This window comes from Flavitalea plasmicola (assembly GCF_030546645.1).
Classification (GTDB): domain Bacteria; phylum Bacteroidota; class Bacteroidia; order Chitinophagales; family Chitinophagaceae; genus Puia.
This window is the reverse complement of record NZ_JAUOTO010000006.1, coordinates 230,685-288,355: the sequence shown is the minus strand read 5'-3', so window position 1 is coordinate 288,355 and position 57,671 is coordinate 230,685. Positions and strand designations below refer to the sequence as shown.

Here is a 57,671-nt window from a genome sequence, read left to right as displayed (position 1 = left end):
TTTTGCAATTCCAGCCTGATATATCTCACGGGGGGCGCCGATAGTGGGAAAGTAAATTCTTCTCCCAGGCCATCTGTACCCAGCGCATAGCTGAGGTCGGCATCGGTGGTTTGCCCTAAGGGGAGTCCCGACGGCTTTATCGATTCACAGTCCATCAGTTTTGTCCATCCGTCCCAGGTGCCCGAGGGGTCCGGGGTTGTGGCGCAGCCCCATATGGTATAATACCGCGGGTTGCCATGACTATACAAATAGCCGTCAAAGCGTTGTAACAGCTTGAAGCGACTCAGCTTGGCAATAACACCCATATCGAAAGTAAAGCGGTGGGGATGAGGTTCGGCGCCCTGCAGCGTATGAAATCCCGGGCCCCCTCCGTCCAGCTTGTTGTCCCAGAGGTAGGGCATTTCCCAACCCCAGGCAGAGGGTTGATCGTTGGGAAGCGAGTATTGCCGGAACTTCGATTTATCCAGCAGTCTTTCCAGCATGGGATGGATGGTTTTAAACACGGTGTCCGAATTATTATTCCACCTGTCTTTAATATAACAGCCGAATATCCTTGCCGTAGAATCGAAGCCTCGCGTAGTGAACGTGCCGTTTTTGACCTGGGTATAAAACGTTTCCACTGGTGCGAACTCCCCATTGTTGTTCTTTGCCAGTATTACCACTGCGATCTTATCCTCATTGGCATTGGTGAGGGTTACGTTCACCCCGCCAAAGTCATCGGTCATTTGCACGGTGGCTGCGATCGTCCGGTATGGCGGCGTGGAGGGATGGACTTTTACGGATACGGCCGCCGATCTTTTCTCGCTTTTGCTGACGGAATACAAGTTGACGGTGTATTCCGCGGCGGCGCTGAAGCCGTCGACATGGATGGTGTCGTTGTAACGGGAAGTTTTTGCCTGCCTTACCGTGGTGCTATTGATGTTGTACTCCGCCACTACATACTGGAGATTGTCATCTTTGGGCAAAGTGTACGTCAGGATGGCCGCGCCGGGCAGGTCGATCACCTGAACATTGCTGACTAGCCCGGGTATGGCGCCGCCGGTATCGATGGGCGTATGGGAATTGAGATCGGCTTTCTTGCAGCCGTGAAATGACAGGGCTGTTGTCAGTAAGATCAGGTATATATAAACCAGTTTCATAAAAGTTCGATTTCGGTGATGAAATATATTTTCCGCCCGGGTAAAACACGCGCACAGCTCACCATCCGGGATTTTGTACCAGTTTCGGGTTGACGATGATCGAGTTTTCGGAAATGGGCCAGAGATAATCTTTGCCCGTGAATACCGGGCTGAATATTTGTCTTACCCTGTAGTAGTTCACCGGGTCTTCCTGCTCCAGATCCCAGCTTTGTATAGGTATATTGAGATACACGTCCGCCTTCTTCCAACGGCGCAAATCCCAAAGTCGCTTGCCTTCGAAGATCAATTCGATCATTCTCTCCCTTTGTATGATGTCCCGCAAGCCGTCTTTTGAAAGGGGTTTGCCGGGAATTTTGGAATAATTGGCCCAGCTTTCGACTACTCCTTTCAGTCCCGCCCTGGCACGAACCATGTCGATCCATTTATACGTTTCGGGGCCGGGTCCGCTGACCTCGTTCAGCGCTTCCGCATACAGCAGGTATATTTCGGACAGCCGGATAATGGGCCAGGGATAAGGGATGGTGTTGTAGCCGTTGGAATTGCCTCCGAAATCATTCTTATAGTTCACCAGCTTTTTCGGCCAATACCCTGTCACTGAATACAGTGAGGCGCCCAGCCTTGCACCCAGCTGTCCAGCTTTCGCTTGCAGGTACCAGGTTTTCGTGTCGTTGAACAGCCCTTGTCCGTACCATATGCCACCGTCGAAGCCCAGGTCGGCATAGTACCTTGGCTCCCTGTCGAAGTTCAATTGGACCGTCGTGTAATCTTTCCTGATATAAAACCGGTCGGTATCCGAGGCGGTCCTCAGCGTGGTAAGCCGGTTGAGATAGTCATAGTTAACGTCTTCCTCGATAGGAACGCCGTTGTTGCTGTAGAACATTTCCGCGATGTGCAGCGGGGGCGCCAGCAGCGAGCGAATGGATTCATTCGTAGTTGGTGGATCGGGTATGTTGGAAGGATCGCCGGATGTCAGCCTTGCCTGGGACAGGGCCTGCACGTTGGTGGCCATTGAATTCGTTCCACCCCAGATGATCTCGGGGTTCCACTTCTCCGTGATCGCCGCCCTTATATTCATCATGGTCCGGGTGGAATCCGTCATGGACTGGCCGGCCTCGGGCGTAAAGTAGTACAGCGCTGCCCCTACTGCTTCGCTGGCATCGATGGCCGCCTTGCAGGCATCGGCCGCCGCCTTCCATTTCGTGGCATCGGCATTGGTATTTATCAGCTGAACCCCGTCCTTGTTCTTAAGCCCCGCATAATCGGGATTGCCATTGAAGAGAGGGCTTGCGGCTGTGGCCAGCGCCTGCGCCTTTATGCAAAGCGCTATGGGTTTGGTGATCCGGCCCAGCTCCGAGACCTCGTTCAGGATCTTATCGGGCAGTCCGGGCGTAGCTTCGTCGATCAGCCCTGTGATATAGCTGACCACCGTATCCAGGGGCTCACGGGCAACCCTTACTTCCTCTATCGAGGCGGATACAGGCAGGTTCTTTCGCATCACGGGAATTGGCCCGTACATACGCATCAGGAAAAAATGATAATAGGCTTTCAGTACCTTGACCTCCGCCACCCACCTTTTCTTTTCGAAGGCACTGAGATCCGGGACCTTGTCTACATTTTCGAGGAAAATATTGCATTCGCGGAGCGCCTGGAAATAAGGTTTGCCCCCGTTGCCCCCGTCCCAATAGTTGCCGAGGGGATTCACTACATTCTGCTCTCCCCTCGCTATGGCATACAGGCCTATTCCGAAATAGATGGAACCGGGATAAGGTGCGGCGAACTCGTCCCCTGAAAAAAAGCCGGGGTCATTGTCAGTGCTGGCGAATGCGGGCAAATTGTTATAACAGGTGAACAGATATTTTTCGGCTTCGGATCGCATCCTGAAAGTATAATCTATGGTGCCTATATTGTCGGGCGCGACATCAAGATATTTTCTACAACCTGCTCCTGCCGTCAGCCACAACAGGGCGATCGTGATCTTTATATAATTTTTCATTTCGCGGCGTTGAGTTGTTTAAAAATTAAGCGTGATACCGGCATTGACCACCTTTTGCACCGGATAGGCCAGGCCATTCCCGCCCATTTCAGGGTCCCACAGCTTAAAAGGGCTAAAAGTGAGCAGGTTGAGGCCGCTGATATAGATGCGTAATCCGGCTACCTTATATTTTTGAAGCACTTTGGCGGGGAGCGTAAATCCTAATTCCGCGGATTTCATTCTCAGGAAGCTGCCGTCCCGCATGAACCAGGTACTTGTCTGGTTGTTGTTATTGACCGGGGTTACGGAGAGGCGCGGCCAAATCGCATAAATATTCTGGTTCTCTTCCGACCAGTGGCTGTTGGCATATGCTTTCAGCAGCGCGTTCTCTCCGACAAGACCATTGTTGATCGGCGTGGAAGGATCGTCATAGTTGGCGAAAGGAGCCGTGGCGGAAGTATTTATCCAGAACGATTCTCTTGCCAGTCCCTGGAAGAACACGGACAGGTCGAAGTTCTTATACTGGATGGAAGTCCCAAAACCGTAGGTTATCTCCGGGGTAGTGGGATTGCCCAGCGGCACCATATCGAGCTCGGTGATCTTTCCGTCCATGTTGATATCACGGTATTTTATATCGCCCGCCTGGTACAATCCGAAATTTTGGTGCGGTGAATTCAATAGGTCCTTATCGTCTATGAACAAGCGTTCGGCTATGTAGCCCCAGGTTTGTGTAATGGATTGACCTACATGCGACTTGTATTTTTCGGCATACACCGGTTCTTCGTATTTCACATATTCGCCCCTGGCATAGGTAAGGCTGCCCCTGGCGATGACGGATAGGTCTCTGTTGAAAGTATGGGTATAATCGAAAGACAGATCCAGTCCTCTGGATCGCGCCTCCCCCACATTCGCCTGTGTCAGCGCGGAGAGCCCTACGGTACTGGGAATGGAAGCCCTGTCCATGAGGATATTCTTTCTTCGCTGGTTGTAGATCTCCGCCACGATGTTGATCTTATGCAATATCCCCAGCTCTATGGCAAAGTTGGACTGGTACGATTTTTCCCAGGTGATATCCGTATTGGGGTACCTGCTGATGGAGACGCCGTTGCGGGAATAGGTGTCGTCATAGCCGAAGGAGGCGGACCGGGACGGGTCGTTGAGGTTCACACTCGACAAATAGAAGAACCGGTCCGTCGCCCTGCCGATGGCGTCATTGCCTACCAGGCCGTAGGAGCCCCGCAGTTTGAGCTTGTTGATAACCCGGCTATTCCAAAATCCTTCGTTTGATGCGACCCAGGCGACGCCGAGGGTGGGAAAGAACCCGAACTGCCTGGTCTTGTAAAATCTTTCAGAGCCATTGTATCCGAAATTGAGCTCGGTGAAATACCTGTTGTCATACGAATAGGACGCCCTTCCGGATAATCCGAGATTCCTGTGCGGCAGAGATGACTGTACATCGAGCGCGCTGGTGGTGATCAGACTTTGCTGGACCGTATAGACGAGGGTTGCCCCTACGTTGTGTTTTTCGGCGAACGTCCTGCTGTAATCCAGGGTAGCCTGGGCGTACAGGTTCGTATTCAGGTTTCGCTGCGGGTCGTTGATGCCGGGTCCTCCCAGCTGGCCCAGCGGCCTGATGTCTTCATAAGCGGGCGGACCTTGCAGTTCATTGAGCCAGTTCAGGGTGTATTTGTTGGACTGCCTGTCATAGGTGGCGACGTTATAAAAGTAGGGACCGTAGGCCCTGTATACATCGAAATAGGCGTAACGGTTCGTGCTGAAGAGCGCCTTGAAATTAAGTCCCTTGGTAAGGGAGGATAATTTTTGACTCAATTCCAGCTGGGCAAGCATCCTGCTCTGAGAGTACTCTTTGTACCCTTTTTGGATCTCTGCATATGGATTGATATAAAAGGACGTTCCGGACCTGAAGTTGCCGAACAGGATGTGCTGTGCCGCTATGTTTGCGGAATCAGGCGCATAATAGGGTGCAAACAATGCCGGACTGGCCCTGAGCGCTTTCTGATAGGCGCCGGAGCCCCCGTCGATGGGTCCTTTGTAATCGTCGAAAGTGCCGTACAATCTTACTACGAGCTCCGTCTGATCCGTGAGCTGGATATTGACGTTGGAGCGCAGCTGGTAGCTGTTCAGCTTGATATTGGTGTTGAAATTGCTCCGGTGATCGACATTGAGGTTGCCGTTATCGATCTTATAGCTGCCTGCCACATAGTATTGAGCCACTTTTCCGCCTCCTGTTATGCTCATGTTGGCCCTTTGAATGGAGGTCCTGTCCTTGAATAGGAGCTTAAACCAGTCGTTGGCGGGATATACGGCGGGGTTGTCCTTAGCGATGGTATGGTCGATCTTGTTCTGTGAATAATTGAGATGCGCCAGGGGATCTCTCGTCAGCTGCGCCTCCGTGTACAATTGCATATGAGTGATGGGATCGGCGATCGCTATTTCTTTGGTTGGTTCGGAAATTGAGTTTTCCATGCGCAAGCTCAACCTGGCTTTGCCTTCCTTTCCTTGCTTGGTGGTGATGAAAATAACCCCGTTGGCGCCCCTGGCTCCGTACAGGGCGGTGGCGCTGGCGTCCTTCAGAATAGAAAAGCTTTCGATATCATCCGGCTGCAGACGAGCCAGGTCCGTGGTACTCAATTCAATGTTGTCTATCAGGATCAGCGGGCTTCCGCTGCCGTTGCCGAAGGTGGTGACACCTCTTATAAAAAAGCTGGCATTATCGGCGCCCGGCTCACCTGTACGCTGGTAGGCAATGACGCCGGCGAGGCGGCCTGCAAAGGTGGTGGTCAGGTTGCTGGAAGGGATCTTAAGGTCTTTGGCGTTGATGGAAGTCACCGATCCGACGATTGCTTCTTTCCGCTGTTTTTTTCCGAATGCCGTAACCACTACGTCCTCCAGCTTGCTTTTCTGCATCTGCATTATCAGCGTAATGACAGGCCTGGCAAGGAACTCCTGTGTTTCATATCCCACCATGGTAAATACCAGCGTTGCGTTGTCGGGCACATCCAAAATGAATCTACCGTTCACATCCGTGGTGGTACCGATCTTTCCATTGCCTTTTACGCTGATGCTTACGCCCTGCAAAGGGCTGCCCGTAGAATCCGTGATCGTACCCGTAACGGTGATCGCTGCGAAATATGCATTCAGCACGATGAGGTTATTGGGGAAGACCTTATACTGTATAGGTGTGTTCCTGAATGCCATCCTCAACACTTCTTCTACGGATGCATCGGCGACGTTGACCGTTACTTTTACATTTTTAGGGAGCATGGCATCCCTGTATACAAAGCGGTAATCCGTCTTGCTCTGAATGATGTTGAAAAGCTTTTTAAGCTCGATGTCCTGTACGGAAAGGCTGATCGACTGCTGCGAGTATCCTTTGGCAGAAACCTGCAAGCAGGCGGCAAGAATAAGAATAGCGCTCAATTTCATGACCAACAGCAGTTTGTTTCGGTAAATAACCAGCCCGGCCGCAGGGCACAGCCAGGGCATTATGGTTTTTTCCATAAATTGCAATACATTTTGGTTAAAAATCCGGAGTTAATAGATTTAGGTCCTGCTAACTCCATTAGCCTGATGGGAGGAGATGCTGAAACATCTCCTCTTTTTTTTAAGAGGGGGGTGGATCTTTATTACATAGTTTTGTTTTTATTGATGAATACCTGTTTATCCTTTACTTCGAAATTGAATTTATAAGTGAACTGTAGCGCAGCCAGCGCTTCATCGATAGTCTCCTTTTCAAACACCGCCGAGAACCTTTGCTCCAGCAAATCCGTGTCGCTCGTCCAGATCGTTATATCGTACCATTTTTCCATCCGTGGTATGATGTCTGCAAAGCGCTCGCTGTCGAATACCAGCTTGTGCTCCATCCATGATATTTCAGGGATAAGATTGCTCTGGGGTTCAGTCTTAAGCTCTTTGATACGATAGAGCTGATCTCCGCTGCGCCTGCCGGCATTTCTATCGTTGCCGGCACTGGTCGTTTCGCCAGTGGTGATCGTAATCTTTTCATTTGGATGGAGCAGTATTTTTTTGCCTGGCATTTTTTTCATGGCGAGCTCAATGGACCCTCTTATCAGCGATGCCTCGACTTTTGAATCCTCCGGATAGGCTTTTACATTGAAGGCGGTTCCTTTCACCGTGATATTTACCGTTTTTGCATGGACTGTCAAAGGCACTGCGGCATTGTGCGTCACGTCGAAAAACGCTTCGCCTGTCAATGTAATATCACGTTTGGTCCTGCCAAAGCTATCATTGTATTCAATGCTGCTTTTGCCATTTAGCCAGACGATGGTGCCATCGGGCAGGATCTTTTTTATACTGGTGCGGCTGGACAGGGATCGATTGACCGGGGAGGATCGCGACCCGAGTTCCCGCCGCCTTCGATCCTGTTCTTTAGAGAGATATTTTATGAGCGTAAAGCAGAGGATACCTGTTACCGAAGCGGCTATGGCCAATCTTTTCCAGGTGAACAGCCTTGCGCGCCGGCGTTCCTCCGGGGCCGGGACCTCCGAGGGCATATCACCGGCTGCAAAATCATCCGGGAATTCCTTATTCATATTTTCCAGGTGCTTTTGCCATGCTGCTTTTGCTTTAGGGGATCCGGGGACAGCCGTCTGCCGCTGCTGAAAAAAAGTGTCCAGCAATTGTTCTTTTTCCTGTTCCTCCGGAAGCAATTTCAGCAATTGCTCCAGCTCTTCCAGTTCGTCTTCCGTAGCTTCCCCCAGCCATTTTGCGGCTAATAACTGTCGCAGCCGATCTGAATCCATAGATAAGAGGCTTTATACTATAATAGAGCCCCTTTCAGGAGGAAACCCTTAAAGGGAGTAAAAATAATCTTGAAAAAGATCCGGGGGAGGGCGGTTAATTCCTAAAATGGGCAAGGTCGGTGTCTACGGCAAGGCGGATCCGTTTGATGGCGATCGCCATTTGCGCTTCAACGGTTTTCAGGGAAATATTCAGTATCTGGGCGGCGTCTTTGTATCTTATCCCGTCCACTTTGATCAGCGTGAAGACCTGCTTGCATTGGGGAGGGAGTTTCTGAATGGCCGCTTCTATTTTGGAGATCAGCTCCGCAGACAGGACTTTTTCTTCCGGTGTTTGGTAGGGAGATAAAAGGTAGTCCCCATCCAGGGTGTCGAGGCTTAGGAGAATGGTCTTTCTGCGGCTTAAGTACCGCATACAAAGATTGCGCACCGCCACATACAAATAGGTCTGTAAATTCTCTATTTCCGGCAGATGCGCCCTGTTTCGCCAGATGTTGACGAATACTTCCGAAACTATGTCGTCTGCGACAGATTCGTGTCCAAGCAACGAGGAAGCAAAACGGGATAAGTTATCATAAAAGTGATAAAATAGCCGCTCATATGCTTCTTTATCATTGTCCTTCGCTACTCGTCCTGCTAATTGCTTGATATCAGGCAAATTCTTCATAATGGCAGTCAGCGGTCTGGCTAAAAATTCTTTTAGAGAACCTCTTGAATATAAATATAAATTAATCTATGAGTAACCCATCAATAAATCATAACTTTTTTTGACGTTCGCCGGAAAGCTATTCCCGCCAGGCGCTTTTTGCTTATCTAACTTTTACCATAAACATGGTATTGTCCGTGTCGCCATTCCCGCTACCTTCACGCATTATATTTATCACCTTAAATTCCATTTCATGCAAACGGATTTTATAACAGGCGAGCTAAGCAGATGGATCTCGAATTTCAATGACAATAAAGCACTGCCCTTTGTCACCACTTCGGCCCTGATCAAACTGGAGGACCTGGAGAAGTTTGTTGCCGAGATCAAAAAGCAGCAGGCCGACAGCGTCAGGATATATTTCCTTCGGCTCCAGACGGGCGAGACGCTTCCGGCGCTGGCTCTTCCGCTGGCACTTCCGGCAGGGGACATCCCCAAAGGATGTAAATGGCACGAGGCATCCAGCGCATTTACACAGGCCACCATCGCCATGGTGCCGGCAAAGAACTTCACCATCGAAAGTGATCTTACTTTTGCGGCGGATGATATTGTTCTGAATAATATGATCACTACCCTGATGCCGGGCATACCGGAGAAAGGTACCGGCCTGAACCCACCCAGTCCGACCAAGGCGGTGACTATGGTTGGCACGAAATGATCCGATGAATGTCAAGTTACTAATATCCACGCTTCCCCTGGTAGTGGTCGGATGCGCCGCCGCCGTCAGCCTGATCAGCTTCCGCCGTCATTACCCCTTTGCGCTGAGAATGCTCGCTGCCTTCTGGGTTTTCAATTTTTGTATCGATCTGTGCGGGCATATTACCAAGTATTACGGCGTGAAGAACCACTGGCTCTATAATTTCTATTTCTGGGTGATGTACCTGGTCCTGGCCTATTTATATGACGGTCAGGTGAAACATAAATACGTTCACCTGGCTATCCGGGCATTCTACATGGTGTTTCCGTTGTTGGTATTGGCTGAATCCCTCGTATCCGGCGTCAGCAAGCTGCAGACGATGATGCTGGTCGCGGGCAGCATTTTCATGATCTTTCTTGCAGCAGCCTATTTCAGGCAATTATATTTAAGTGAGGACAATGCGTCCGTGACCGCGGATCCCTGGTTCTGGTTTAGTTTTGGATTCATCCTCTATTTTGGCTGTACCGTCCCCTTTCTCGGCATGCTCAACTATTTATGGGGGCACTATAAGGAATTCACCAATTTCTACTATTCGTATTTCTCCAATTCCTTCGCTATCTTACTGAACCTACTCATCATAACAGGATTCCTATGCCAGAGAAATTCTCGGAAGTCACGCTGATCCTCTTTGCCAGCACGCTGATCATCCTGTTGTTAACCGGGCTTATAGTGGTCTCTCTTTTTATCAATCAGCGAAGGAAGTACAGGTTCCACCGTGAAAAATTCGAAATGAAAACCAATTTCGACCGGGAATTACTGCGTGCGCACTTAGAGATCCAATCGCAGGCGTTTGAAAGTATCTCCCGTGAGCTGCATGATAATGTGGGCACGCTGATCTCCATCGCGATGGTTCATATACGATCCATGTCCGTGTCCGCGACGGAAACCGAAAAAGTATCAGAGGTCGATGGTCTGCTGAATGAGGCCATGGATAGCCTCAGGGATATTTCCAGAAGCATCAATCCTGAAAATATCAACCGTCTTGGCTGGCAAAAGTCTTTTATTGCGGAACTGGACAGGATACGCAAAACCAAGCTGTTCCTTGTGCATTACTCCGAAGAAGGGGTCCCGCTTGCCATTGAAATACAAAAACAGATCATCATATTCCGCATTCTCCAGGAAACCTTGAATAATATTGTAAAACATTCCTGCGGAGAGAATATCTATGCACATGTGGGCTTTTTGAACAACGTAGTGTCTATCAGCATCAGGGATGATGGAAAAGGCTTCGGGGCCGATGTGCCGGGCGAGGGGGCGGGCATAAAGAATATGCACTCCCGTGCCGCCATGTTGCCTGCGGCATTCGGGATCGAAAGTAAAGCGGGAAGCGGAACAACGGTGAGGCTTACGTACACGGAAACCAACGCTATAAACGTCTTGTAATGATCAAAACCGCCATTGTAGAAGATCAGAGCCGATATCGGGACCTTTTGAGGCTGATCCTCACGGGAGCCGACGATATCCAGATCCTGTTCGAACGGGAGCATTGCCGGAACATCCTCGATGATGTGGTTAAGGATATGCCCGATGTTTTGATCATGGACATCGATCTTCCCGGTAAAAGCGGGATCGATGCGGTGATCGAGTTGAAAGAGGTCTTCCCGGAGATCAGGATACTGATGCTGACGGTATTCGAAGAAGATGAAAAGATATTCGCTGCTATCAAGGCGGGCGCCAACGGCTACCTGCTGAAAAAAGACCCGCCGCAAAAGATCCTTGACGCCATCAAGGAATTGAATGAAGGAAAGGCTTCCATGAACGGGCTGATCGCAAAGAAGGTGATGGAGTACTTTCACAAGAAAAAGGCGGCGCCCAATGTGGATGAATTCAACCTGACCAAGCGCGAACATGAAATACTGGAGCTGCTCATACAGGGACTCAGCTATAAAGAGATTGCCGCGAAATGCTTCATTTCGCCTGAGACGATGAACTCACACATCAAGAACATCTACCAGAAGCTCAATGTGCACTCCCGCGCACAGATCAATGCACGTTTCGGAAATAAACAGGGTTAATGTCCGACGAATTTCGGAAGAGAGACGGTGGCAGGCTACCATGTTCATGGTATTTGCCAGTGAAATGGCGTGACATTTACCATGTCTATGGGATTGTCCGCGCCTTCGGGTAAACATACATTTGTTCAGGATAAAAAATTAATCATCTTAAACAAATTGTTATGAACCTCACATCAAGAACATCTTTGCTCGTGTTCTTAGCACACCTGGACCCCAGGCTGTACGAACCATTAAAGCCCCACGTCCCCATGCTCTCGGCAGGCGCACGCCATGTGATGGCGGCTACGGTCATCAACGATATTTCAAAGGAAGTCAAGGATGCCGGGATATCAAAAGAGCTGCTGCGTGTCGGTAAGCTGCTCTTTAATTCCGGGAAAGAAACCCTGGAATATGAAGATGAATTGTGTTATTGGCCAAAGCCGCCCATACCGCCCATACCCTGGTATGAGCTGCTGGGCGTAGAGGAAGCGGGCCTTAGTCCGCAACCGCTGCCGCCTCACGAACAGCCTTATTATGGTGCGCTGCTCGTTCTGCTGTCCCATACGCTCTCCCCCGAGCGCATGCAGGAATCTGTACGCCATATCGGTGAATCATTAATAAAGAAATATTAAAAACTACGAATATGAAAAGGCTGAGATATATAGCTGGCGGGCTTATGCTGCTGGCGAGTTTTGGTTTTATGGGCTGTAAAAAAGATGGTGCTACATCAGATCCCAGCGCTTCCTTTAAAAATACCATATGGACGGGTGAATTCAATAATGGAGACGGCGCCCAGCCGCTGAGCATGGAATTCAAGGACGGCGGTGCGGTGACCTGGTACGATCTGGCAGGCGAGACTTCCGGTACGTGGAAGGTGGAGAACGGGATGGTCACGGTGGCTATGTCAAACGGAAATGGATTCAAAGCGGGCGTGTCGGGAGACAACAAATTGACGAATATTCAAAGCTTGGCCGGCAGCACGGCTGTCATGGTGCATGCGGAGCTGAATAACAGTACGGAGACTACACTGGATGAAACGACCTGGACGGCTCCCAATGTCAGCTTACATTTCACGGGCGGCAGCAAAGTGGACATGGCGCTGGGGCCTACAGGCTCCACCAAGTATCCTGACATCACTTTTGTGTACAAGGCAAAAACTATTCGTTTCGCTGTAGTGAATGGTGATTACAGATGGTTTTTTGTCAGGAGCAGCTCAACGGCGTTCAAAGGAATTAACCAGTTTTTACCCGGGGCTACCTTGTATCCTTTCGATATGTCAAAGAAGTAGCTCTTTTCCCTCCTTTTTTCCAGGCCCGTAGACGACCGTTTACGGGCTTAATTCATTTCAGATAGGTTTTAAGAGATTATCCAAAACAATACCACCGGACAGGATCTACTTTGATCCCAGTGCATTCAACAGGATAAGCAAAAACATAGCGACTACGAAGCCGAGTCCCGCATAAGTGTATGGCGGATGTTTGAATTTAGATCTTATCTCTTCGAAATTGTTTATTAGTCCGGCATCGAAGGGGATCTCCGCTCTTTTCAGTCCGCATTTGGTGCAAATGAGGGTCGCTTCTTTCCCGACCGGTGCGAAGGGAATCCAATAAAAGTAACAGTAACGGCTGGAGACCATCACATCCGTTGGCGTATGGGTTTCACAACAAGGACATTTTACGAGGAATTCATCTACACCAATGGGGACTGCAGCGGTGCCGTATTTAAAAAATGGATCATAACGTATGATGATTTTGCATTTTGGTTATGACGGCCGCCCATATCCCAGGCTGCGGATGGCGAACCAGGCCATTAGTCCTGTGGAAAGGGCTAGGGTATTTTCTTCGATGTCGAACCGGGGATTGTGCAGGGGGTTGCGCTTATCGCCTGCCGCACTGTCTGTCCCCAGTAAATAAAAGCAGGCGTCGATCTCACGCCCATAATAGGCGAAGTCCTCCGCTGCCATCCACAGATCGGGATATTCAATGTTCTCCCGGCCCAGGTATTCGACGGCAAAGGTTTCGATATCGGTGGTCAGCGCTTCGTGGTTGCTCAGCGCGGGATAACCTTTGTTGATGGTGAATTCGCAAGTAGCGCCGAATGCTTCGACGATACCCGTGGCTGTCTTGATCATCTGTTCATGGGCTTTTGCGCGCCAGGCTTCATCGATGGTGCGGAAGGTGCCTTCCATGTATACTTCGTCTGGTATGACATTGATGCTGCCGTTGGCGATGAACTTTCCGAATGAAAGGACGCTGGGGATGATGGGGTTGCCGATCCTGCTGATGATCTGCTGCAGCCCGACCACCATCTGGCAGGCGATGGCGACGGGGTCGACGTTCTGGTGCGGCATGGCCCCATGGCCGCCTTTGCCTTTTACCCTTACGATGATCTCATCCATGGAAGCCATCATCGCGCCCTTCCTGATCCCTATCTTACCGGATCGGATGGAGGGCATTGCGTGCTGGCCGATGATGGCCGCGGGGACGGGATCGCGCAAGGCGCCTTCCCGGATCATCATGGGGGCGCCTCCCGGCAATTTTTCTTCTCCGGGCTGAAAAAGCAATTTGACCGTGCCTCCGAAATGCTCGCGGATGGATAAAAGAATGCGGGCTGTCCCCAGGAGAGAAGCGGTATGTACGTCATGCCCGCAGGCATGCATGACGCCGTCGATGCGGGATTTGTATGCAACGTTGTTCAGCTCCGTAATGGGAAGGGCGTCTATGTCGGCCCGGAGGGCGATGGTCCTGTCCGAGGGCTGCGTTCCCCGGATCGTTGCCAGGATGCCTGTGCCGGCCATCGCTTTCCAGGGTATGCCCATCTTGTCCAGCTCGCCTTTGATGAAAGCGGATGTCTCATATTCCTGGAAAGATAGTTCGGGGTGGGTATGCAGGGTCCTGCGGAGATGAATGATGTCCCCGGCGATCTCCATCGCCGCCTGTTTTATTTGTTGCTCCAGCATGGTCAGTTCATGGCCTTTTTGAAACCGGGTGTAAATGTACTCTTTATTGGCCGTTGTGCTTACTCGTGATGCGTCGCCTGCCAATCCTTTTCGAAGAACCTGCTCCATTCCAGGATATATTTATAGAATTCGTACTCTGTCTCGCAGCCCTGGATCAGGTCGTAGCTGGGTCTGTATTGCCGCATGAAGGTGTCGAGGGCGGGAGATTGCAGGCCCGTGATCCTTTTGACGATGGCCTTGGTGAAGCGGTGGTCGACATATTTCTCTTTTTCCTCCCATTGGAGCCTGTCCTGAAAGGCGAGCATGCGGCGGTTCTTTTTTCCGTCGAAAAGCATATCCAGGTCCAGGCCCACTCCCACCCCTCCCGTGCGGGGTGTGTTGATGCTGGAAAGGTAGTTGGCGCCATAGTCGAAGATCTTTTTGTATTCCCGCCGGTTTTCCAGGGAATCCAGGGTGTAGCTTTTGGATCTCACGAAGGCGGTGGGTAAGGAATCCACGGCTATTTCGAGGCTCATGTCGAAGGGATAGCCTAAGGGGATCTCCCGGACGGGAAATTTTTGCGTGGCCCGGCCCAGGTAGGAGAAATAGATGGAGTCTTCCGGTTGTAATTTAATATGGTAGTGGCCTGATGAGTCGGTGAGGGTGCCGGCACCGGAAGCGCTCATGACGCTTACGCCCCGCATCGCGAATTGCAGGCTTTTATCGTATACCGTGCCGGTGATCTGCATTTGTCCGAGGGCGGTCTGCAGGGTCAGTGCGAGCGCGGCGGTGAGTGCCGGCTTTTTTACGGCGGCGTGTACCTGCTTTTTTAGGGTGTGTACTGACTTTTTTAGCAGAAGTTCTGATAAACGCATACCTGGTTGAAAGATAGGTACGATAAAAAAGCCACGGGGTTGCCTACGTGTTATTTAACAATATTTTGTTAACGGGGCTTACCCTTCCACCAGGCTTCGAACGTCTATATTTTCGAGGGACCTGTCGGCCGGTCCGGTGAGAACCACTCCATCCGCGGAATACCGGGCGCCATGGCAGGGGCAATCCCAGGATTTTTCCATGGTGTTCCAGGTGACATGACAGCCCATGTGGGTACAGGTGGGAGATAAAGCGTGGAGCTCGCCCTGCTCGTCCTTATATAATGCAATGGTGTCGCCTTCCACTTTCACCACCTTTCCTTCGCCGGGCGCCAGGTCGGAAAAAGAAGCAAGCTTGTCTGAAGGCAACAGCTTGCCGATCCACTTTTTCATCACATCCGCATTTTCCTTCACAAAGTTTGAAAATCCTGCGATGGGTTTCAGCCGGTTGGGATTAAAGACGGGCGCAAATTTTTCAGGTTCCCGGAGGATCATTTCCTGGAAGGTGAGCGCTGCAACAGCGCTGTAGATCATACCGTTGCCGCCGAAGCCGGTGGCCACCAGCATATTGCCCGGTTGTCCGGGGAGGTGCCCGATGTATGGCAATCCGTCTACGGGCTCGAAGTATTGGGAGGACCATTTATAAGCGATGTCCACTACCTTGAAATGGGCACGGATATGTGCTTCCAGCTTCAGGAAGCAGGATTGGGTGTTTTCCACATGTCCTGTTTTGTGGTCTTCTCCACCTGCAATGAAATAAGATCGTCCGTCGATGCTCTGGGTGCGGTAATAATGATACGGGTCATACATATCGTAGATCAGGCCGTCGGGGTATTCCCCTTTCAGCGTTACGGCCATGGCATAGCTGCGGTAAGGTGCGCAGCGGGTATCCATGGTGATATTCAGGCCAGAGGGAATATGGGTGGCATAGATCAGATAAGTGCACCGGATATCACCCTGTTCGGTATGTACCTTGATGGGGTCTTCATTTTCCGCCCCTGTCACGCGGCAATGCTCGATGATGCGCCCGTCCAGGGATTGAAAGGCGGCAGCCAGCCCCATGACATATCTGGTGGGGTGAAATTTCGCCTGACCTTTTATGGCGACGGCTTTTGACATTTTCAGTTCGGCGGGGATCTGGTTTGTATAGGCAATGTCGATCCCCAGGTCGCGGCTGGCTTCATAAATGGCGTCCAGCTCTTTTGTCTGGTCTTCCGATTGGGAGAACATATAAGCGGTGGCCATTTCAAAACCGCAGGCAATGTTGTATTTGTCTATATTGGAGCGGACCAGCCGGATAGCGGCTTTTGCAGCATCGGCTACTGACTGAGCGGTGGCCTTATTGAAGTTTTTGATGATAGTGGGATAAGGGGTGTCGAGCACGGTATTGAGATGGGCGGTGGTGCCCCCTGTCGTGCCAAAACAAAGTGTATTTGCTTCCAGGATGGCACATTTGAAGCCGGCTTCCTGCAAGCGCAGACCCGTTGTAAGGCCGGTGATGCCTCCACCAACGATGACTACGTCGTACTGCTGGTCTTCCAGGGAGATCCTGTTGCCAGTAAGGCTTTCTTTTTCTCTTGCCGTCGTGCCCTGCCACAAGCTGGTGAGGGCTCCGTCCCTTGGTATCATGGTCTGTGTTTAGGATGTGCTATGCAAATATTGGTCCCTGCGCCGGGGGGCGGGTCAGCACGCGCTGAGCAGGATCACCGGTCGAACCGGAAAATGTCCGCGTACCTGTTCTTTTTACCTGTGAGCTGGTCGCGCAGCAAGGTCGCAGCGATCTGGCTAAAGACGATCCCATTGCCGCCGAAGCCCAGGGCAAAGTACAGGTGCTTGCGTTGGGGAAGCTGGCCGATGTAAGGCAGGCCGTCTTTTGTGCCGGCGAAGAGGCCGGCCCAGCGGAAATCTGTTTTAAAAGGGATGTGCGGGAAAAGACGGGAGAATGCTTTTTCCAGTTCTTTTACCTTTCGGGGAAGGGCTTCCTCTCTTTTGTGAGCGCTGGAAAAGTCGTCGTCCTTGCCCCCGATGATGATGCGGTGGTTCCCTGCCGACCGAAGGTAGAGATAAGGGCGGGCCGTCTCCCAAATGAGCGAGCGTTGGTGCCAGCCCATTTTTTCGGGAACCGGTTCGCTGATGATGGCATAGGTAGTAAACAGGGTGTCTACTCTTTTGGGAAGCCAGGCGCCGGATTCATAGCCACAGGCAATGATCACCTTCCGCGCATGAATGCGGTGTTGATCTGTCGTGATGAGCTGTACCCTGTTGCGCTGGTGGCGGATGGTTTCGATGTTCGTGTGATCATATACCTCCATTCCCATTTTCCGGCATGCCGCCAATATACCGTGGGTGAGGCCGTAGGCATTGACCTCTGCGCCTTGTTTTGAAAGCAGGCCGGCCTCTTTGTGGAAGCCATACAGGCTTTTGACGTCTTCGCGGTCCAGCCAGTCGAGCTGCAGACCGAGGGCTTTTCTGAGGGTGTATTCCTTTTTGAGTGCGCTGACATCCTTTTTGAATGAGGCGTATTGGAAGCTGGGGCGCCGGGCAAATTCAGCGTGATGGAATTTTTTGCTGAGCATTCCCAATTCATCGATGGCTTTGCTGCAGAGCAGGTAACTGTCGGCCGCGTTCTTATCTCCTACTTTAGCGGAGAGCTCCACCAGCGGGACGTCTGTCTCATATTGCAACAGCCCGGTGGTAGCGGCGGTGCTACCCATTCCTACGTGCCGACGATCGACCATGACGCAGCGTATTCCCGCTTTACACAGCTGCCAGGCTATCAGCGCCCCGCTGATGCCGGCGCCGACGATCGCCACTTCTGTTGCAATGTCTTTTTCCAGGGAAGGGTATGTCCCCAGGATGCCTTTGTCCAATAGCCAGAATGGGTAGTCAGTGCGTAAGTCCATTATACAGCTGTAGAAAAAATTATACCCCCCGCCCGGCCTACCTGTGTTTTTCCACTTTCAGCACATGCATTACCATGTCCTTATAGGATCGCCCGATGGGGAGATTGCGGGAGGCTATGTCCACCGAGGTGGTATTGAAAGAAAGGATCTGATCCACGGCAATGATATAGGAGCGGTGGATGCGTAAAAATTTTTTCTCGGGCAGGCGCTCTTCCAGGTAGCTGATCTTCTGGTAGCTGACGATCTGCTGGGTGGTGGTGATCACCTTCACATAATCCCGGAGGCTTTCGATCATGATGATATCCTTCAGGAACAGCTTGACCATTTTCTTCTCTGCCTTCAGGTAGATGAATCCGTCCTCTGCCGCCGGTGTGCTGGTCTCGCCGGGATCGATAGCAAAGGAGGGGAAGTCGCCTGCGGGACGGAAATTGAAAAAGCGGTTGACGGCCAGCACAAAGCGTTCGAAAGGGATGGGCTTCAGTAAATAATCGATGGCGTTGAGCTCGAAGGCCTGCAGGGCATAATCGGGATGGGCTGTCGTCAGGATGACCCGGGGCGGATGCTGCAGGGTCTTTAGCATGTCGATGCCATTCAGGCGGGGCATCATGATATCCAGGAAGAGCAGATCGACGGGCCGGGTCTTCAGGAAGTGAAGTGTTTGCATCGCATCGGCGCAGACGCCGGTCAGCTCCAGGTAAGCCAGATCTGCAATGTACTTGCAGAGCACATCCCTTGCCAGCGGCTCGTCTTCGGTGATCAGGCATTTTATCCGATGCATCTTTTCAATTTTCTGAAAGATCAAGTTTCAGGTCGATGGCATAATATTCCAGGTCGTCTTTCTTCTCCAGTGAATATTTGCCGGGATATAACAAATTTAGTCTTCTTTCCACATTCTTTAGGCCGAAGCCATTGGCGCATGGTTCTTCCGGGGCGGTGCTGTCGGCGACGGGCGTTTTGCTGTTCTCCACCTTGAAGAAAAGCATCTTTTCCTTTATCATCAGGTCGATGGTGATCCAGGCATGTTCCGTGTTGACGGAAGGTCCATGCTTGAAAGCATTCTCGATAAAGGGAAGGAGGATGAGGGGTGTTATCACGGGCCCTTTTATGGCGTTGTGCACGTTAAATGAAATTTCCAGGCGCTGGTCGAAGCGGATCTTTTCCAGCTCGATATAGCTGGCCATGGATTGGATCTCCTGTTCCAGCGGGATCTTTTCGGATTTGCAGTCATGGACCATATAGCGCATGAGGGCGGACAGTTTCAGCACTACGCCCGGCGCTGCCTCGGAACGGGCGAGGGTAAGCGCATACAGGTTGTTCAGGGTATTGAATAAAAAGTGCGGGTGTACCTGCGCTTTCAGGTAGTTCAGCTCGGCCTTTAGCTTTTCTTCCAGGATCTCGCGGTTCATTTGCAGCTGCCGGTACCAGAGCTGCCACAGTTTGATAAAGGTGGCCACGAAAAACACCGGGCAGATATTCAGCATGATGATCCTGCCCAATGAATAGAGGTAAGCGGGAAGAGCGGTGTTTTCTGAGGGCTGGATCGTTCGGATAAGCATGGAAGCTATGATGAAAGAGCCGAGAACGGTCAGTAAGTAGCCGAAGTATTGCTTGGTAATGAAGAAGCGCGGGATCAGCACGTAAAGGTTGAGATAGACCAATGCGAAGAGAAAAGGCAATTCTTTCGTCTCGCCCCAGAATGCATTGCGGAAATAAGTTGTTGTGGCCTGTTCCGCGCAATAGCCCCATACGAACCCATTCACCAGGAAGAAGACTGACCAGAAGACCAGATGGGTAAGTATACGATTGCCTGCTATCCTGAAATCCTTTATCATGATTTTAAAAGTAGAGAAATAAGCGGGGCCGGCATAGCAGGAAGGAAGTTTTTCGACCAACAACCCGTTTTCCACTGCAAATGGGAGAGGGATGATTTTGATGGTCGAATGTCGGGGAAGATCGGCGGCTGGTCGAATAATGGAGACGAGGATGCGGGATATTTCTTTCTTTGAAGTATGTATCTCCGACTTGTCTTTTTATTCGCCTGTGCTTTGACTGTCGAAGCGGCTGCGCAAAGCACTTTTGATCCTGTTCAGCCTCCCAAGCGGGTGGTCGCCACGAGGATCGATACGTCTGTGGTGATCGATGGAGCGCTGGACGAGCCGGCCTGGCAATATGCGCCTGTCGTCCGTGATTTTGGGGAGATCGATCCGCTGCAGGGCGGCATCCCCGGTCAGCGTACCGCCGTGAAGCTGCTGTACAATAAGGAGTACCTGTATATTGCCGCGATCTGTGGTGACAGTGTCGGAAAAGGCGGGCTGCGCGTGCCCAATTTTCAAAGAGATTTCAACCCGCCGGACCATGATCATATCGCCATCCTGATCGATGGCTTTCATGATGCGCGCAATGCGATGGCTTTCCTGGTGAACCCATATGGGGTACAGCGGGATGTGCTTTGTTTTGACAACCGGCTGTTCGATGTCGATTGGGATGGCTTGTGGAAGGTCCGCACCAGCAGGAGCGACAGTGGCTGGATCGCGGAAATTGCGATCCCCTGGAAGACGCTGCGTTATCCCGGCAATGGGGGGAACCTCCAGACCTGGGGGATCAACTTCGTCAGGAAGAGAAGGACGGGCAATGCCTATTACAGCTGGTCGCCTTTTCCCAGGGAGTACACATTGACCAGCATGGCTTATGAAGGATTGTTGGACAGTCTGCAGCTGCCCAGGCCGGGGACGAATATCCGGGTGCAGCCGTATGCGCTGGTGAATGCGCGGCAGGATCACCGGGGCAGCGCCACTACGGTGTCCTTCAAGCCGGGGGGTGATGTCAAATGGGCCCTGAAGACCAACCAGGTGCTGGACCTCACGGTCAATACGGATTTTGCCCAGGCGGATGTGGATCAGCAGGTCAACAACCTGCAGCGTTTCTCCGTGTCCTTCCCGGAGAAGCGGCCTTTTTTCCTGGAGAATGCCAGCCTGCTTCAATCGGGGCTTGACCTGAATCCGGATGGCAATAAGCAAACGCAGATGACCATTCAGCCATTCTTCAGCCGGAAGATAGGGTTGGATGGCGCCGGCAATCCCGTGGATATCCGGTATGGCGGCCGTTATGTTTACAGGGGCGATAACCAGGCGGCGGCCGTCATGGCCATTCGGCAGGCGCCTTCCTCCGATTCTACGGGAGCTACCGATTTTTTTGCGGGCAGGTGGACGCAGCGGTTGGGCAGGAAACGGGCTATTCAGATCGGTGGATTGGTGACGTCAAAAGTTGATGAGATCGCAGGTGTGAAAGGAAGCGGAGGGCATAGCTGGACGGCTGCCCTGGATGGATTTTACCGGATCACTCAGAAATGGCAGGCTTCCGGCATGGTGAGCGGGACGAACGGCACGGGTGTTGATCAACGGGGAATGGCGGGCTATGGTCAACTTTTTTACAAGGACAATTTTTTCACTGGCTGGCTGAACGAGTCCTTTGTCAGCCAACATTACAGCCCGGGTATGGGGTTTGTCAACCGGAACAATGTGATGTGTACTTCGCCGGGATTTTATTTCACGTCGAGAAGCAAATGGCTGCCGTCCTTCTTACGATCTTTCTCGCCGGGCATGTCGACGGATTTTTTGCACACACTGCACACGGGCAAGCTGGAGGAGGCGCGGGTGAATGTATGGCCCGTGTGGCTCGAGCTTCAAAATGGCGGATATGTCGGACTGGTTTGTGCGTATAGTTATCAGCGGTTGTCTGCTGCGTTCCAGCCCTTGAATGCGTCCATCCAGCCGGGTAGGTATAGGTATGCGCGGCCAAGCATCGAGGTGTCCAGCGATGCGTCCCGCAGATGGAGTGTTTACTACAATTTGTCGTTGGGCGGTTATTATGATGGGCGGCTGGCGTATAACAAGGTCTCGTTACGATATTCGCCTTTGCCGATGGCCGCCTTCAGCGGGAGTGTGGAGAGCTATGCTGTAAAGGACCTGGGGGCCGGCAGACTGTCTGCCACTTATTACCTGTATAATGTCCAGGCGAGGCTGGCGTGGAATCCCCGGCTGCAGCTGGTGGCGTTCTATCAGCATAATAGCTCGAATGCGTCGGAGGCACTGAATGTGAAGTTCTCGTGGGAGTACCGGCCGTTGTGTTATGTGTACCTGGTATGGAATAGCAGGGGGATGATGGACCGTGGGGTGGCGGACCGGATGAATGCTGCGATCAGCAAGGTGAGTTTTTTGAAGCAGTTCTGAATTATTTCAGCACCGCCAATCGAAATATTTCCCTAATAGCATACAGCGGTAAGTTGATCATCCATTCCTCTTTCCGAAAATCAGCCATGGAGGTCCTGATGGCTGTAACGGGATTATATTTCTGATGGTACACCTGCAGGCTTTTAGCTTTCAGGTTCTCGGCGGCCTTTACTTCGATGGGGATCACATTGCCTGCGATCTGGACCAGAAAATCTATTTCGGAGCGGGCATTGCCAGGGGACCAATAGTGGATGCTTCCTTCTTTTAGGGCAACCAGCTGTTGAAGAACATATTGTTCCGTTAGCGCACCTTTGAACTCCTCAAACATAGCATTTCCTTCGAGCAGGGAGCCGGCGTCCAGCTCTGCCATTGCTGCCAGCAACCCGACATCGACAAGAAATAATTTAAAGGCGCCGAAGTCTTCATATGCTTTTAGCGGAATGGCTGGTTTGGAGACATTATTAACTTTATGTATCAATCCGCAATCGATAAGCCAGGACATTGCCAGTTCGTATTCTTTCGCCCTGGCCCCCTCTTTGATCAATCCATAAATAAACTTCCGGTTCTCTTTTGCCAGCTGCGATGGAATTGCGTTCCACAGCATCCTTATCCGGGGAACGATGGCGTTGGGAGCATGTTTAGAAAAATCCTGTTCATAAGCGTTGAGTATGCGCTGCTGTATTTGCCTTACCTCTTTAAAATCTTTTCTTTTTATAAAGACTGACACAGGCTCGGGCATTCCCCCTACATAATAATATTGTTTCAGCAGCTCGATATAGCGGGATTTGAAGGTTTTGATCAATTCCCAATCATGTTTTTTTACCAGGTCCACTAATGCCGTTTCGTTCATTGCCTCCAGGAATTCTGTAAAATCCAAGGGGTACATATCGAGGAAGTCTACCTTACCAACAGGGAAGGAGGTGTGATTATTGAGTGCGACCCCTAACAACGATCCGGCGGATATTACATGGTATTCGGGAGCATTCTCCTGGAAATATTTCAAGGATGTCAATGCTCCCGGCGCCTCCTGGATCTCGTCCAGGATGATCAGCGTATTTCCGGGTTCTACTGTTACGCCTGCTTCTATTTGAATGGCAGTCAGGATCCGGCGAATATTAAAGTCTGTGGTAAACAATGTTTTTAAAGCCGCATTGCTTTCAAAATTCACGTAGGCGCATTGCTCATATTGGCTACGGCCGAATTCCTTCATGACCCAGGTTTTACCTACCTGGCGGGCGCCTCTGATTATTAGGGGCTTGCGGGTGGCTGAGGCTTTCCAGGTTGTCAGAAAGGAGGTTGCATGGCGCTTCATTTGTTTAAAATTGGTACATATTAATGGGCTAAGTTACGATTTTATGTACATTAAAGTGTGGTGATTTACATTTTTTCGTACGTAAAAGTGTGATGGATTACATAATTACGTACATAAAAGTGTTGTGAGGGGAAAGGCTTTTCTAAATTTCTTGTTTTTAACGATTTATGCCGGACCCCAAAAAGCAGCATCCGGGTCAGCGTACAGACACCGGAAGCTTGCAAGTCCTGGGCTCAATATGAAAGAGAAAGGCAGTGGGCCTTTCCAATTAACCGTTGAGGATGGAGGAGTGGGTCAGGTAGTTTTGGGAAGGGTAATAGATAAAGAAGCAGCTGCCATCTTTCAGCAGGGGAATGAGTTGGTTGGTCAATTCCTCGGGGATGGCGGGGCAGCCGAAAGTAGTTCCCATGACACCGTATTTGTGCAGGATGCGTTCGCTGACATAGGGTGCGCCATGGATGACGATGTTCCTTTCGCTGGCCAGGCTGTTAAAACCCCTGTCCATTCCATCAATGCGGAGGGAAAGGCCGTTCTCGCCGAAATAGGTGCTCCTGGTGACGTAGAAGCCCAGGCTGCTTTTGTGGGATTCGGGTGCGTTGGAGAAAGAGTTAGCGAACTCTTCGCCTGAGCTGATGCCATGGGCGACGTAGTTGCGGTAGAGGAGCTTCCGGGTGCGCATGTCGATGACGTACATTCTTTTCAAGCTGGAGGATTGACTGAAGTCACAGATGGAGAGGATATCCGTATTACGGAGGGCGTGTTTTTTCAGCAGCCTGTGATAGCCTATCAGTGCGTATTCCAGCACTTTTTCATTCAGGCCGGAATCCGCCAGCTGCATTTCTTCAAACATTATATTGGCTTCCATGCCGATGAGCTTTAGCTCGGCTTTCCGGGCGGCGGCACGTTGCGCGGCGGCGAAGCGGGAGGCTGCGGCCTTTGCTTTGGCGGTCCTGGCTGCGGCCGTTTTATTGATGGCCGCGGCGTCAGCATGGTAGGTTGTGTAAAAAGATAAAAGTTCGAGGGGGTTGGACTTCTTGGCTTCCTCCAGGGGCGCGGGGACTACAAAAAGTGACAGGCACAAAAGTTTGCCAAAATACTGTACCGGCGTTGTCATAAAGGGTGTTTTAGGATTAACTACTGTTAGTAGTTCATAGCCTAATGGATTGCCGGAAATTCAGAGGATGGGAGGACTGGCGTGGAAGGTTAGTTAAGTGAAAAATCTAAAGCGATGGTAATTCGAGGAGATTGGTACGGATGGTCAAAAGCGTTGATTGAGATCAAGACAAAAGTAATCGCCGGGGAGGGTTTGTGCAAGCGTTTTTAACGTTTTTTTGGGGCGGTTTTGAAGATTGGCGTAGCGAGGACTGGTGAGGAGGGGCATACATATGTTATTTTTATACTATGTGCGTGGCTTGCTATACAGGCATCCCCTTAGGAGCGACCTCGTATTCGAGCATCAATATGGGTCAACATAAATCAGTAAGCAAATTACGGGTGGGTCTCTCCAATGAAGAAACCCCCGGAAATATCGTTCCGGGGGTTTTTCTTTCTATTCCATTACAGGCGGATCACCTTGATTACGCTGGTAACGCCGCTGTCCACGTGCACGATCTTCAGCAACCAGATACCGGCCGGCACGCCACTCATATCCAGGGTAAGGAATTGCTGCCCTTGCAGGTTTGCCGTATATTCCTTCTTCCGTATGGGGCTATGGCCATTGATATCCAATAGTTCGATCTTCAGTCTTTCTCCCTCCCTGGCTGTCAGCGATACCCGGAGGCTGCTGCCTGTTACCGGGTTGGGATATACGCTGCATGTCACGGAGGTTTCGGTAGTCAATTGCGAAGACATGCCGGTGGATGCCGTTGCCGTAGCTACCGCAGCGCTGCTGCAGGTGCCCAGGGGTTTCCACCACCAGTCGGCCGTGCCGGGTGTAACGTTGTACAAGGCGTCCGACAGGCTTTGGTATAACACGCCGTTGTATACTACCCGATCGCCATTGTTGTATACAGCCGGGTAAGGTTGGTAGGTGGCTACACCGGTGCAGTTGACCGTACCGCCGGTGCCTCCCGTGACAGTGATCGAAACCGCGGCGGAGGTAGTCGTTGCGCCGCCGTTGTCCGTTGCTTTCGCCGTGAGCGAGTAGCTGCCATCGGGAACATTGCTCCAGGTATAGCTATAGGGGCTGGCGGTAGCGGCGCCCAGCAACGTGGCGCCATTGTAGAATTCCACTTTGGCGATGGCGCCATCCGCGTCACTGGCTGTGGCCGTGAGCGTGACGGTAGCGGGTGCGGTAAACGTGCTATTGTTGGCAGGAGCCGTGATGTTGACGACAGGCGGGGTGTTATTGGCGCCGCCTGAGCAATCCGCCACGTACGCCCATACTTTCCCGTCGCCTGTGCTGATGTCCGGCTGCTCGTTCTGCGTCCACCATTTTGCCTGGTAGACCTTGTTGTTGTACACTACCTGGTTGCCGTTTGTATAAACGGCGGTGGCGCTCCACGCCGCGATGCCATTGCAGCCTGTGCCTGTGGAAGTGCCCACTATGATGGTAACGACCGCTGAAGTGGTGACGGCGCCTCCGTTGTCAGTGGCTTTCGCCGTAAGGGAATACGTGCCGTTGGGGACATTGCTCCATGCATAGGAATAAGGGCTGGATGTAGCGGTACCCAGGAGCGTAGCGCCATTGTAAAATTCCACTTTGGCGATGGTGCCATCCGCATCGCTGGCAGCGGCTGTAATGGTGACCGCAGCCGGCGAAGTATAATTTGCATTGTTGGCAGGAGCGGTGATGCTTACGACAGGCGGGGTATTGCCGCCATTGCCATTCCCGAAGAAATAGGCGTAGTAGTTGGTGGCGAATTCATCGTTGTTGGTCTTGTCCCAGTTGATGGACCAGGTCATGATGCCACGCAGGCCGGGATAGCCCCCTGCTTTGCGCAAGGTGTATGCGCCGCCAAAGGAGGTTCCTTTTGTCAGATAGTCCAGGGCCTGCTTCACGCCGGAAGGCGCCAGGTAGCCGCCGGAGGGCGCGGCGGAAGATACGGCAGGCAACCCAAAGGCGATCTGGTCTTCGCGCAGGGCCGGGAAGGTCTGACCGGTGCCGGACACGGGGAAGCCTGTCAGCAGCATTTCGGTCATGGCCACAATGAAGTCGGGTGTGGATTGGGAGTATACCCTATTATCCAGGCCGTTGACAGACCCCGTGTTGTATAGCTGCGGATGGATGAATGTCAGCTGGTCCTTTAATCCATAGATCACCGGCAGGTAGGCGCCTACCAGGGGAGAATAGGTGTTGGCATATGCTGTCTGGACGTAATAGGTTTCAGGCGCCATGGTCAGCCAGCATGTCTTCCCTTTTGCTGCCCTGTAGCTGATGATCTCTTTCACCGCGGCGATGAGGTTCACTACTTTGGCGGTGGTGGGGCTGGTGAAGTTGTTGTCTCCATTATCCAGCTGCAAGGTGAGACCTCCTTCCAGGTCGAGGTCGAAGCCATCGAAATTGTATTGATCCAGGAGCGTCTCCATAGAGGAGATGAACGCCTGCTTTTGCGTGGCGCCCGAAAGGATCAGCGTTCCATTCTGTCCCCCGATGGAGAGCAGCACTTTTCTACCCTGTGCTTGCAGGGATTGGATATCGGAGATGAAGGAAGCGGCAGTGCCATTGGCCGGAGCAAAGCTCATGGTAGCATAGTCCGAACCGCTGCTGGCAAAGGCGACTTCGATCACGTTGTATTTGGGGTTGACGTCGCGCAAGGCGATATAGGGCGGCGAGTCCGTGGTTGCGCCCCAGTTATGCCAGTAGCCTACGATCACTTTCCCGCCCGGGTTATTGTTATTGCCGTTGTTGACAGTAATGGATACGGCTGCAGTCGTCGTCGATGCGCCGCCATTGTCCGTTGCCTTGGCGGTGATGCTGTAGGTTCCTGCCGGGGCATTGCTCCAGGTGTAGGAGTAAGGGCTGGATGTGGCGGTGCCCAGCAGCGTGGCGCCGTTGTAAAACTCCACTTTCGAAACCGTACCGTCGGCATCGCCGGCAGTGGCGGTGATCGTGATGCCGGCAGGCGCCGTGTAGGTGGCGCCGTTAGCAGGCGCCGTCAGGCTGACCGTTGGCGGGGTGTTGGTGGTGGCGCCATCCGCGAATACGGCGTTGATCTTGTTTACCAGGGGTGAGGTGGTGTTGGGGCAATAGATCAGCTTGCCTTTCGCAACGGTATTGGCGGTCATATTGGTCATATCGCCATAGACCTGCCAGACGATGACCCCGGCGAGGCTATTGTCTTTGACGTACTGCGCCTTGAGCCCTATTGACCTTTCGTTGTCGTAGCTGAGGAAATAGTTGCCATTGGTCTTATAGGGCACTTTGGCAACGTCATCCCAGTACTCTGTCCAGCCAGTGGCGGTAGCCTGCACGATATAGCTGTAGTTGGGCGTACCTGTCCAGAAGGACCAGTTGGTGAAATCCGCGCAGGTCTGCACGGGTCCGTCGGGCTGTAAGGTTTCAGCGCGTTTGCTGGTAGCGCCATTGAGGGCGGCAGGGCCGGCGGTAACCACACCGCGTCCATAGAACCCCGCGCCTATGTTGACCTTGGCCATGTTGACGCCCAGGGCTTTCACCGCCTGCACGGTTGCATTGACGGAAAAGTTGGCGTACTCGGCTCCCGGGTAATCGTACAGTGGTGCGTTGTGACCGGCCTTGTTGGACCAGCCGCCGTTGTAATCATAGGTCATCAGGTTGAAATAGTTCATGGAGTTATTCAACCTTGTCCAGTCGAAGCCGTTGAGCTTTGCCGGAGCAGCGGAGAAACAGGCGGTGATGAGCTTGCTGCTGCCGATGGCTGCCCGCACCTGTTCCACCAGCAGGGCGAAGTTGTTATAGTCGGCTGCGCTGTAATGCTCGATGTTCATCCCGGGATCGTTGGGATATTCCCAATCGAAATCGATGCCGTCGAAGCCCATGCCCATGAGCGTTTGGCAGGAAGCAATGAATTTAGCGCGCTTTGCGGCGTCCGCTGCCACTTCCGGGTAGTGCTTGCACATGCTCCAGCCCCCGATGGAGGCCATTACTTTTACTCCTTTCTGGTGCGCCAGGTCTATGACGCCAGGAGCGCCGCCGTCCTTATGCACGGACAGAGGGAATGCGCCGGTGGCGCCCGTGTTGACATTCTTCCAGCCGCCGCCATCATTGCGATAGCCCTGGTTGTAGGCGTTGCTGCCGTCGGAAATATAATACAGGGTCTCCAGCTCTCCGTAAAGCAGGTACATATCCCAGCTACTGTAGATATCCGTATTCACCAGGGGTGCGGGAGCCTGGACGGCGCCTACCTGGTAAATGTTCTGGTTGCGATAATCCCCGCTGTGCAAAGAGCCGTCCTGCGCAACGCCGAAAAAGGAGAAGTTTAGAATAGTGTACTGTGAGTAGTCCACGTTCAATTGGTTGTAGCCTCCTTTGGGCACCAGGTTAGCCACTTCTTTCCAGGCATCCCACTGTGTGATATAGCCTATGACCTGCTTGTTGTGCCGACTGGTCGTGGCAGGAACCGGTGGGTTTACCTGCGCCTGTACCGCAGTGGTCAGGAGGCAGAGCAGCCAGCAGACAGCCAGCAGTCGTCGTAGTCGGACGGGAGGGTGAGCGGTGAAATGAGCCAGCACGCTTCGGAACCGGGCGCGTGCATCATGTGTAAGATAGATTCTTTGTGGAAAGGTTTGCATAACAGATAAAGGTTTGATGAAATAATTAAGCACCATGGAAAAGTATATCGAATGAAGCGCTTGTAATTGCTTCACTGAAAATTTTTTTATGCACACAAAGTGTTTTCTGCAGCGGCATGCGTAATGTCACGAGTAGTTTCACGCGTGTATGCGGGTATATAGAATATTCTATAACGGTTATCACTTAGCGCCAGATATTTTCTTCTGCAGGGCGATTACAAAAAGCGGATGATGACACTATCTTGCAGTGATCATCGCTATGAACAAACTTTATCCTATTAAAACCTGGCATGCCTCCCCTTCCCTCTCCCGTGGAATATCCTTTCCCCATTTTCTAATTTCAAAACCATCCCCATGAAGATGAAAATCTTACTAAAAACTTTTGTGGTCTTATTATCCCTGCTGCTGACCGCCGGCGTGGCCGATGCGCAATTCAAGGTGGTCGGCTATATGCCGTCCTGGGCCGGCAGTGTGAGCGCCGTCCAGTACAGCAAGCTGACGCACATCAACTATGCCTTTTTGCTGCCCAATGCCGACGGCTCTTTACAGGCGATTGACAATGCCTCCAAGTTGCAAAGCCTGGTGAGCACGGCGCATGCAAACGGCGTGAAGGCGCAGATCTCGGTAGGCGGGTGGAACAATGGCGATGACAGTCATTTCGAAACGCTGGCGGGCAACGCCACTTACCGCACCAATTTCGTGAACAACCTCGTGAGCTTCGTAGCCCAGTATGGGCTGGACGGAGTGGACATCGACTGGGAGTACCCGGATGACGGAGGTTCCGCGGGCAATTATTTAGCGCTGATGCAGCAGCTGGCAACGGAGATGCATAATCGCGGCAAGCTATTGACGGCGGCGGTGGTGGCCTATGGAGGATCCAGCATTCTGAACGGCGTCTTCGACGTGGTGGATTTCCTGAACATTATGGCCTATGATGAGAACGACTACCAGCATTCCACCTACGCGCTGGCCGTACAAGCTGTCAATTACTGGAGGGGTCGCGGGCTGTCTGCCGCCAAAACGGTGCTGGGCGTGCCTTTTTACGGTCATCCCACCTGGGAGAGCTATGCCGCGCTGATCGCCCGTGGGGCCGATCCCTATTCGGATACGTTCGATGGGGTGGGCTATAATGGCATTACTACTATTAAGAGCAAGACCAACCTGGCATTCGACCAGGGTGGCGGCATTATGATGTGGGAACTTAGCCAGGATGCTACCGGCGCCTATTCGCTGCTGTCCGCCATACACGATGTAGTGGTAAGCCGTGGCGGCGGCGGTGGCGGCAACACCGGCGTGATCGAAGCGGAAAGCTATAGCAGCATGTCAGGCATACAAACGGAGGCCTGCACGGATGCCGGCGGCGGATCCGACGTGGGCTATATCGATACGGGAGACTGGATGGCGTACAGCAATGTCAGCTTCCCCACCACCGGCGATTACACGATCCAATACCGGGTAGCCAGCCTGAGCGGCGGCGGGAAAATATCCGCCGACCTGAATGCCGGCAGCATTCAGCTGGGCAGCGTTGATGTGCCTTCCACCGGCGGTTGGCAGAACTGGACCACTATATCACTGACCGTGCATGTAACGGCGGGCACCTATTCCCTGGGCCTGTATGCGGCGGCGGGCGGCTTCAATGTAAACTGGCTCAAGGTTACGCCTGTGAGCGCTGTGTTCACCACGACGGTGCAGGCAGAGAGCTACAGCAACATGAGCGGCATCCAAACGGAGACCTGCACAGATGCAGGGGGCGGAGCAGACGTCGCCTATGTAGACGCGGGTGACTGGATGGCGTATTACAATATCAATTTCCCATCCACCGGCGCCTATAAAGTCGAATACCGGGTGGCCAGTGTCAGCGGCGGCAACTTATCGCTGGACCTGAATGCCGGCAGCATTCAACTGGGTGCTGTGAGCATACCGGCTACGGGTGGCTGGCAGACATGGACCACTGTTTCCAACACGGTGAACGTTACGGCCGGCACGTATAACCTCGGCGTATATGCAGTAACCGGCGGCTGGAACCTCAACTGGGTGAAGATCACCTACCTGGGCGCTTCGGCCAGTGCAGCCAGTAAAACTGTGGCGGCTGGCGCGCAGGCTGTTTCGCTGGAAGTAACTGGTGGCACCCCGCAAGGGCTCTCTATCTACCCGAACCCTGTGCATGATGACTTGCGTATACTGGTCAGTGAAGAGCTCACCGGCGGGCAGGTGCGGGTGTACGACATCTCCGGCAAGCAGGTGATCGCCCTGCAACGGGCGGGCGGTCATGTGGATGTGTCGCAGCTCCGTCCAGGCGTCTATACGCTGGTGATCAGCAGTCAGGCAAAGATGGTGACGAAGATGTTTATTAAACGTTAGTTTTTTCATAGGCGGACCTTCAATCCGCCTATGTTTATTTAAATCTATACATTATGCAAAAGACCTACCTATGTCTTCTCAGTACGGCGCTGTTAACAATCAGTATCGCCGGGTTCGGGCAGGAGAAACCTGTTCCTTTGGGAAAATCAGCCGATCTGCTGCAAAATTTCCGGCAGCAGATCAATACCACGCAACAGCTGCAGGGGATCAGGCGCCTGCAATTAAAGACCAGCGACCAGGTGGTCCTTCGCGGCCGGGTCAATCACCGGCAGACCAGTGGCAAGGGGAATGAACTGCTGGTGGGCGAGATCGAACAGGCGCCCGGTTCTTCTTTCTTCATCCAGTCGGAGGGATCCCAGCTGAAAGGGAATATCGTATTGCGCGGCAGTAAAAAAGCTTATGTGTACTATTCCGATGGCAAAGGGAATGCCTATCTGCGGGAAGAAGATATCCATAAGGTGATCTGCGTGGACTATTTAAAAGCGCCGGAGACGCCCAGCGCGGCTCCTTCCATGGCTGCTGCCGCGGCCATCACCGACCTGCAAAGCTATCCGTCGGGCGTCGGCTGCGTGCTGCTGGATTTTGACGGGCAGTATGTTTCCGGGACGTTGTGGAACGGAGGCAATCCTATCAATGCGGCGCCTGCCACGCTGAACGATACGGAAAAGGAGCAGGTATGGGAACTGATCAGTGAAGATTACCGTCCTTTCCGGCTGAACGTCACCACCAGCGAAGCGGTGTATAACACCTACCCTGCCAACCGCCGGATGCGCTGCATTTTTACGCCGACCAATACTGCCGCGCCGGGGGCAGGGGGCGTAGCCTATCTCAACTCTTTTACCTGGGGCAATGAAACGCCCTGCTGGGTATTCAACGGCGGGGTAAAAGGGGCCGGCGACGCCGGCGCGCATGAGGTCGGTCATACATTCGGGTTAGGCCATGACGGCCGCACCAGCCCGGCGGAGGATTACTATTTAGGACAGGGGAACTGGGCCCCCATCATGGGCGCGGGCTATTATGTGCCCATTGTGCAATGGAGCAAGGGTGAATATGCCAACCCCAGCAATACCCAGGACGACCTGGCCATTATTGCCAACAATACCAACGGCATTGGCTACCGCGCCGATGATTTTGGCGGATCGCTGGCTACTGCCGCGGCCCTGTCCGTCAGCTCTTCGGGCAGTGTCAGCAATGCGGGGGTGATCGAACGTACCGGAGATGTGGACATGTTCGCCTTCACCACCACCGGGGGAGCCGTCACCCTGAATATCAACCCCGCCGCCCTGCATCCGGATTTGGATATTCTCGCCACGCTGTACAATAGCTCCGGCGGAGTGGTGAGCTCTTCTGACCTGAGCGGGCTCAATGCCACGATCAGCGGTTCGCTGGCAGCGGGCAAATATTACCTCGCAGTGACAGGCACCGGCGCCGGCGATCCGCTTACGACCGGCTACACCAACTATGCTTCCCTTGGTTATTATACCATCACGGGCTCCGTGGCTGGCGGTCAAAGCACGGTGGCGGCCATCTTTTACAAAGATTGTCCTTATGGCGGCGCCTCCACCAGCCTGCCCGCAGGCTCGTATACCTTAAGCCAGCTGCAGAGCTATGGCATCCTGAACGACGACATCTCTTCCCTGAGGGTAAGCAGCGGGTACCAGGTGATCCTTTACTGGGATGATAATTTCGGTGGCAGCAGCTTAACGGTGTCCAGCGACAATGACTGCCTGGTGGACGAAGGATGGAACGACCAGGTCTCGTCCCTCAAGATCGTCCCCACTGCCGCAGCCAGCACCCTTATCCAGGCTGAGAGCTATAGCAGCATATCCGGCGTGCAAACGGAAACCACGACCGATGCCGACGGAGGATTGGACGTTGGCTATATCGACACGGGCGACTGGATGGCGTACAACAGCATCACTTTCCCCACTTCGGGCTCCTACCTGGTGGAATACCGGGTAGCCAGCATGAGCGGAGGCGGGCAGCTGTCGCTGGACCTGAATGCGGGCAGCACCATCCTGGGTTATCTCAACGTGCCTGCTACCGGCGGCTGGCAGAATTGGACTACCATCTCCCATACCGTCACGGTGAGCGCAGGGACATATAACGTGGGTGTCTATGCGCAAGCTGGTGGCTGGAACCTGAACTGGATACGCATCACCAGGGTAGGTGCGGCCCTGGCGGCCAGTGCGGCAACCAGCAAGGCGACGGCGCAAGCCGCCGGTCTTCAGCAGGATGCCCGGTCGGGCTTTGTGGTATATCCCAACCCGGCCAGGGATCAGCTGAACATTTATACGGGAGAAAATTTATCCGCCGGCATCATTACCATTTACGATATGCCGGGGCGTGCCGTGCTGCATATAAAGAGCGGATCGGCATTGATCGATGTGACATCGCTGAGGCCGGGGATCTATACGCTGGTGTTCAGCAGTAAAGACAAGAGGATCGTCAGACAGTTTGTGAAAAAATAGTATCGCTAACGCAAGAGCAATCAGGTGCAGGACCCCTTTCCAGGGGTCCTTTTTTTATGGTGTGCACTTTATGGCGCGTTTTTTTAAGGTTCGATGTAAGGCTTTCCCGGAACGCCCCAGCCCCATTCCGGCATGGGGGTGCCGGGCTCGATGGATGGCTTTTCGGCATTCGACGTGATCACCGCAATGCGGGTGCCCCATTCGACGTAGGCGACGAAGGCGGATCGGAATTCCGGGTCGTCGGGCAATTGGATCTCGTCCGCCGTGTCGATCAGCAGCTTCACCCATTGGCGGCGGTGCTGTTCTGTAAGATGGCGTCCCAAGTGGCGCTGCACCATACCGGCATGGCCGCCGCCTTCCGCCGTATAGGCGGCCGGACCGCCAAAGACCTCGGCGATGAAGTTGGCTACCAGCTGCTGGTGATGTGCCGACATGTGCCGGAAGACGGGTTCCAGCAAGGGGTCGGCCAGGACCTTCTTATAAAATGCATCTGTGAGCTGCCGGCATTTTTCCATGCCTCCCATCCATTCGTAGAGGGTGGGTATCCTGTTTTGCTCTGGCGTCATCATGAAGCAAACTTAGGAATTTGCGGGACAACGGGAAAGTACTTACCAAAAAAAGGGTCGTGGGACGTCATTACAGTATTTCTATATATCCGTCCGTTCCATTCACCCGGATGCGCTGCCTGTCTTTGATCAGGCTGGTAGCATTTTCCACTCCGACAATTGCCGGCAAGCCATATTCACGTGCGATAACCGCGCCATGGGTCATCAACCCGCCGACTTCGGTGACCAGGCCTTTTATGGATACAAACAAAGGTGTCCAGCTAGGGTCGGTAAAGGAGGTGACCAATATGTCTCCCTCTTCCAGATCGGCCGCTTCCATGTTCAGGATGACACGTGCCCGTCCCTCTATAACGCCGGAAGAGACAGGCAGACCTACAATAGCTCCGGCCGGCAGATTTTCCCGCTTGTACTTACCTGTAACAATTTCACCATCCGACGTGATAACACGTGGCGGAGTTAGTTTTTCATATACGCTGTATTCATCTTTTCGTTTGCCGATGATCCGGTAGTCCTGTTTGTTTGTGCGTATGGCTTCCTGCAATTCTTCAAACGTGAGATAGTAAATATCTTCTTTTTCATGAAGAACATTGGCTTGTAAGAGTCGATCAGCTTCCTTTAGTAAAGCCTGCTTATAAACGAAGTAGCGACTAACAATGTCGTATTTCGGATATTCACGATAACCGATGAAATTCCGGATCAGGTCGATCATTTGTTTTGCCTCTCCGGCTTTTTGTTCACCATCCGGTAATTGTTTCAATCGGGTTAATAAATCCCGTTCTTTTTTCAAGGCCACCTGTCGGCCCTGCTCGAATTTCCGGCTACCGGCGCCAGGCTCAAGGTTTTTGATGTTACTGAGGATCACAGGTACCAGTATAGCTGGTTTTTCACTCCAGCGTGTCCTTGTAATATCGATCTCCCCGGCACATCGCATGCCGTATTTGTCGAGATAAGCATTGATAGCGTCCCGGGTTTCCTTTCCGCCATCGAACTTAACCAGCTCATCCAAAAAGTTGTCATCCTTTACCTGTTGCAAGTACTCGATTATTTCCGGATAGGGACGAATTACATCTGCAACGTCCAACAGCTCCATACCCATTTCAGAAGTGACGTTGTTAGATACAGACAGGGAAAGCGTGTCTGCTACGTTTTTTTCACCTAACCAGTCGTTCATTTTTTCATTGACCCATGCTGAAGCATGGATGGCGGCCATGATCACATTCAAATTTTTCAGATCTGCCGCACGCTGCTTCCGTTGCTGCATATCTTCCAGGATAGAATCAAATACATCCATTCCTGATTTCGTTTGGATGTTACGCTTTAACGCTGATAACGATGTCTCACTACTCTTGATCAAATCAGCAACAATTGCCGGATCGTTTCCTGCTTCTGCCAGAATATCCGCAGACGACATGCCCTTATGGCTTTTAAAGGGGCCTGGTTCGCTTTTGTCATTTGGGTCCAATTTTATAAAATCTCCCCGGTCTATGATGTTAATAAGCGCGTCTTCGATGAGCGGATCGGAGTGCCCTAAAACATCCAACAAATTTTGCCTGCCTGCCGGTGAAGCCAGGCCCACCGAAATATCCACAAACAGCCTTCCACCACCGGTTTTAAATATGGGTCGGGCACCTGTTAACAACCAAACAGATATCCCCAGCGGTTTAATAGGATCAGTCATCATTTGCTGATGGCCTACAGAGACATACACGTGATTCTCCTGGTCATTTGCTTCAGGAATGGGATATAAAGTAGTGATGGGCCGGCTCTGGACAATATAAAATGCATCATTCACCAAACACCATTCGATGTCCTGCGGAGAACCAAAGTGCCTTTCAATCTTTCTGCCTGTTTGCTCAAGCTGCAAGAGCTCTTCATCAGTAAGGGCTTGCTGGTTTTGCAGATGGGCCTCCACCTCTTGTCGTACGGTGCCTCCGCCTGCGGCGGGATAAATAGCAAGCATCTTCGTTGATATTTTCTTGTCTACGATCTCGCCGTTGCGCACTTTATAGTTATCTGCATTCACCAGGCCGGCAACCAGCGCCTCCCCCAATCCAAAGCCGGCATCAATGGATACCACTTTTCTGTTGCCAGTGACGGGATCGGCAGTAAATAATATTCCTGCCGCCTGCGGGAAGACCATTTTCTGCACAATCACAGACAGGTGGACTTTACGGTGGTCGAAGCCGTTTTGAAGCCGGTAAATCACCGCCCTGGCGGTGAATAGCGATGCCCAGCACTTGCTGATATGTGTTAGGATGGCCTCTTCCCCGACGATGTTCAAATAAGTATCCTGCTGGCCTGCAAAGGAGGCCGTCGGCAGGTCTTCGGCCGTAGCACTGGACCGGACAGCAAAGGCATCTTTTTCACCAAACTTCGTGAGACAACTCCCAATCTCTTCTGCCACATCCTTAGGAATGGGTGTTCTTTCGATGGCCATTCGGATCTTTGCGCTGATCTCATTGATGTTTTCCCTCTCTTCTGCCTTAAGGTGCATTAATTCATCCAGCAAGCTGTTAAGCTCCTGATTTTTTTCGGTTATTTTTTTATACGCTTCGGTGGTAATGCAAAATCCATCGGGCACCCTTATTCCTTCGATCCCGGACAGTTCGCCTAGATTAGCGCCCTTGCCTCCCACAACCATAAAATTTGTTCTGTCGATCTCCTGAAAACGGCGTACATACGTATTCATATACCTTTTATTTTGCCGTCGAATTTAGGCAGGAGTTTTATATCCCGTAAGGATGGACAATAAAATAAAGATTCAAACAAATTGAGCGCTATGTTGTTGAAGATGCAAAGGGGTAGCTGCTGCCCAAGGACCAGCCAGGAAGGAGGATCTTTCCAATGAATGCGAGCGCTTCCATGCTCCAACTAATAATTTCAACAGATATTTTATCTTATCAGCGGGGAAGGGGGATATGCTCCTGCGGGATATTCCATCCTTCCAGCCGGAGTTCGGGCGGCGCACCTTTCAACATCGCTGTCGGGCAACTAACCGTCGCCGTTATTGTCCCGCCGGGAGGCACGGAAAAATAATTATCAGACCAGTAGCTGGGCAGGACCTCTTCGCCGTCCGCTGTGACCTGCGGGTTCAGGAAGAAGGCGAGCTTGTCTGAAGTATTCTTGCATTGGACCGTCCAGGTGCGGTAGGTTTTGTTACCCGGGTGAGGGGTGACTTGCACCTGTACGCGGGCGGCGGGCATCTGTCGGAGTGTGGTGAAGTCATGTTCCGGCGACATCCAGTAGGTGTTGCGGGAAATTGTTTTGCCTGCTGCGTCCTGGAGGGTCAGCTGGACGAAGGAGATGCCTTTTATCTTTCTCAGGGGTTCGGCCAGTGAAAGGACGGATCTTGCATCCGTGGTGTCGATGGAAGCGCGGCCTTCCTGTTTGAATAGCGTCTTACCATTGAGGTCTATGATCGTTGCGTTGTAGCTTAACCCTTTGCGGGATTGATAGGTGCGGTTGACCAGGGCTACGGAAGAGTCGTCCAGGTTCAGCTGGATATGGAGGGGCTCGCAGGCACGCTGCATGAAATAATATCCTGCATTGGGCTCCAGGAACCAGTCGTATACCTGCCAGACGACGCTGGGGAAGGCTGCATTCAGCTTCCAGAGCATGACGCCGCCTGTTTCGCGCAGCTTGTGACCTGTCGCTTCGAAGATGGAGCGATAGCCGTTGGCATTCAGCAGCTGCATTTTTTCGGAGAAATCACGGAGGCTGTTGGGTGCGCCGTAGCGGGCGACCATCGCCTTATAGTAAGTGTCATATCTCCCGTTGCCTGTGCAGGCGTCATGATAACCCCAGGTATTGTTGAGGGGATAGGGCAACCTGGGATCGGGCGCCAGGTTGGGGATGATCTTTGCCAGGGTATTGTAAGGAGGTTGGGAAGGGATCCCGGTTTCATCCTTGAATACCCAGCCTTTTCCCTCATTGACGAGTCGATAGTATTGTGCATCATCCTGCCAGGAGTAGGGGCCACCGCTGTATACGCCGGACAGCTTGTTATCGGGCCAGGAGCCTTTCCAGTCTTCCGGCGCTTTGGAGAAGCCGGAGGAGCAGGGGATAAAAGGTCTGGTTCCGTCCAGGTTAGCGACGTTGTCACGCATGGCATCGTAGAGCTCTTTGCGGGCGTGGCCTTCGTTGCCGCCTGTCCATACCAGCAGGCTGGGGTGATTGCGGATACGGAGGATGGTGCTGATAACATTGTTTACAAACACGCTGGTCTGCAGCGGCCAGTCGGCGGAGCCTTTGAATCCCCCGTTGGTGTCGCCTGTGATCCAGAAGTCCTGCCAGACCAGCAGGCCATAGCGGTCTGCCAGCTCGTAGAAGTCGTCTGTTTCGCCCAGGCCGCCGCCCCAGATGCGAACGAGGTTCACATTGGCATTCCGGCAGAGCTTCAATTCGTAATCATATCGCTGGTAATCCCTGTTCAGCATCATATCGGGCACCCAGGCGCCTCCCACCAGGTGGACGCGCCGGCCGTTGACATAAAAATCGCGGCGGATATAGCCATGGACATCGGTGGCAGTGGAGCCGACGGTACGGATGCCGAAAAGGAAAGAAGTGTCTTCCGAGATGCCGTTCTGGTCCGCAAAGCGAAGCCGGATACGATAGAGGTTAGGGTTGCCATAGCCGTTAGGCCACCACAGGCGGGGGTTGCGGATCGTCAGGGACGGAGTGTTACCCGGGGTCAGATGGATATTGCCGGTGGCATTGGCCTCGGCCGTCAGGTCTTTTGTAAAAGTGATGGGCTGTCCGCCGGAGAAGTTCTCCGGGATAATGGTGACGGTGAGCTTCCCTTTAAGCGGCTGGCTCCCTGTATTGGAAAGGTTGATGTTCAGCGAAAGCTTTGCCGTGTTGGTGTCGGGCAGGTCGGTGATGATCTGTGGATGGGTGATGATCACCTGCCCGGTGGTCCGGAGGTATACGGGCTGCCAGATGCCCATGTTGCGGTCCCTCACTTCCGGGATCCAATCCCAACCTACGGAGCTAAGCATGGTGACGTTTTTTCCGATGTCGCCCGTGGGTCCGCCATTCTCATAAAAATCGTCCATGGCTTCCAGCTGGGGTTCGGCGGGCAGACCGGGTTCGTCCAGTGGATAGATCTTTACGGCCAGGGCGTTGGTCTCCCCTGCTTTGATGGCCGGGTCCGCGTCGAGATAGAACTCTTCGAACATGCCTACCATCCGGGAGGAGTCGGCGATGCGGCGGCCGTTGAGCCAGACGTCGGCCCTATAGTTGATGCCTTTAAAGATCAGCTGAAAATGCCGCCCTTTGTCGGCAGCGGGCACGAAGAAGGTGGTGCGATACCAATAGGGTTTTTTCCAGGGGTTGGGCTCGCCCGGAAGGTGGCTGTACTGCGCTAAATGGTATTGATGGTTAAAAGAGTCGGAGGCATCCGGGATGAGCATGTTGTTCATGCCTGTATAGGGATCGGGATAGACCTTATTGGCGACGAGACCTGTGAGGACCGTGGAGGGTACGGTGACGGGGTACCAATAGTCCGGGGCCTGGTAGCTGGCCGAAGAAATGACAGCTCCCTCATCCTTTACGACGGCGGAAGACTGGAGGGTAAAACGGGAGAGCTTTACCTGGCGGACGGATTGGGCGGCGATCGTCAAAGAGAAAAGGCAAACGATGTTTGTGATGACGATGGTCCTGGCGGCAAAAAACGAGTTGCTTTGCATAAGTTCCTGCTAAAAATCGAGGTGATCCAAATATGTCCGGAGATCGGAATTTTGCAAAAGTACGTCATATAAGACCTTTTCGTCCGCCGTTTCTAATTCTGAATCAGGATTATTACGGCAGGCAGAGGCCTTTCACTTTATTTTCCCGTCATGTCGCTGTTGCTGACAAAGGCGATCTTTTTACCATCGGGAGACCAGGATGGAGTGTTGATGGAGCCTTGTCCTCCGTACAAATAGGCCAATACCCTGGGTTCGCCCCTCCCGTCAATGGGCAACAGGCGGATATAGACATGTTTGTAAGGGGGGTGGATATTAGCGGGGGTCTCTTCCTTCAAAAAAGAGAGATATACAAACCATTTGCCATCGGGCGAGATATGGGCAAACCAGTTATTGAGGTTGTCACTGGTGATCTGTTCCTGCTGGCTGCCATCGGGCCGCATGCGCCAGATCTGCATCAGGCCTGTACGGACGGAATTGAAATAGATATATTTCCCGTCGGGGGTGTATTCGGGGCCGTCGTCAAGTCCTTTGTTGGTGGTTAGCCTGATCTCTTTCCCGCCGGCGGCCGGCACTTTATACACATCAAACTCTCCGTCGCGCTCGCCACAGAATACCAGGTCCTTCCCGTCGGGCGACCATCCGTGGAGGTAGGAAGGTCCTTTGGGGGTGACCTGTTGGGGCGTCCCTCCTTCTATGGGCACGGTGTAAATGATGGAGCCGCCCAGCTCTCTTACAGAGCTGCTCAGGCCGAGCATTTTCCCGTCGAAAGAAAGGACGTGGTCATTATTGTTATGGGTGATCGTTCCCGTGTTGATGGGAGTGGGTGTCCGGGAGGCGAGGTCAAAGCGGTAGATCGTTCCTTTGGCATCATTGAAAATAAGGTTCCTGCCGTCCGGCGTCCAGTTGGGGGCCTGTATGGAATAGGGAACGGAGTAAATAATATCCCGGCGGCCGGAGGCCAGCTCCAGGATCTCCAGGTTACTGCCCAGGGTCATTCCGGTGTTCTCATTCGACTCGCCCTTCATGGGGATCGAGATATTGACGTTGCTGAATACCCCCGTCTCCAGCTTGTCTGCATCGTGTGACCCTACAAAAAGGCCGACATATACTTCGTCGCCCAGGTCGATGCCGGAGATGGTATCGGTCTGAAAGGGCTGGCCGTATTGGGCTGCGCGCATGATGTAGCGATCGCCCTTTCTTTCCAGCTGGAGGATATTGGCCTTGGTCAGCTTCAGCCTGTGCTCTTCCGTCTGCGCGCCGGTGGTGCGGCGGAACTGAAGGGAGGTGAGGCCATCGCCGTGCTCGACCGCGTTGACATGGGGGGACTTGCCGTCCAGGCTCTTGCGAACCATCCAGCCTACCTTTCGATGCTGTTCTATCCAGTTGCCCAGGAATTCGGCCCGGGTGTACAGGATGAAATCGCCTTTCATCTTCTTCCATACGAACTGGAATTCGTCGTGGTCTCCCCAAATATTGTAGCCGGCCCCGGAGATGACGTACTGGCCAGTGGCCGGGATGAAGACGGCTGAGCCGGGCATCACATTATTACCCACATCGCCATGTGCTTCAAAAATGCCCACGCTACCTTGCTGGCTGCGTGCGGAGAAAGATATTAATATTAAAAGCAGCAATACGTTGGTGCGTCTCATCAAATAGAGTTGAATTTTTAAAAAATATGCTACCTGGGATGGGACAAATGTAGCCTTAATCAGGATTCCCTGGTTCATCGCAAGCGTTTTACCCCTTTACTAAGGAAAAAAGGTGCTGAGGGCATTTTGGATACAACTATCTGTGGTTTGGACACTTGCCGGAAAAGCAGGTGATAGAGCTTTGTACTTCAAATTACAAAAAATGAAGACAATTTTTATCACCGGAGCCTCCACGGGCTTAGGGAAAGCAGTAGCAAAGTTATTTGCGGCCAGGGGTTGGAAGGTCGTCGCCACCATGCGTAAACCTGAAAATGAAAAAGAGTTAACTTTGATCGACAACATTACCCTGTTGCCATTGGATGTTACCAACGTTGCACAGATCAAAGAAACGACACAAAAGGCTATCGCCGCGGGCAATATTGATGTCGTGTTTAATAATGCGGGCTACGGATTGCTGGGGCCGCTGGAATCGACCACCGACGAGCAATTGGTTCGCCAGCTAAACACTAATATTCTGGGCGTTATTCGTGTTACACAGGCATTCATTCCTTATTTCAGGGAAAGACAACAGGGACTTTTTATATCCACCACGTCGATTGGGGGACTTATTACCTTTCCGTTCAGCTCGGTGTATCATGCTACAAAATGGGCTTTGGAAGGCTGGAGTGAAAGCATGGCATTTGAATTGAAAAAGATCGGCGTTGGTATTAAAACGGTTTCTCCCGGGGGCATTAAAACGGACTTCCTGAGCCGTTCCGCCGATATGTCATCCCATCCTGCCTATGAAAAATGGTTAACGCATATGTTCGCCGGCATTAATGAAGATCATTTTACGCCGGCAGAGCAGATTGCCGAAGTGGTCTATGAAGCCGCTACAGACGGGGCAGATAAACTCAGGTATGTGGCAGGCGAAGATGCGAAAACATTCTATGCACAACGTTTGCAATTGGGCGATGAAGGGTTCAGAAAACAAATGGAGCAGACATTATTGGGAAACTAAATCAACCAGTTACTAAAGTGAAAAATGACCATACACCGCAAAAAATTAATTCTATCTCCGAATTACACCGGATGCTGGGCTTACCAAAGCCTTTGCATCCGTTGGTAAGCCTGGTGGATAATACCAAGATAGCTGTAGATAAAGACAAGCTGCCCGCAGCCTTCTTATTTAATTTTTATAAGATCTCGTATAAAACGGTCCTTCGCGGCAAAATACGGTACGGCCAAAATTATTATGATTTTGACGAAGGCGGCCTTGTCTTTACGGCGCCCAACCAGGTCCTGGCCATTACCGACGACACGGAGTATCTGGGAAGTACTTTACTCTTTCATCCCGATTTTATCAGGAATTATCCGTTGGGGGAAAATATTAAGAAGTTTGGGTTCTTTTCGTACGATACCCATGAAGCTTTGCATCTGTCTGAAAAAGAAAAGGCCGTCATCCTCAATATTTTCAGGAATATGGAGGATGAATTGCAATCGACCATAGATGATTTCAGCCAGGATGTGATCATCGCTCAAATTGAGCTGCTGTTGAATTACAGCAATCGTTTTTATAAGCGCCAGTTCCTTACCAGGAAGGCTGTGAATAGTGATCTGTTGTCGCAATTAGAACACTTGCTGGATGATTATTTTGACAAGGAAAGCGCTTTGACCAAAGGTTTACCCACGGTGCAATACCTTGCAGAACAGTTACATGTTTCGCCGCGCTATTTAAGCGATATGCTTCGTAGCCTGACCGGGCAAAATGCCCAACAGCACATTCACCATAAGCTGATCGAGAAGGCCAAGGTGATGTTGTCCACCAGTAATTTATCGGTTGCGGAAGTGGCCTATCAGCTGGGCTTCGAATACCCGCAATCCTTTAATAAATTATTCAAAAGAAAAACGAGTTTGTCTCCATTGGAATTCAGGGAATCGTTCAATTAAGAAATCCGGGTATTAGTCACAATATTACATCTCCTTCAGGGTCAGGGCAATGGTAAGGTATTCGGACAGCCCGTGTATCGGATCCGGACAGCAAAAAAAAGTGTAACGAATATAAAATATTAGCTATCAACCAGGTATTGAAGCGGTATTTTATTTGAAGTGTTGGCAGGGCTGTCTCTTAAAAGAAATTTCTATGTTCAAAAGCTATTGGACCATGGCTTGGCGCACCCTGGTCCGTAACAAAATTTATACCCTCGTCAATGTCCTGGGATTGGCGCTGGGCATTTGTGCCTGTCTGGTCATCTGGGTGATTGTCCGCTACGAATTCAGCTTTGACCGTAATCATCCGGGCGGCAGCAGGATCTACCGGGTCAACACTTATGAGCAGTTTATAAAGAATGAACCGGAGCGCCTTGTGCCGGCCGTATTGGCGGATCTGCCTGAAGCCATTCGGAAAGAGGTGCCGGGCGTGGAGACCGTGGCGCCTTATCATATTTTGGCGCATGACACGGCCACGGTCACAGGAGTGGGGAAGCAAGAAGCTAATTATCCTGCAACGCCGATCGCCGCCGGACCCGAGTATTTCCGTATCATGGCTTACGAATGGCTCGCCGGGGACGAACATTCGGCGCTCGTCTATCCCTTCAGTGTAGTCCTCACGGAAAGCAGGGCCCGTCAATATTTTGGGACGGGGCCGCTCAACGGTCTTATTGGCCGGGAGATCGTCTACCAGGACAGCCTCCATGTCCATGTCAGCGGGATCGTCCGCGACTGGTCGGAACATACGGACTTTCCCTACACCGACTTTATTTCCCTGTCGACGGTGGATCACAGCTTTTTGCTGCAAAGCCTTGGGCTCGATCCGTCACGGGCCAATAAAACTACAGCCATGGAGGCCGTGCTCCTGCAACTCGCGCCCAAAGCCGATCCGGACCATATCAGGACCGTCTTGTCGGCGCTGTACGAAAGGCAGGGCCGGACGAAGAGTATTTTTCCCCGCATCGAGCTGCAGCCCCTCAGTAGCGTGCATTTTACTTCCGTGGGAGGTGATAGCGCCATCAGCACTTCGCAGCTGTCGGTCTTATATGCGTTGCTGAGCATCGCGTTGTTTATTCTCGTCTTAGCCATGATCAATTATGTCAACCTAGCTACGGCCCAGTCGCTGACAAGGGAAAAAGAGATCAGCATCCGTAAGGTGATAGGGAGCGGCAGGCTCCACCTGATCGTGCAACTGCTGAGCGAGACCTTTTTGCTGACAGCGCTGGCCGGATTTATGGCCCTGTTGCTGGCAGCTCCGGTGCTACACGTTTTTCAGCAATTCATCCCTCCGGGTTTGCGGTTCTCACCGTTTGCACCGGTCAATCTGCTGTTTTTGCTGGGGATCACCCTCTTCATTACTTTGTTGGCGGGGCTTTATCCGGCAAGACTGTTGTCTTTTCATTCTCCTGTCGCGGCGCTGAAAGGAGCGGGGGCGCCGAGGGGTGGGGAGAAATGGTGGTTGCGGAAGGGGCTGATCGTGTTCCAGTTCACCATCTCCCTGCTCTTTATCATCGGCACGATGGTCATTGGCCGGCAGATCTCCTTCATGTTGCACAAAGATCTCGGTTTCCGGAGCGATGCCATTGTCACTTTCAACACGGATGAACGTAAGGACAGCGTCGGTAAAGCGCGGTTGCTGGAAGAAACGATCAGGCAGGTGCCTGGTGTTGCAGACGTGGCCCGGGAAAATATGCCGCCGATGGGTTCAGACAGGGGTATTTTTACGATCAGGTTAAGGGCCAATAGTACGGAGCGGCTGATCGTCGAGGCCATTACTGCCGACGAGCATTATATCCAGCTCTATGGGATCCGCTTGCTGGCGGGGAAGAACCTGTTTCCAAGCGATACGCTTAAGGAAGTGGTGATCAATGAGAGCTTGTCAAAAGCCCTGGGCTTCGGGAGCCCTGACCAGGCTATCGGGAAACAGATCTATACCTGGAACAAATATGTACCGATCGTCGGGGTCGTGGCGGATTTTCATAAATACTCCTATCGCGCACCCATTCAGCCCTTGCTGATTGCGGGCATCGCTTGCACCGACATCGCGGTGAGGCTCGATACCAAGGGAAGATCGGCGGGAGAAGTCCGCGCCATCCTTACGCGGATCGGGCGGCAGTGGAAAGCATTCTACCCGCATCGCCCCTTTGAATTCAGTTTTTTCGACGATGAGATTGCGCAGCTCTACCGGCGCGAGCAGACTATGGAATGGCTGATGGACATTGCGACGGGCATCACCTTATTGATCAGCTGTATCGGGCTCTTCGGGCTGACCCTGTTCACTACGGAGAGAAGGACCCGGGAGATCGGCATCCGCAAGGTAATGGGGGCCCGGGTGACGGATATCCTCACCTTGTTGGGTAAAGACCTTGTCCTGCTGATGCTGATCGCGTTGGTGATCGCCTCGGCGGGCGGTTGGTATGGCATGCACTGGTGGTTGCAGGATTATGCTTATCGCGTGCGCATCGGGGCGGATGTGTTCCTGTTGGCAGGCGCAGCCTTGTTGCTGGTGACGGTGCTGACGGTGGGGGCGCAGTCGTTAAAGGCGGCGCTGGTCAACCCGATTAAGTCGTTGCGTACGGAATGATCTTCCCTTAAAGTGAGCTTTGTTACCTGCCGGATATATTGTCGGCGTGCCAGGATCAAAGCCCGGCGAAGATGGGGGGCGGAAAAAAGAATGCCGGCCTGCCCTGTTTAAAGGCAGTTTGTGACATTAAACCTCGCTCCGGCATTCGTCTTCAGCTTATTGCGGGAGTGCGGTGTCTATGAACTTCCAGTTTGTCTTTTCAGTTGCCTTCACCAGGATCGTCCCGTTGGAGGTCAGCTCGATATGCTCCAGCTCATAGAACCCCGACTTGAAGTCCGCAGGCACACTCAGCCCTTCAATTTTGGCCTGCGCAGGAATGCTGGCTCCATCTCCTTCTGCAATGACTTCCAGGATGTGCAGGTCCTTCATTGGGCAAAAATACATCACTACGCTGTCGTGATGCATGTCCAGACGGACGGGAGACATGCTGGCCCTGACCGTTCCCCCGTGGGATAGTTTTTCTTCTTTCATCCTGGTCTGCAGGACATGTGGTTGAGAAAATGAAGTGACAGTCACCGGCGAAGATTGGGGTTGGATGGATGGCTCATAAGCTTTCCCGCCGCCGAAAAAGCCTTCAAACGCCGCAAATACCTTTTTCATACAAAGTGTTTTGAATTGTGAATGAAAAGAAACCCGAAAGGAGCGGTAGCCAGATCTGCAGTTGAATTAAGACTATCTGAAGTTATCCATTACAATTACGATATATCTCTTTTAAAAGACATACAATTAAGGTGCCCGGCTGCATTAAATGCGCCAGGATTCGATTTTTTTGTTTGTGATAAATTTTGTAAATTCTATGAGTGACGGCGGAATATGCAAAGGGCTTTACACCAGGTTCTTTTTGATGTAAGTAATGCTTTTCGTGATGCTGTCGAAGGGTGATCCCGGGCACTTATCCTGCTCGACAAAGAAATATTTCATCCCCGCATGGCTGGCGTGCGCAAAGATCTTTTTAAAATCGATGGTGCCATTGCCTACTTCCGTAAAAGCATGCTCCGGGGTTGCGTCCATGTCCTTCAGGTGCCAGAGGGGGAACCTGCCGGGGTTCTTTGCGAACAGGGCGATGGGGTCCTGGTTTGCCTTGGTGACCCAGTAGAGGTCCATTTCCATTTTCACGAGGTTCTTATCGGTATTTTCGAGCACTACATCATAGGGGTACTGATCGCCCTGTTTGTCGAACTCGAAGTCATGGTTGTGGTAGCAGAATTGTATCCCGGCTTTTTTGCATCTTTCTCCGGCCTTGTTGAATTCGCCGGCCAGCCATTTATAGTGGTCGAGCCCTTTTCTCTCAGCGGGGGACAGCCAGGCGCAGACCATGTATTTAATGCCCAGGGCGGCGGCATCGTCCACGGCGCGATCCCAATCATTCAGGAGGGTGCCTTTCATCTCTTTTTCCTTTCCCAGGTCCTCTCCCACTCTGTAGTGGCAGCTGCGCATTACCAGTCCGTTGGATTTCAGCAGGTCCTTAAAGCTTTTGGGGTCCATGCCATAGAACTTTTCGGTGCCTGTGTACGTGGCTCCCTCCAGGGAGTTGTACCCTATCTGGGCGACCTTGGCCAGGGTGCCGGCAGGGTCGGAAGCCATGGCGTCACGCACCGTGTAGAGCTGGAGGCCGATGGTCGGCTGGCCGGCTTTTATGAAGGAGGAAAGCGCGGGCGCTGCAAGCACGCCGGCGGAATACAGGGAAGCGGAGCGGAGGAATGATCTTCTTGTGTACATGGGTGGTTTTTTTAAATATGGAAGTCGTCGTTTTTATTATTGGCCCGTGAAATTTGTAACTTTTCACAAATTAAGCCATATGAGATTGCAAAAACTCTTCTTTCTACTCATATTTTCCGGGGTGGGGGTTTTTTGTTTTCCGGGCCTCCGTAGCCTTGCGGGATCCTGGCCCGGGGACGAGCACAAAACGCTGGCCATCGGGGCGCAAGCGCCGGACTTCCGGCTTACGGGGGTAGATGGGAAGACCTATACGCTTTCTTCCTTCCGGGACGCCCGGGTCCTCGTGATCGTCTTTACCTGCAACCACTGCCCTACGGCCCAGGCATATGAGGACCGGATCATCCGCCTGACGGCCGATTACCGGGGCAAGGGGGTGTCCGTAGTGGCGATCATGCCCAATGATCCCCGGTCTGTCCAGCTCAGCGAGCTGGGATATACGGATATGGGCGACAGCTTTGAGGAAATGAAAAGAAGGGCTTCGGAAAAGCATTTCAATTTCCCTTATTTGTATGACGGGGCAACGGAAGCCGTCTCCAAAAAGTACGGACCCGTGGCCACCCCCCATGTTTTTATTTTCGATAAGGAGCGGAAGCTGCGCTACAGCGGCCGGATCGACGACGTGGAAAAGCCTACGAAGACGCCGAATACGATGGACACGCGGAATGCTATTGAAGCATTGCTGAAAGGAATGGAACCTCCTGTTACGACGACCAAGGTGTTTGGCTGCAGCATCAAATGGGCGGAAAAAAGCGACTGGACCATCAAGGCTAAGCAGGAATGGGCGAAAGAGCCGGTGACGCTGGACACGATCGATGTCGCGGGGCTGCAGGCGCTGGTGAAAAACAATACGGATAAGCTCCGGCTGATCAACGTATGGGCGACCTGGTGCGGCCCCTGTGTGACGGAGTTCCCGGACCTGGTCGATATTAACCGGATGTACCGGCGCAGGGATTTCGAGTTCGTCACTGTCAGTGCAGATGAGCCGGGGAAAAAGGATAAGGTGTTGAAATTCCTTCAGGCTCAAATGGCGTCGGGCACCAATTATATCTTCCACATCGACGACAAGTACAAGCTGATCGAGGCGATCGATCCCAAATGGCAGGGTGCGCTACCCTATACCCTGGTAGTGGCGCCGGGCGGAAAGATCGTTTATGCAAAAGAGGGACCCATCGATCCGGCGGTACTGAAGAAAGCTATTGTGGATGATCCGACTATCGGGAGGTATTATTGAGCAGAGATCCTGGCGTACATGTCCCCAGTCGAGTATCCGCCAACGTTATACGAAAGCATGTCGTTCCCGACAAATACATACACCGTCGTGGCATTCATGTCGTTGTCATAAATGATCCTATCCATCATCTTCCCCGTTAGCTTGAATTTTTCTTTGACTATTCTATATGTCCCCTTTTTTTTCAGCATTCCGCCAGTGTACTTCTCATAGGTATTGGCCTGGTACTTATACATATTACCATTACCCGGAGGAAAATTCATGAGAACGACGCCGGCGCCGTTGCTTCGCAATTCCCAGGTGCCGACTATCAACATTTTGGTAGGCCATAAATTTTCGCTGCTTTTTTTGCAGTTTGAAAAAAGGCATAAAACAGAGAGCATTGCCAATATAAGACGGTGCATAAGCAGGGGTTTGCTCATCTGACAATAAAAGGAAGGAAAGCGTTGCAACAGGTGTACATACCATTGCCCCGGAGACTATTTCGTGCTACCGCTGGCCTCTTTCCCGGGATGGGGCTCTTCCTCTTCCTTATCCTCCGTCTCTTCCAACTGATCGCCTTTCTTCGTTTTGCCTGCTTTTACTTTTGGATTTTCCTGTGTGCCCGTCACCTTGACGGGTATGCCAATCAAGCCGAATGGAGGAAGGCCCACCCGGAACTGGAGATTGAGCCGTCCATCGAAAGCGGCCTGTCCTTCCATGCGCAGGCGAAAGGCGGATACTTTCATCCGGGTGCGCGCGATGGTGATAATATTATTATTGATGGTGGACTTAATATCCACTTTCGACAAATCGGGATCTGCCACGTCCTTGTTCGTCTCCTTGCTGACGGCGCTGAAAAGCTTCAGGCCTTTGACCTTTACTTTACTCAGGGACAATACGCCTCCCCCTTTGAGGGAAGGATATACGGGCTGCATGTTCCCGTCCAGCTTGCCGGCCAGTTGATAGTCCAGGGAAATGATGCCTTGCGCTTTGGCGGCAGAGGTTGCCATATCATGAAAGATCTTTACTTCCCTGTACGCCCGCTGTACGTCAAAGTCCTTCGCCTTGATGTGATAGTCGAACAGGGCTCGCTGTGGCGAGAGGCTTTGGTAGGCCGCATTCATTTCCACGGGTGCGCCGATGAGGGTAAAGCGGGTCGTGTCCAGGCGGAGCCTGCTGCTGTCGATGGTCATACCTCCGGAGAAATCGTCCAGGTCTATCCCGTTGTAGCGGATCCGCTTCACCTTTGCGTTGAAACCTACGGAGACACCTCCGGGGATGATGACGACGCCTGTCTGTCCGGCGGGGACGGAGGACGCGCCGGCTGAAGGTTTATACACCGCAAAGCTCACATTGGCAGGCGCGGAGGCGCCGGGAGCGGCGGTGCCGGATCCCGTGTTGGCAAATGCCATGAACTCATCTACCAGCAGGTAATCGCTGGCCAGATCGAAATGACCTTTTACAGGCTGGCCTTTGCTGGTCATATAGCCGAAGATATTCGAGAGCCATCCGTTGAGGGATGCGCGGGTCTTTCCATAGCGGAAGTCGAATTCATCGAACCACATTTTGTCCTGATCAAACCGGAACAAGCCCTTGCCGATCCTGAATGGCATGGGGAAGAGCTCGGAGCTTACCAGCAGGTCTTTTACTTTCAGGGTACCTGAATTATACAACCTGTCGTATCGCCCGGCCTGTGCATCGCTTTGGCGGCCTTTCAGGGACAGATCGGCTTCGATGAAGCCTTTTACATCATAGCCTTTGATGGCAAATACCTGGTAGATCTTCCCCAGGTCCAGCAATCCCCGGGAAGCGATGTTGTAGCGCAGGTCCTGGAAATTCTTCAGGTCGGCCTTCAGCGTAAAGGGCTGGCCTTCGAAGCGGAAGGAGAACGGCGTCACTTCCACCTCCAGGTTTTTCAGCGTGCCGGTGCTGTTCCAGATATGGGCGTTGACCTGGATGCTTTCCAGGGCGCGGGGATAATATTTCGTTTTGAGGATCCCGTTGCTTAACTGAAGATCGGCCACGGTGACGGGGAATATTTTGCGCTCCGGCTGATAATTCCCGTTGGACAGGATATGCACCCGCAGGTCCCCCGCCAGGTCCATGCTGTCGAGCGGCATGACCTGTTTCAGATCGGACAAATGAAACACCGACTCCAGGTTGGCATCGATGGGAAAGTCGCGGGCGTTGCCCATCCTGAAGAAACCTTTGACATAATTACTTAATACATTGGCATTGATATTCTCCAGCTCCAAGCGAATGTTGCGGTAGTCGTTGTTGGCGCAGGAAGCGTCGAGGTTGAAGCTGATATCCTTTATTGCTTCCGGAAAGGACGCATATTTGAAATAGCCCTTACTCAGTGAGCTCTTGACATAAAAATGGGGTATGCCTGTCACGACTGTGTCATAGGTGACCTTACGAAGGCTGACATTACGGACCACGCGGGTGCTGTATTGTCCTTCCGCGGCTGCATGGAGATCATACCGGCCTCCCAGGTCGATGGAGCTGACGCCGATGGCCTTGTTCCATTTCTGCAGGTCCATCCCGGCATCGATACGACCTTTGATCCAAGGCTGGCTCAGGCCTTTCAGCTGTAAGGCGGCACTGAAATAATCTTTATCGATGTTGAAATATACCGTGTCAATGATCGCCGACAGGCTGTCGGGATTCAGGCCGGGCAGGCGCGAGTGGAAGCTGAGCAAGAGGTTCTTCAGCGGAGCGGGCGCCTGCGGACCTGCAAGATACCCGTCCCTGATCTTCATATTCAGGATGAGGTCGGGCATGATCCTGGCGGAGCTGATATACTTACCTGTGAGGGACGCATCCAGATCACCGGAGCCTTTCAGCTGCATCCTGCTGAGCCAGTTCAACACATCAGGCGGCAGGGCCGTAAAGATATCATGCAGCCCCGCATCTTCGGAACGCAGCTTGAAATCCATGTCGTAGCCATCTTTCAGGAATTCGAACCGGCCCGTGAAGTCGACGGGGAGCTGGTTGATCATCAGCTTGTTCTTTTCGAAGAACAGGCCAAAGGAGTTCGTGTTGATCCTGGTGACCAGGTCCGCATCGATCTTTTTATTGACGAAATATGCCTGGCGGTCGTAATACAGGTCCATGGACGCCACTTCCATGTGCGTCGTCAGGTCGAAAATGGCCTGGCTCAGGTCGCCACTCCCCCTGTAATCGATGTCTCTCATGTTGATGAGAATAGGCATGGAGCGGTCGTTGTATACGAGCTTACTATTTTTGATGACGATCTTCCTGATCTTCAGGGATGCATCGGACGAGTCGGCGGCATGTGTGTTATGGTTGCTTTCCTTCGACGCGTATACATTATAGTTGGCCTTTCCCGCCGAATCCACCTGTATATTGATGAATGCATGCGTGAGGAAGATCTTGTCGATCTTCAGGGTGGAGAAAACGCTGGTGAGGTCCACGCCCAGGGCTGCTTCGTCGGCCTCGATCAGGGTCTCTTTTTCAAAAGGCGCCGAGCCATTCAGCTTAAAATCGTAGAGCGTCAGCGTCAGGGCGGGAAAATGTTTAAAGAAGGACAGGCGGGCCGAGGAAAAGCCAAGCTCGCTGTGCACGCTGCTCTTCGCCCACTGGCGGATCTTAGCAGACACGAAGCCGGGAAATATATAAGGTAGCAGGAATAACAACAGGATGATGCTGCCCGTTGCTATGCCCGCGATCTTCAGGGTCTTAAACAGCAGCCGGGGAAAAGGTCGTTTCATAAACAAATAATTATAGCTTACTCTGCAGCTAAGAGGATATATTTAAGTGTAAAAATACTAATATTATAAAGTTTATCTATTTTTAATCGGCCGCAAACCTTCCGGCCATGAAAAGCCTTAATCTATGCCAACTTCTGCCACCTCCGAAAGCAAAAAGACCCGCGCACGGGCGGCCGTTGAAAAAGAAGCGAACCTGGATGCTATCGTGGAGCACTTCGACGGGTTTGTCTGGAGCATCGACCGTGACCTTCAATATATTGTACTCAATACCGCCTTACAGAAAAAGATCAAGGAACTGGCCGGCCTGGATGCCCGGGCGGGGGATAAGATGACCGATCTGTTTGGGATGCTGGACCCTTCCAAGGCCCGATTGTGGGAAAACATTTGTCAGCAGGGATTTGCAGGCGAACGCCAGCGGGTAGTGGAAAAGCTGTCCATCAACGGGGATGCGGTCTTTTATGAAGTATCGATCAACCCTATCCGTAAAGGTAAGGAGGTAGTAGGTCTTTCCTGTTTTGCCCGGGACCTCACCGGGGAGAAGCTGACCGAACAGAAGGCGCAGATGAACGAGATCCGTTTCCGGAGCCTGATCGAGAAAGGAACGGATATCATTGTCGTTATTAATGACAAGGGCAGCATCGCCTACACGAGTCCTTCCATAGAGCGCTATTTTGGGATCACCGACGCGGAGAACCTGGGTAAGAGTGCTTTCGACTATATTCATCCGGAGGATATTCCCCGGCTGGTGGAAACCTTTATGGAGGTATTGAGCAGTCCGGGCAAGCCTATCTTTGTGCAGGCCAGGGCGCAGACGAAGGAGTGCAAGCTCTTCTGGGTGGAAGGGGTTGTCACTAACCTGCTGGGAGTTGAAGGGGTTAATGGCGTCGTTTGTAATTTCAGGGATGTCACGGAGCGAAAGGAAATAGAAAAGAAGATCAGGCAGGCTTCCATCGATGCGCAGGAACGGGAAAGGGAGGAGATCGGCAGGGAGCTGCATGACAACGTGAACCAGATACTGACCACGGCCCGCCTTTACCTGGACTGTATACTGGAGGCTCCTTCCGAGCAGGAATCCATTATCCGGCGCAGCAGCGAGATCATTACCTCGGCTATCGAAGAGATCCGCAAGCTCTCCCGGAGCATGACCCAATCCTTTCACAAAGAGATCGGGTTGAAGCTGTCCATCGAAGACCTGCTGGAAAACATCCGGCAATTACCGGAGGGCATCCATGTCACCTTTGATTATTTCCTGCCAAGCGAACTGGACCTCGACGACAAGCTGAAAACGACCATCTTCCGTATTGTGCAGGAACAATTGAATAATGTGCTCAAACATGCCGCAGCCTCCACCGTCCATATATCCCTCCGGGAGGACGGACCTGCTATCTGGCTGCGTATTCACGACAACGGACAGGGTTTCGACACGCGTAAGAAACGCGAGGGCATCGGGATCAATAATATCATCAGCAGAGCGGAGCTTTTCAACGGACAGGTGGATATCGAATCTTTACCGGGGAAGGGATGCGCTTTATCCGTGAGCTTCCTGCAACACTGACCCGCGGCGATCTGCGCTGCTTCTCAGCAGGGGACTGATGAGGCGGGCCCATTTCTTACCGATGGCCAGGCTCCATTGAAAGGTCCTCAGCGTATCATGCCCTGTAATATCCAACCTTTGAACGAGGAATCGATGCTTTAACGGGAAGGGATTGATGCGATTGCCGATGCGGAATGCCAGGCTGATCCCCTTTTCTTCAAGGATCTCGAAAAGCGTGGATTGGTCGAGCCCCTTACGACGGGGATACGCGCCAAAGGGATAGGCCAGGCAGGGCTGATAGGGAATATCCATTGAGCGTAATGCCACCATACTTAGCTCCAGATCTGCCGCCAGCCTGAATGGGTTGAGCTCCGCATAGCTCCGGTGGTCAAAAGAATGTAGTCCTATTTCCACCAGGTCCGGGTCCATTTTGCGGATGTCGTCGGCTGTCAGGCAGGGGAGGCCCCTGTACTCTCCCTGGTGGATGAAGGCCGGTACAACAAAGAGATTGATGCGGATACGATATTGCTTAGCCAGTGGATAGGCGATCTCCAGGTTATCCCTGAAGCCGTCATCGAAGGTCACCAGCACCGGCTTTACCGGCAGGCTGCCTTTTCCTTCCACCGCTTCGATGAGCTCGCTGAGCAGGATGGTGGTATAGCCGTGTGTGCGCAGATAGCGGAATTGAGCTTCCAGCTGACCTGCGTCGACCGTAAGGTCGTCCCTCCTGCCATCACCGGACACGCTGTGATACATGAGCACCCGCAGGTGTTCTTTCGGGAACAAGCTCTTACTCATATATCGGATGAGGTCGAAAATCATTTGTTAGAATGGGGTAAAGGTGTATTAAGGGTTGGGGGGGAGGCGTGCAGCTCCCTGATCTTTACATATTTGAGAAAGTGATACTGCGCGTTGAAGACTGACCAGTAAAAGCCTTCGAGGCCATTGAGAAAGTTCCGCTCGAGGAAATAATATCGAAGAAAATAATAAGGCAGGGCGGACAAGACGGCCAGGATGGATTTTTTCTTTCCTTTTGCCACTGCTTCACGGGCTGAAAGGGATGAATAGCGGTCGTATTTTTCATTCCATTGCCGGAGGTTTGCATAGCTGTAGTGCAGCATCTTACCTTGTAACCGGCCTGTCTCTCCTTTCAACTCCAGCTTTTCATGGACCAGGGCCATGTTGAAGTCCCCGGCCTGCCTGTTGAAAAGACGGAGGAAATACCGTTGGCTTTCCTTTCCATAACGGAATTCCCGTCCCAGGAATACCAGGTTCATAGGAAGCTGGTATCCTGTGCAGGAGGGGTTTTTCGCCATCGTGTCCTGGATCTCCCTGCAAAGACTTTCAGAGGGCACCTCGTCTGCGTCGATGCATAGGATCCAATCATTTTTGGCCCTGGAGACGGCGAATTTTTTTTGCGCGCCGTATCCGTCAAAGGATCTGAAAAAGATCTTACAGCCGAATTCTCTGCATATCTCAAGCGTATCATCGGTGCTGTAGCTGTCGACAATGACAATTTCGTCACACCAGGATAGCTGAGAGAGGGTCCTGCGGATGTTGCGGCTCTCATTAAAAGTGATGATGACTGCGCTTACTTTTTTAGCGGGTATCGGAATAGAACGGGCAAGGGTCCCCGATAAGACACTCCTGGTATCTTCCGGTGTTTTTTGAAAGGTTAGCATACGGCGTGTTTCAACAGGAAAACGCCCGGGTGGGGAAATACCCCTACGAGGGAGCGCGATTTTTTTTTGAATGGCTCACCGCATGGTGTCGAAATAATAAACCCACTGATGTTTACTGCTGCCTCCAAATATGCCCAGGCCATTTTGAATATTGCCCGGAGGGGAATAGAGCTGGCCGGGAGGCACGGAGCCGATGTCGGATTTGTATTTTTCGTACCAGAACCAATAATTATATAATTCGGCGCTGACGGACTTGAGCTGAAGCAATACGCGTCCCCTCCCCTCCTGATCCCCGGAAATAAAATTTTTGCGATCGATGAGCACGGTGGTGGTATATTTCCTGCTGACGACATGGCCCGGCCAGAAGATCCTGCGGAAGGGGCTGTCCAGGCTGCTGACCTGGGCGTTGTCCACATTGCCGTCATCCGTGAAAACGTTGAGGCGTCTGAAGCTATTGGTCGTGGAAGAGTCGCAGAGCAGACTCACTCCGGGTTTGTTCTTTACCTGCTCATATAGGGACCTTCCTTCCGGCCGCTCGTAACTATACCGTACACCTTGCCAAAAAAAATAATGTGTAACGCGCATCAATTCCTTGAGCGCTTCAAAAACAAAATAATGGGAGACGCCGGGGGTGTCGGTGATGGTGAACTGCAGGCGTAGCATTGGTTGGCCGTTACGGAAGTCCGTAGCGGTGTCGACTGCCGAAATGTGTATGGGTGTCGGTATAGTGGTCTGGGCCGTAACGGTGCCCGATAGCGGGTCCTGCACCTGTAGCGTATAGGTCATATTATGCCGCGGCTTTTGAGGGGCTGTATAGATCGACGCCGGATTGCCTGTATAATCGGGAGAGGTATTGAGCTTTAGTGTCCAGGACCTGCCGTCCTGGCGGGCAATTTTTACATTGGCGGAATTGACCTTTTCAAAGCTGATGATCCCGCCGCTGCCCACCTGGATGCTTTTACTGACGGGTATTTTTATGGAGTCGCCGGCCGTGAGCTCGGCCAGTATTACCAGCTCATTACTTGCCGGCTGGTCCTGATAAGGGTCTTTTTTGCATGCGATTGCGCCGAGCAGGGTCCAAACCAGCAATCCCGGCAGCGCCAGGCGTGTAATAAGGGAATATCGTGCGACATACCGCATCAAAAATCGACCGTCGATGACAAGTAGGGGGTTATGTTAAATAATTGGTTTTTCATGACGATGACAAGGGATTTGCTGTGCAGGGACCCTTCCAATCCATAGCTATACTGGCCA

40 protein-coding genes (2 of these 40 cut by a window edge) are annotated in these 57,671 nt (G+C 52.3%); 14 read left to right on the top strand and 26 right to left on the bottom strand.

What is annotated here, in order from left to right:
* The 5 genes from Q4E93_RS22880 to Q4E93_RS22860 all read right to left on the bottom strand — a co-directional run.
* On the bottom strand, positions 1–1,139 hold the 5' portion of the coding sequence (locus Q4E93_RS22880; protein ID WP_303589267.1) for a DUF5000 domain-containing lipoprotein. Its footprint begins 64 nt before the window's first position; only the first 1,139 of its 1,203 coding nucleotides appear in the window; its start codon is at positions 1,137–1,139; its stop codon lies beyond the left edge, outside the window.
* 58 nt (positions 1,140–1,197) lie between these two features.
* Complete coding sequence (locus Q4E93_RS22875; RefSeq protein ID WP_303589265.1) at positions 1,198–3,132, bottom strand: RagB/SusD family nutrient uptake outer membrane protein; 1,935 nt, start codon at positions 3,130–3,132, stop codon at positions 1,198–1,200.
* Positions 3,133–3,150: 18 nt separating this feature from the next.
* A complete protein-coding gene (locus Q4E93_RS22870) occupies positions 3,151–6,633 on the bottom strand; it encodes a SusC/RagA family TonB-linked outer membrane protein (protein WP_303589263.1) in 3,483 nt (1,160 codons plus the stop codon).
* A gap of 125 nt (positions 6,634–6,758) precedes the next feature.
* Positions 6,759–7,895 (bottom strand): FecR family protein, encoded by a 1,137-nt coding sequence (locus Q4E93_RS22865; protein ID WP_303589262.1) that lies wholly within the window; start codon positions 7,893–7,895, stop codon positions 6,759–6,761.
* A 94-nt stretch (positions 7,896–7,989) separates the two neighbouring features.
* Positions 7,990–8,559 carry an RNA polymerase sigma factor gene (locus Q4E93_RS22860; RefSeq protein ID WP_303589261.1) on the bottom strand — a complete coding sequence of 190 codons (570 nt, stop codon included), beginning with the start codon at positions 8,557–8,559 and terminating at the stop codon, positions 7,990–7,992.
* Positions 8,560–8,791: 232 nt separating this feature from the next.
* On the opposite strand from Q4E93_RS22860, the gene Q4E93_RS22855 reads away from it, so the two are divergent.
* From Q4E93_RS22855 to Q4E93_RS22830, 6 genes are all read left to right on the top strand, one after another.
* Entirely contained in the window at positions 8,792–9,253 is a 462-nt protein-coding gene (locus tag Q4E93_RS22855) for a hypothetical protein (RefSeq protein WP_303589260.1), read from the top strand.
* Positions 9,254–9,257: 4 nt separating this feature from the next.
* The gene (locus tag Q4E93_RS22850) at positions 9,258–9,914 is read left to right on the top strand and encodes a hypothetical protein (protein WP_303589258.1); all 657 of its coding nucleotides are present in this window, start codon (positions 9,258–9,260) and stop codon (positions 9,912–9,914) included.
* Complete coding sequence (locus Q4E93_RS22845) at positions 9,884–10,675, top strand: sensor histidine kinase (protein ID WP_303589256.1); 792 nt, start codon at positions 9,884–9,886, stop codon at positions 10,673–10,675. Before Q4E93_RS22850 ends, Q4E93_RS22845 begins: the two co-directional genes overlap by 31 nt.
* Entirely contained in the window at positions 10,675–11,307 is a 633-nt protein-coding gene (locus Q4E93_RS22840) for a response regulator transcription factor (protein WP_303589254.1), read from the top strand. The genes Q4E93_RS22845 and Q4E93_RS22840 overlap by 1 nt, the downstream gene beginning before the upstream one ends.
* A 161-nt stretch (positions 11,308–11,468) precedes the next feature.
* Positions 11,469–11,918, top strand: coding sequence for a hypothetical protein (locus Q4E93_RS22835; RefSeq protein ID WP_303589253.1), 450 nt, complete (start codon positions 11,469–11,471; stop codon positions 11,916–11,918).
* 11 nt (positions 11,919–11,929) lie between these two features.
* Positions 11,930–12,574: a hypothetical protein gene (locus tag Q4E93_RS22830; RefSeq protein WP_303589251.1), complete on the top strand. Its 645-nt coding sequence runs from the start codon at positions 11,930–11,932 to the stop codon at positions 12,572–12,574.
* Between the two features lie 474 nt (positions 12,575–13,048).
* On the opposite strand, the gene Q4E93_RS22825 is transcribed toward Q4E93_RS22830, so the two are convergent.
* The 6 genes from Q4E93_RS22825 to Q4E93_RS22800 all read right to left on the bottom strand — a co-directional run bounded on the left by Q4E93_RS22825 (position 13,049) and on the right by Q4E93_RS22800 (position 19,831).
* Positions 13,049–14,353, bottom strand: a complete 1,305-nt coding sequence (locus tag Q4E93_RS22825; protein ID WP_303589249.1) for a M20 metallopeptidase family protein — start codon at positions 14,351–14,353, stop codon at positions 13,049–13,051.
* Entirely contained in the window at positions 14,305–15,099 is a 795-nt protein-coding gene (locus Q4E93_RS22820; protein ID WP_303589247.1) for a peptidase associated/transthyretin-like domain-containing protein, read from the bottom strand. Before Q4E93_RS22820 ends, Q4E93_RS22825 begins: the two co-directional genes overlap by 49 nt.
* A gap of 78 nt (positions 15,100–15,177) precedes the next feature.
* Positions 15,178–16,725, bottom strand: coding sequence for an FAD-dependent oxidoreductase (locus tag Q4E93_RS22815; protein ID WP_303589246.1), 1,548 nt, complete (start codon positions 16,723–16,725; stop codon positions 15,178–15,180).
* Between the two features lie 74 nt (positions 16,726–16,799).
* On the bottom strand, positions 16,800–17,999 hold the full coding sequence (locus Q4E93_RS22810) for an NAD(P)/FAD-dependent oxidoreductase (RefSeq protein WP_303589245.1): 1,200 nt from the start codon (positions 17,997–17,999) through the stop codon (positions 16,800–16,802).
* Positions 18,000–18,036: 37 nt separating this feature from the next.
* A complete protein-coding gene (locus tag Q4E93_RS22805; protein ID WP_303589244.1) occupies positions 18,037–18,777 on the bottom strand; it encodes a LytR/AlgR family response regulator transcription factor in 741 nt (246 codons plus the stop codon).
* 4 nt (positions 18,778–18,781) lie between these two features.
* Positions 18,782–19,831, bottom strand: a complete 1,050-nt coding sequence (locus Q4E93_RS22800; protein WP_303589242.1) for a sensor histidine kinase — start codon at positions 19,829–19,831, stop codon at positions 18,782–18,784.
* Positions 19,832–20,008: 177 nt separating this feature from the next.
* On the opposite strand from Q4E93_RS22800, the gene Q4E93_RS22795 reads away from it, so the two are divergent.
* Positions 20,009–22,228: a carbohydrate binding family 9 domain-containing protein gene (locus Q4E93_RS22795; RefSeq protein ID WP_303589240.1), complete on the top strand. Its 2,220-nt coding sequence runs from the start codon at positions 20,009–20,011 to the stop codon at positions 22,226–22,228.
* A gap of 1 nt (position 22,229) precedes the next feature.
* On the opposite strand, the gene Q4E93_RS22790 is transcribed toward Q4E93_RS22795, so the two are convergent.
* The 3 genes from Q4E93_RS22790 to Q4E93_RS22780 all read right to left on the bottom strand — a co-directional run bounded on the left by Q4E93_RS22790 (position 22,230) and on the right by Q4E93_RS22780 (position 29,252).
* Positions 22,230–23,540 (bottom strand): ATP-binding protein, encoded by a 1,311-nt coding sequence (locus Q4E93_RS22790; protein ID WP_303589238.1) that lies wholly within the window; start codon positions 23,538–23,540, stop codon positions 22,230–22,232.
* 268 nt (positions 23,541–23,808) lie between these two features.
* Complete coding sequence (locus Q4E93_RS22785; protein WP_303589236.1) at positions 23,809–24,654, bottom strand: murein L,D-transpeptidase catalytic domain family protein; 846 nt, start codon at positions 24,652–24,654, stop codon at positions 23,809–23,811.
* A gap of 443 nt (positions 24,655–25,097) precedes the next feature.
* Positions 25,098–29,252: a glycosyl hydrolase family 18 protein gene (locus Q4E93_RS22780; RefSeq protein WP_303589234.1), complete on the bottom strand. Its 4,155-nt coding sequence runs from the start codon at positions 29,250–29,252 to the stop codon at positions 25,098–25,100.
* 354 nt (positions 29,253–29,606) lie between these two features.
* On the opposite strand from Q4E93_RS22780, the gene Q4E93_RS22775 reads away from it, so the two are divergent.
* Both Q4E93_RS22775 and Q4E93_RS22770 read left to right on the top strand, forming a co-directional pair.
* Positions 29,607–31,613, top strand: a complete 2,007-nt coding sequence (locus Q4E93_RS22775; RefSeq protein WP_303589232.1) for a carbohydrate-binding protein — start codon at positions 29,607–29,609, stop codon at positions 31,611–31,613.
* 53 nt (positions 31,614–31,666) lie between these two features.
* On the top strand, positions 31,667–34,084 hold the full coding sequence (locus Q4E93_RS22770; protein WP_303589230.1) for a carbohydrate-binding protein: 2,418 nt from the start codon (positions 31,667–31,669) through the stop codon (positions 34,082–34,084).
* Positions 34,085–34,167: 83 nt separating this feature from the next.
* Here the strand turns inward: Q4E93_RS22770 and Q4E93_RS22765 are convergent, their stop codons facing one another.
* The 4 genes from Q4E93_RS22765 to Q4E93_RS22750 all read right to left on the bottom strand — a co-directional run bounded on the left by Q4E93_RS22765 (position 34,168) and on the right by Q4E93_RS22750 (position 41,986).
* On the bottom strand, positions 34,168–34,653 hold the full coding sequence (locus Q4E93_RS22765; RefSeq protein WP_303589228.1) for a group II truncated hemoglobin: 486 nt from the start codon (positions 34,651–34,653) through the stop codon (positions 34,168–34,170).
* A gap of 67 nt (positions 34,654–34,720) precedes the next feature.
* Complete coding sequence (gene ppsA / locus Q4E93_RS22760; RefSeq protein WP_303589226.1) at positions 34,721–37,339, bottom strand: phosphoenolpyruvate synthase; 2,619 nt, start codon at positions 37,337–37,339, stop codon at positions 34,721–34,723.
* 211 nt (positions 37,340–37,550) lie between these two features.
* Entirely contained in the window at positions 37,551–40,337 is a 2,787-nt protein-coding gene (locus tag Q4E93_RS22755; protein ID WP_303589224.1) for a glycoside hydrolase family 2 protein, read from the bottom strand.
* Between the two features lie 137 nt (positions 40,338–40,474).
* Positions 40,475–41,986: a TolB family protein gene (locus Q4E93_RS22750; RefSeq protein WP_303589222.1), complete on the bottom strand. Its 1,512-nt coding sequence runs from the start codon at positions 41,984–41,986 to the stop codon at positions 40,475–40,477.
* 202 nt (positions 41,987–42,188) lie between these two features.
* On the opposite strand from Q4E93_RS22750, the gene Q4E93_RS22745 reads away from it, so the two are divergent.
* From Q4E93_RS22745 to Q4E93_RS22735, 3 genes are all read left to right on the top strand, one after another.
* Positions 42,189–42,986: an SDR family oxidoreductase gene (locus tag Q4E93_RS22745; protein ID WP_303589221.1), complete on the top strand. Its 798-nt coding sequence runs from the start codon at positions 42,189–42,191 to the stop codon at positions 42,984–42,986.
* A gap of 71 nt (positions 42,987–43,057) precedes the next feature.
* Positions 43,058–43,915 carry a helix-turn-helix domain-containing protein gene (locus Q4E93_RS22740; RefSeq protein ID WP_303589220.1) on the top strand — a complete coding sequence of 286 codons (858 nt, stop codon included), beginning with the start codon at positions 43,058–43,060 and terminating at the stop codon, positions 43,913–43,915.
* 193 nt (positions 43,916–44,108) lie between these two features.
* Positions 44,109–46,538 carry an ABC transporter permease gene (locus Q4E93_RS22735; RefSeq protein WP_303589218.1) on the top strand — a complete coding sequence of 810 codons (2,430 nt, stop codon included), beginning with the start codon at positions 44,109–44,111 and terminating at the stop codon, positions 46,536–46,538.
* Between the two features lie 156 nt (positions 46,539–46,694).
* Here the strand turns inward: Q4E93_RS22735 and Q4E93_RS22730 are convergent, their stop codons facing one another.
* Together Q4E93_RS22730 and Q4E93_RS22725 are read right to left on the bottom strand one after the other, a co-directional pair.
* Positions 46,695–47,138 (bottom strand): hypothetical protein, encoded by a 444-nt coding sequence (locus Q4E93_RS22730; protein WP_303589216.1) that lies wholly within the window; start codon positions 47,136–47,138, stop codon positions 46,695–46,697.
* Between the two features lie 225 nt (positions 47,139–47,363).
* A complete protein-coding gene (locus Q4E93_RS22725) occupies positions 47,364–48,257 on the bottom strand; it encodes a sugar phosphate isomerase/epimerase family protein (protein ID WP_303589214.1) in 894 nt (297 codons plus the stop codon).
* A gap of 79 nt (positions 48,258–48,336) precedes the next feature.
* Here Q4E93_RS22725 and Q4E93_RS22720 point away from each other — a divergent pair, with 79 nt between their 5' ends.
* Positions 48,337–49,488: a redoxin family protein gene (locus Q4E93_RS22720; protein ID WP_303589212.1), complete on the top strand. Its 1,152-nt coding sequence runs from the start codon at positions 48,337–48,339 to the stop codon at positions 49,486–49,488.
* Here the strand turns inward: Q4E93_RS22720 and Q4E93_RS22715 are convergent.
* Entirely contained in the window at positions 49,482–49,802 is a 321-nt protein-coding gene (locus Q4E93_RS22715; protein ID WP_303589210.1) for a hypothetical protein, read from the bottom strand. The genes Q4E93_RS22720 and Q4E93_RS22715 overlap by 7 nt on opposite strands.
* Positions 49,803–49,964: 162 nt before the next feature.
* Positions 49,965–53,201, bottom strand: coding sequence for an AsmA family protein (locus Q4E93_RS22710; protein ID WP_303589208.1), 3,237 nt, complete (start codon positions 53,199–53,201; stop codon positions 49,965–49,967).
* Between the two features lie 124 nt (positions 53,202–53,325).
* Here Q4E93_RS22710 and Q4E93_RS22705 point away from each other — a divergent pair, with 124 nt between their 5' ends.
* A complete protein-coding gene (locus Q4E93_RS22705) occupies positions 53,326–54,756 on the top strand; it encodes a PAS domain-containing sensor histidine kinase (protein WP_303589206.1) in 1,431 nt (476 codons plus the stop codon).
* Here the strand turns inward: Q4E93_RS22705 and Q4E93_RS22700 are convergent.
* From Q4E93_RS22700 to Q4E93_RS22685, 4 genes are all read right to left on the bottom strand, one after another.
* On the bottom strand, positions 54,730–55,533 hold the full coding sequence (locus Q4E93_RS22700; RefSeq protein ID WP_303589205.1) for a polysaccharide deacetylase family protein: 804 nt from the start codon (positions 55,531–55,533) through the stop codon (positions 54,730–54,732). The genes Q4E93_RS22705 and Q4E93_RS22700 overlap by 27 nt on opposite strands.
* Before the next feature lie 20 nt (positions 55,534–55,553).
* Positions 55,554–56,417, bottom strand: a complete 864-nt coding sequence (locus Q4E93_RS22695; protein ID WP_303589204.1) for a glycosyltransferase family 2 protein — start codon at positions 56,415–56,417, stop codon at positions 55,554–55,556.
* Positions 56,418–56,492: 75 nt separating this feature from the next.
* Entirely contained in the window at positions 56,493–57,557 is a 1,065-nt protein-coding gene (locus Q4E93_RS22690) for a DUF4249 domain-containing protein (RefSeq protein ID WP_303589203.1), read from the bottom strand.
* Positions 57,557–57,671, bottom strand: the final stretch of a protein-coding gene (locus Q4E93_RS22685) for a TonB-dependent receptor (protein WP_303589201.1). The gene runs 2,411 nt beyond the window's last position; 115 of the gene's 2,526 nt are visible here — the last part of the coding sequence; its start codon lies beyond the right edge, outside the window; its stop codon occupies positions 57,557–57,559. The genes Q4E93_RS22690 and Q4E93_RS22685 overlap by 1 nt, the downstream gene beginning before the upstream one ends.

Coding starts and splice junctions, on each gene's coding strand:
- Q4E93_RS22770 (WP_303589230.1), top strand. CDS start 31,667: ATGCAAAAGACCTACCTATGTCTTCTCAGTACGGCGCTGTTAACAATC.
- Q4E93_RS22755 (WP_303589224.1), bottom strand. CDS start 40,337: ATGCAAAGCAACTCGTTTTTTGCCGCCAGGACCATCGTCATCACAAAC.
- Q4E93_RS22765 (WP_303589228.1), bottom strand. CDS start 34,653: ATGATGACGCCAGAGCAAAACAGGATACCCACCCTCTACGAATGGATG.
- Q4E93_RS22720 (WP_303589212.1), top strand. CDS start 48,337: ATGAGATTGCAAAAACTCTTCTTTCTACTCATATTTTCCGGGGTGGGG.
- Q4E93_RS22780 (WP_303589234.1), bottom strand. CDS start 29,252: ATGCAAACCTTTCCACAAAGAATCTATCTTACACATGATGCACGCGCC.
- Q4E93_RS22805 (WP_303589244.1), bottom strand. CDS start 18,777: ATGCATCGGATAAAATGCCTGATCACCGAAGACGAGCCGCTGGCAAGG.
- Q4E93_RS22775 (WP_303589232.1), top strand. CDS start 29,607: ATGAAGATGAAAATCTTACTAAAAACTTTTGTGGTCTTATTATCCCTG.
- Q4E93_RS22820 (WP_303589247.1), bottom strand. CDS start 15,099: ATGCGTTTATCAGAACTTCTGCTAAAAAAGTCAGTACACACCCTAAAA.
- Q4E93_RS22740 (WP_303589220.1), top strand. CDS start 43,058: ATGCTGGGCTTACCAAAGCCTTTGCATCCGTTGGTAAGCCTGGTGGAT.
- Q4E93_RS22830 (WP_303589251.1), top strand. CDS start 11,930: ATGAAAAGGCTGAGATATATAGCTGGCGGGCTTATGCTGCTGGCGAGT.
- Q4E93_RS22725 (WP_303589214.1), bottom strand. CDS start 48,257: ATGTACACAAGAAGATCATTCCTCCGCTCCGCTTCCCTGTATTCCGCC.
- Q4E93_RS22735 (WP_303589218.1), top strand. CDS start 44,109: ATGTTCAAAAGCTATTGGACCATGGCTTGGCGCACCCTGGTCCGTAAC.
- Q4E93_RS22840 (WP_303589254.1), top strand. CDS start 10,675: ATGATCAAAACCGCCATTGTAGAAGATCAGAGCCGATATCGGGACCTT.
- Q4E93_RS22815 (WP_303589246.1), bottom strand. CDS start 16,725: ATGATACCAAGGGACGGAGCCCTCACCAGCTTGTGGCAGGGCACGACG.
- Q4E93_RS22705 (WP_303589206.1), top strand. CDS start 53,326: ATGCCAACTTCTGCCACCTCCGAAAGCAAAAAGACCCGCGCACGGGCG.
- Q4E93_RS22700 (WP_303589205.1), bottom strand. CDS start 55,533: ATGAGTAAGAGCTTGTTCCCGAAAGAACACCTGCGGGTGCTCATGTAT.
- Q4E93_RS22870 (WP_303589263.1), bottom strand. CDS start 6,633: ATGGAAAAAACCATAATGCCCTGGCTGTGCCCTGCGGCCGGGCTGGTT.
- Q4E93_RS22825 (WP_303589249.1), bottom strand. CDS start 14,353: ATGGAGCAGGTTCTTCGAAAAGGATTGGCAGGCGACGCATCACGAGTA.
- Q4E93_RS22695 (WP_303589204.1), bottom strand. CDS start 56,417: ATGCTAACCTTTCAAAAAACACCGGAAGATACCAGGAGTGTCTTATCG.
- Q4E93_RS22850 (WP_303589258.1), top strand. CDS start 9,258: ATGAATGTCAAGTTACTAATATCCACGCTTCCCCTGGTAGTGGTCGGA.
- Q4E93_RS22730 (WP_303589216.1), bottom strand. CDS start 47,138: ATGAAAAAGGTATTTGCGGCGTTTGAAGGCTTTTTCGGCGGCGGGAAA.
- Q4E93_RS22855 (WP_303589260.1), top strand. CDS start 8,792: ATGCAAACGGATTTTATAACAGGCGAGCTAAGCAGATGGATCTCGAAT.
- Q4E93_RS22715 (WP_303589210.1), bottom strand. CDS start 49,802: ATGTTGATAGTCGGCACCTGGGAATTGCGAAGCAACGGCGCCGGCGTC.
- Q4E93_RS22745 (WP_303589221.1), top strand. CDS start 42,189: ATGAAGACAATTTTTATCACCGGAGCCTCCACGGGCTTAGGGAAAGCA.
- Q4E93_RS22860 (WP_303589261.1), bottom strand. CDS start 8,559: ATGAAGAATTTGCCTGATATCAAGCAATTAGCAGGACGAGTAGCGAAG.
- Q4E93_RS22750 (WP_303589222.1), bottom strand. CDS start 41,986: ATGAGACGCACCAACGTATTGCTGCTTTTAATATTAATATCTTTCTCC.
- Q4E93_RS22785 (WP_303589236.1), bottom strand. CDS start 24,654: ATGACAACGCCGGTACAGTATTTTGGCAAACTTTTGTGCCTGTCACTT.
- Q4E93_RS22710 (WP_303589208.1), bottom strand. CDS start 53,201: ATGAAACGACCTTTTCCCCGGCTGCTGTTTAAGACCCTGAAGATCGCG.
- Q4E93_RS22835 (WP_303589253.1), top strand. CDS start 11,469: ATGAACCTCACATCAAGAACATCTTTGCTCGTGTTCTTAGCACACCTG.
- Q4E93_RS22800 (WP_303589242.1), bottom strand. CDS start 19,831: ATGATAAAGGATTTCAGGATAGCAGGCAATCGTATACTTACCCATCTG.
- Q4E93_RS22690 (WP_303589203.1), bottom strand. CDS start 57,557: ATGCGGTATGTCGCACGATATTCCCTTATTACACGCCTGGCGCTGCCG.
- Q4E93_RS22790 (WP_303589238.1), bottom strand. CDS start 23,540: ATGAAGCGCCATGCAACCTCCTTTCTGACAACCTGGAAAGCCTCAGCC.
- Q4E93_RS22810 (WP_303589245.1), bottom strand. CDS start 17,999: ATGGACTTACGCACTGACTACCCATTCTGGCTATTGGACAAAGGCATC.
- Q4E93_RS22865 (WP_303589262.1), bottom strand. CDS start 7,895: ATGGATTCAGATCGGCTGCGACAGTTATTAGCCGCAAAATGGCTGGGG.
- ppsA (WP_303589226.1), bottom strand. CDS start 37,339: ATGAATACGTATGTACGCCGTTTTCAGGAGATCGACAGAACAAATTTT.
- Q4E93_RS22875 (WP_303589265.1), bottom strand. CDS start 3,132: ATGAAAAATTATATAAAGATCACGATCGCCCTGTTGTGGCTGACGGCA.
- Q4E93_RS22845 (WP_303589256.1), top strand. CDS start 9,884: ATGCCAGAGAAATTCTCGGAAGTCACGCTGATCCTCTTTGCCAGCACG.
- Q4E93_RS22795 (WP_303589240.1), top strand. CDS start 20,009: ATGTATCTCCGACTTGTCTTTTTATTCGCCTGTGCTTTGACTGTCGAA.